Origin of the sequence: Acinetobacter sp. YH12116 (assembly GCF_013418895.1) — a bacterium.
Lineage (GTDB): Bacteria > Pseudomonadota > Gammaproteobacteria > Pseudomonadales > Moraxellaceae > Acinetobacter > Acinetobacter indicus.
The window spans coordinates 1-57671 of sequence record NZ_VPBE01000013.1; the positions used below are offsets into that span (position 1 = coordinate 1).

Genomic DNA, 57671 nt, shown 5'->3' on the forward strand with positions numbered 1-57671 from the left:
AATCATTCTTTGGGCTGTGCGCTGGTATTGTAAATATGGCATTAGCTATCGTGAACTGCAGGAAATGCTGGCCGAACGGGGTGTGAATGTTGATCACACGACTATTTACCGTTGGGTTCAACGTTATGCTCCTGAAATAGAAAAACGTTTACGCTGGTATTGGCGTAATCCTACAGATCTGAGCTCGTGGCATATTGATGAAACCTATGTAAAAGTGAATGGACGATGGTCTTATCTGTATCGTGCAGTCGATCAACATGGCGATACCATTGATTTTTATCTTTCTTCTAGACGTAATACCAAATCAGCATATTGTTTTCTTGGAAAAATTTTAAATAATGTGAAGAAGTGGCAAATTCCACAAGTGATCAACACGGATAAAGTACCCACATATGGACGTGCTTTATCACGGTTAAAACGGGAAGGTAAATGTCCACCAGACCTTGAGCACAGGCAGATTAAGTATAAAAATAACGTGATTGAATGTGATCATGGCAAGCTAAAGCGGATCATCAGGGCCACATTAGGATTCAAATCTATGAAGACAGCTTATGCCACAATTAAAGGTATTGAAGTCATGCGTGCACTACGTAAAGGACAAGCATCGTCATTTTATTATGGTCAGCCTCAGGGTGAAGTGTGTCTAATCAACAGGGTTTTCGGTCTCTAAGTACTTTTTAAAGGGAACATCATCGACTCAAATCTCTATTTGCAACAGTGCCATAAAACTCGCCTCTGCTCAGGGGAAGTACAAAGGTCGGGTGCATAAACTAAAGCCTGACCAAGCTGAAGCTTTACGACAAGCATGGAAGGAGGGGAAGTATCCATCGAAAATGGCATTAGGGAAAGCTTTTGGGATTAGTCGTCAGGCGGTATACCGATATTTACAAGTTAGTGAATAGCTTATTGGGATTAGCAACTAAATTTAGTTTAACTTATAAAAATCATGAAACACTGTTCGAATTTTAAGCGTGGAACATGAATAATCAATAAAAAGCCGCTCTGGTGCCCTATATTCCAGAACGGCTTGCTTTAATATAATGATATTTAAAGAGAAATATCAAGCATTACGTATAAGGTGTATTATGTTAATTTTAGAGATTCTACATAAACGTAAAATCTCCTGCACTTAGATTCTGGCATGTGTTCCATACTTATCAATCATGATAGAGCTGGCTTCATTTAAGCCACGCACAGTGACATTCACATTATTCTTTTGGAATTTATTTACAACAGAATCAAGCATGGCGACTGATGTTACATCCCAAATGTGAGAATGGGTCAAATCAATAATCACATCCTTTACATCCTCTTTAAAGTCAAACCCTTGCATGAATTTTTCAGAAGAACTAAAGAAGATCTGACCTCTCAAATCATATAAACGGGCTGTTCCTTCAAAAGATGCTATTACTTGGATATCATTTTCAAGTTTATTCGCTAGGAACAAAGCTGAAAGTAATACGCCTGTTAACACACCCAAAGCCAGGTTATGCGTAGCAACAACTACAATCACAGTCGCAATCATGACGATATTACTGCTCTTAGGATTATCTTTTAACTGAGTGACAGAACTCCATTCAAAGGTACTGATAGAGACCATGATCATTACCGCTACCAATGCAGCCATTGGAATCACTTTGAGCCAATCGCTGATAAATACAACCAGAATAAGAAGAAAAATACCCGCAGAGAATGTTGATAAGCGTGTAAGACCACCCGATTTCACGTTAATCATGGATTGACCAATCATGGCACAACCGGCCATCCCCCCCATAAAGCCAGAAGCAATATTCGCGATACCTTGTCCTTTACATTCTTGGAATTTATCACTTGGTGTATCTGTCATTTCATCCACGATGGTTGCTGTCATCATCGATTCAAGTAAACCTACAGCCGCCAGTGCGACTGAATAAGGCAAAATAATCATCAATGTTTCAATATTCAAAGGAATATTTGGAATCAAGAACATTGGAAGTGTGTCAGGTAAAGACCCCATATCGCCCACGGTCCGTACATCAATTCCTAAAGCGATTGCCAATAATGTGATTGCAATGATGCAGACTAGTGGAGAAGGGAGTAATTTTCCTAATTTGGGAACCAGAGGGAAGAGATAAATAATCGCCAAACCTAAAGCAACTAGAGCATATACATGCCAGGTCACATTAATCAGTTCAGGCAACTGAGCCATAAAAATTAAGATCGCTAACGCATTTACGAATCCAATAACCACAGATTTAGATACGAACCGCATTAACTTGGCAAGCTTTAAATAGCCTGCCAATATTTGAATCACGCCTGTCAAAATTGTTGCTGCCAGCAGATATTCAAGCCCATGCTCTTTGACCAATGTGATCATAAGCAGTGCCATAGCCCCGGTGGCAGCTGAAATCATGGCAGGACGACCACCTACGAAAGAAATCACGACGGCAATACAAAAGGATGCATATAGACCGACTTTAGGATCTACACCTGCAATAATTGAAAATGCGATGGCTTCAGGGATGAGTGCAAGACCGACGACTAATCCGGCAAGTACATCCCCACGGATGTTAGAGAACCACTGTTCTCGGACATTAGATAACATAAACATAGCCTGTTTTTTAATTTTTCAGATAGGCTAGTGATGTGATATATACAACACACAAGCGACTACACCACATCACTAGACAGTGATGAGTTATTTACAGATTTAAGACGGTAAATAAACTTAAGGTGGCGTAAGTGTCATAAGATGAAGGAACTTTTTAGAGTAAAAAAAAATCAGGACAAGGGTAACAGCTAGGTACTTTTTTATAAAGCCTGGATGTTATATCCAAGCTTTGTTTAATCGGTATTTTATGAAGCTTTTAGCTCCCCAAGTAATTGACCTATTTCCAAACGTGTATAGCCACGTTCTTTAAAGATCAAAACAATAGCCTGTTTATAATCTTCAGAAATAGCCGTTTTATATTTATTAATTAATTGGATTTCGGAATTAAGCTCGAGGTCATTTTTTATCGTCAATACTTCCGTAGAGACTTTATTAAAAATCTTGAAATTAAACATACAGGCGCTCTTTATCAATATTGTAGCGGCCCGACTACAACAAACACCTGCCTCAGCTTAGCTAGACACCCTTGGGCGCAAGGATTACAAATTCAGCAGGATTCTGCAAGCTTTACCCAATTGAAAGCATTATTATTCATCTAAATACCCGGCCATTTAACATAATGGGCATTATTCGAAATTTATGGAAAATAGTATTATTTATCAATAATTTATGATATAAAAAATCGGGGGCGCAAACCCAAAAAGTCGATTTGGAAACAAGTCGGCTTTTTTCTATTCGATCCTGGCATCTTTCGCCAATCAATTTGTTTAAAAAATAGTCTTTTTTTGCGGTTTTTCCTGATTCTATCAGGTGTCCAGGGCAAAAATTATCCCCAATTTCTGCGGATAAAGCCGGGACAACTTTTAGCCAGATTTGTACGCCCTGGCGCACAAACATTTAGGGATTTTGCGGCTAGGGGATCTGTAGTTTTTTGCTTATGATGAAGTCATACAGGAACAGGAAGTTCCGAAACATACAACAATAATGATAAGTTCAAGCACCAGGACGTGAGGTAGAACAGCAGCCTACCTAGCAGCCAAACACGAAAAACCCCGATATGTCGGGGTTTTTTATTGTCTAACTATGGTAATTAGTTAGTGGTATCTAATTGGTTCTGATTGATAAATTCAATCAGCGTATTCTGAATAAATTCTTCTAACTCAATACCTTGCTCTTTAATTAAGTTTTCAGCCTTTGTAATCGTTTCGCTATCTAATTCAAATGAGATTTCTGCTGAAGTCGATATCAATAAATCATAGTTGTTTTCTACGATTTTTCTAAAGACTCCCTCTGGATTATTCTTTAAGGGCACGTTGAAGGACAGTCGAAGAGCGCTGTTAATAATTTCAACATGGGTATATCCAATATGTACTGTACTTTTTCCTACAAATCCTAAGTGTTTCATAATGATTTTTAAATGTAGTGATAGCAATATCATCATACCTGAAGTAAGGATCAGAAAATATTCAAGGTGTTTCAATTAAAGATGATACTGAGCTTGATGATCTTATGGTTGATATTGTGGAATCACAAGACGAACACGAAATTTTGGCTTTAAAAGTTTCAGATTTTCTGAAAATTTAAAATAACCACAAAGACACCAACAATTCGACGTTAAAATAAGTCGGCTGATGCAAATTCTGACAAATAGATGAGCTAATTAAACATTATATTCAGCTCATATTGTGAGCCGAATATATGCTATATTTAACTCATCTTGGAACGATTCGAGTTATAGATTGAAGATGCAGGAATGGATTTGGCAAACAGAAAACTGGACAAACTTCACATGGCAAGATGAAATCATCCTGCCTAAAACTAGACAAATACATCAAAAAATAGGAATTCTTCTTGGGCAAAGTCAGCATGATTTAGCGAAAGAACAATTTACTTTAGATACTCTACTTGCCAATCTAGTTGCTTCATCAGCGATTGAAAATGAAACTCTAAATGTTTTTTCATTGCGATCATCTCTAGCTCGACGTTTGGGCGTTACTCTTGAACAACCTTATCCAAGCTCAGACAGATCAGAAGGTCTAGCGAATATCATGCTCGATGCGCTTAACAATGTGAAGCAACCGCTCACAGTTGAACGCCTCATGCAATGGCATCGTTGGCTTTTCAATGACCCGGATTGGACAATGCAACGTTTACGCATTGGTCAACTCAGAGGCTCAGAACCTATGCAGGTCGTTTCAGGTCGATTGGATTATCCTACGGTACATTTTGAAGCTCCTCCTAGAGAGGGGCTAGAAAGTCGCTTAAATGCCTTTATCGAGTGGTTTAACCATAGTCTGACCGATTCCTTGCTTGACCCCCTTTTACGCGCAGGCATTACTCATTTATGGTTTGTGACGCTACATCCTTTTGATGATGGTAATGGTCGTATTACACGTACACTGACAGATCTTGCCCTGGCTCAAATGGATGAACAGAGCATTCGTTTGTATGCCATATCTCCTGCGATATTAAACAAACGCAAAAGTTACTATGACATCTTGGAGCAAACCCAAAAAAATGATTCCAGTATCACAGATTGGCTGGTCTGGTTTTTAGATACCTTGAATGACAGCCTTGAAACAACCTTAAAGCGGATCAATCGAACTTTATTTAAAAGTCAGTTTTGGCATAAATATTCTAGTTTAGACCTGCATGAAGGGCAACGAAAGGTTTTAAACCGTTTATTGGATGGCGGGGAAAATGGCTTTGAACATGGCATTAGTGCCTCACAATATCAAAAGGTTGCTAAAGTCAGTAAGGCAACAGCTACCCGCCACTTATCTGACTTGCTTGAAAAAGCATGTATAGTCAAATTAGAAGGTGGTGGACGTAACACACGTTATCAAATCAATACTCAATTATAGAAAGACAAAGAGATTAACTATGATGAATTACTTTGCACAGGATCCCTTCTAGGTAATGTTACCTAGGAGGAATCATGAAAAAACTGAAATATCAGTACCAACAGTCTATCAAAGCACATCCTCATGATTATTTTTGGAAAAAATATCCTAATCTGAGAAGTGTTTATTTTAAAAAGTTCAGTACGCAACAAGAAAGAAGTTTTTATTTCATGCATTGCATTGAATATAAAGACTATCCGCTCAAAATACGTGTTGCCCGTGGTAGTGGTTTGCCCTATGTTTGGGATGATTTCCCGACTTATGTCTATAAATTTTCCAAAAGTTGGAAGCACAATTCCAAACGGAAAAACCAGTACTATAAAGAACATGCGAAATGAGAGCACTTGATAAGCTTACTGGATAAAAATTGAAGTCTGACCCGTTTATCCTCAGCGCAAAATAGTCAAATCTTGATGAGAGGCTTTCAGCACATTGTGGACATACATGGCAATGCTCCAGATTTTCCAAACAATTCTATGCTTTGAAATGAAAGCTGTTATTTTGTAGGATCAAATGACCGCATTCCGTATTTTCTTTCATGTCAGAAACCCAACTCAGTCTCAGTGAATACCTGACCACCGTACAGGAAGTCATCCAGCTGACTTTCGATGAAGCGGTATGGGTCAAAGCCGAGATCCGTAATCTCAGCATCAAAGGCGGGCATTACTATCTGGAACTGGCAGAGAAAGATGAAGACAGCCATAAAGTGATTGCCAGCTGTAAAGGCACCCTGTGGAAATTCACTGAACCGTACCGGGTTTGTCGGAGACTTTTTTATTTAAGTTAGGCCACCTGACCTAACGGGTTAATCTTATCATAGTACATTGCTTCAAACTCAAAAGGCGATACATAACCCAGTGCACTGTGTACACGCTTTTTATTGAACCAATCTACCCAGTTTAGTGTCGCAAGTTGTACATCTGCTAAACCTTGCCAATCTGCTTTTAGATATTCAATCACCTCTGTTTTGTATAAGCCATTCACCGTTTCAGCCAGAGCATTATCGTATGAATCACCAGTTGTACCGACTGATGCTCGTAAATTTGCTGCTTCTAAACGATTGGTATATCGAATGGAAAGATATTGCACACCTCTGTCGGAATGATGAATCACATTCTTTGGCATGCCTCGATCATGAACCGTACCTGGTTTGTGGAAGACTTTTATTTAATGATGTTACGTAGTAAGTGCATGTTGAGCATCTTCGCTACTACATGTTGTAGTCTATTTATAAATTATTAACAACATTATATTAAACAATATAATGTTATTATTTCTCATGAAAATCAGCATCAAAACATAGGTAGCTTTTAAAAACTAAAATGTATAGAATAAAGTGACCAAAATGACATTAAATGATATAAATTGATCGAAATTTTACCACACAAAAAATAAAACAAAACAAATAAAATCATATACTTACTATTAACGCCATTTAATGTAATAAATCTCGGTGACCTTGCCAAGGTTGGGGTCGCGAGTTCGAGTCTCGTTTCCCGCTCCAGATTCAAAAAGCCCTGATCGAAAGATTGGGGCTTTTTTATTGCCTATTCTAAAATTTTTGAACCTCACCCCAAGCCTGTTCGCCATTCCTGTTTTATCTGGCTGATTTAAATCGTAGTCTAAATGTATAAAAGCGTTTTTAAAAAAATTCCTGGTTTTTGCGGCTTGCTGTTTATATTTTTTTTACAGATCAATTGCTTAAATATTCTGCACAATTCAAGCTTTTTCCAGACACCGGCCCTTTTCAAGCCAGCAGCCACTGTGTATAACAATGAAGCAGACCGGGAAACGGATAAGCATAGGCAAAACCTACGAAAAAGCGTTAGACTATGCCACAATTAATGTCATGAAAATGTCCGTTGAGACAAAAAGAAGGTGAAGGTTGATGCCGCTCAATACAGTTGAAGAGCTCGTAGCAGATATCCGTGCAGGAAAAATGGTTATCCTGATGGATGATGAAGATCGTGAAAATGAAGGCGATTTAGTCATGGCTGCCACGCATGTTCGCCCGGAAGACATCAACTTTATGATCACCCATGCCCGCGGTCTGGTCTGCCTGACCCTAAGCCGTGAGCGTTGCCAGCAGTTAAACCTGCCACTCATGGTCGATGCCAACGGCGCCCAGCATGGCACCAACTTTACCCTGTCGATTGAAGCCGCAGAAGGCATCACCACCGGAATTTCCGCGGCTGAACGTGCGCATACCATTCGCACGGCGGTTGCCGCCCATGCCAAACCGGCCGATATTGTCCAGCCGGGCCATATTTTCCCGCTGATGGCGCAACCAGGTGGTGTGCTGCACCGTGCCGGTCATACTGAAGCCGGCTGTGACCTGTCCCGTTTGGCTGGTCTAGAACCTGCTTCGGTGATTTGTGAAATTATTAAAGAAGATGGCACCATGGCGCGCCGTGCCGACCTAGAAGTGTTTGCAGAAAAACACGGTCTGAAAATGGGCACCATCGCCGACCTGATCCATTACCGCATGACCAATGAACAAACCGTTGAGCGTCTAGATCAGCAAAGCATTGATACCGAATATGGCAGCTTTGACCTGTATCGTTACCGTGAACTGGGTAACCCGGATATTCATCTGGCGCTGGTCAAAGGTGAGCCAAAAGATGGCGTGACCACCGTTCGCGTGCATGGTTTTAACCCAACCCGTGACCTGCTAAAACTGAACAAGCAGGATGGTGAACCGGCCTGGAATCTGGACCGTGCCTTAAAAGAAATTGCCAATAGTGATCGTGGCGTATTGGTCTGGATTGGCCAGCGTCATCTGCAGGATTTAGGTCCGGCACTGGACAGCTTAAATGCACCGAAGAAAAGTAAATCCAATGCGGCGCTGTCTCAGCAGTATCAGACCATTGGGGTAGGTGCACAGATTTTACGTGATTTAGGTGTTGAAAAAATGAAGCTGCTCAGCTCGCCATTACGTTTCAATGCCTTGTCCGGCTTTAACTTGGAAGTGGTGGAATACGTCACCGCACAACAAACAACTTAAGAAATCATCGAGGTTTGCTATGGCAGTTCGCCGTATTGAAGGTATGTTACATCTCGCGAGCGAAGGCCGTTACGCGATTTTAGTTGGTCGTTTTAATAGCTTTGTGGTGGAACATTTGCTGGAAGGTGCCATCGACACATTGAAACGTCATGGTGTATCAGAGGATAATATCACTGTTGTTCATGCACCAGGGGCGTGGGAACTTCCGGTTGTTGCGAAAAAACTGGCAGCATCTGATCGTTTCGATGCCATTATTGCACTGGGCGCGGTGATTCGTGGCAGCACGCCTCACTTCGACTTTGTTGCAGGCGAATGTGCCAAAGGTTTAGGTGTGGTTGGCCTGGACACTGGCTTACCGGTCATTAACGGTGTATTGACTACGGATAGTATCGAACAAGCGATTGAACGCTCGGGTACAAAAGCAGGTAATAAAGGTAGCGAAGCTGCTTTAACTGCAATTGAAATGGTTAACTTGTTAAAGGCTATTTAACGCTATGTCGCAAACACTTCAAGCAACTTATGCAGCAAAACGTAAAGCACGTCGTTTTGCTGTACAAGGAATTTATGAATGGCAGATGAGCCACAATCCGGTGCACGAGATTGAAGCACGCACGCGTGTCGAAAATGCCATGCACAAAGTGGATCTCGGCTATTATCATGAATTGTTGACTCAAGTGGTTGCCAATCATGAAGCATTGGATGCGCTCTTAATCCCTGTGCTTGACCGCGAAATTGATGCCCTTGACGGCGTTGAACTCGCAACCCTTCGTCTGGGCGCCTATGAATTGAAAGAACATCTGGAAATTCCATATCGCGTGGTTTTAGACGAAGCCATTGAGCTGGCAAAACATTTTGGCGGTGCAGACAGCCATAAATACATTAACGGTGTTCTTGACCGTTTGGCCAGCTCATTACGTGCAGCAGAAAAACAGCAATCTAAATAATTGACAGATTGATGCGATGGCTGAGTTTTCCATTATTGACACCTATTTCAATCGGCAGCACGGCAGTTCTGTCGACTTAGGTGTTGGTGATGACTCAGCCGTGCTGACTCCTCCCCCACAGCAACAGCTGGTGATTTGCGCCGATACGCTGGTTGCTGGACGACACTTCCCATTAGATACTGATCCACATGCCATTGGCTGGAAATCTGTTGCAGTCAATCTCTCTGATATTGCTGCCATGGGTGCCAAGCCGCACAGTATTCTACTGGCCTTGAGCCTACCCCAAATTGATCACGACTGGCTGAAAGCCTTTAGCCAAGGTCTGTATGATTGCTGCGATCAATTTGGGGTGCGCTTAATTGGTGGAGATACCACCCAAAGTCCGCATTTAACCTTATCCGTGACCGCCTTGGGTTGGATAGCTACCGGTCAGGCGATTACCCGAGCAGGTGCCCAGCCGGGCGACTATATCTGCGTCAGTGGCACCGTCGGTGATGCCGCCTTTGGCCTGAAGCATCCAGGTCATGCACTGCAGCAGCGTCTGGATTATCCAACCCCGCGCTGCGAACTGGGCCAGCAACTCAAAGGTCTGGCCTCGAGCATGATTGATGTTTCAGATGGTCTGGCCCAAGACTTGGGACATATTCTTAAAGCCTCAAAGGTTGGCGCCACCCTAGATCTGGATCTGTTACCGCTTAGCGATACTCTGCGTCATTTACCTGACACACAGCGCTGGCAATATGCGCTGGCTGGCGGCGATGACTATGAACTGTGCTTTAGCATCAGCCCGCAGCATTTTGAACAACTTTTACAACAACCGCTGAATGTCCGCGTTACCAAGATTGGACAAATTCATGCAGCACCCGAACTTCATTTTGTGCAGAATGGCGTAGATCATTCGCTCCAATTCCAGGGATACCAACACTTTGCCTAAACCTGCCATTCATTTTAAAGCGATGAGCTGGCCCGACCGCCTGGTTGTCTTCTGTGGGGTCGGGTTTGGATCAGGCCTGTTACCCAAAGCTCCCGGCACCTTCGGCTCAGCCTTTGCGCTGCTGTTTATTCCGCTGTGGCTGTGGCTTGGTTTTGCCTATTCGGTTGTGGCGATTCTGCTGATGTCACTGGTCGGGATTTATATCTGCGGGCAAACCGCACGGGTGATGGGCGTCCATGATGATGGCCGTATTGTCTGGGATGAATTTGCCGGACAGTCGATTACCTTTTTACCGCTGATCTATTTTGGCCAGATGAATACGCTATGGGTCATTGCAGGCTTTGCCCTGTTCCGGCTGTTTGATGTCTGGAAACCCTGGCCCATCCGGGTGATTGACCGTCAGGTCGATGGCGGCTTTGGCATTATGCTGGATGATCTGATTGCCGGACTCTGGGCAGCAATCTGTATTTTAATTTATCTTTATTTTATTTTGGTTTAGCAATAACTAGGATTATACATGTCTACTACCGTGATTATTCTTGCCGCAGGGAAAGGAACGCGTATGCGCTCCAGCCTTCCGAAAGTGCTTCAACCCCTTGCAGGACGCCCGCTTCTGGGTCACGTGATTGAAACGGCACAACAATTACAAGCAGATAATATTATTACCATTTATGGCCATGGCGGCGAACAGGTACAACAGGCCTTTGCCCATGAAACGGTTCAATGGGTGGAACAGGCCGAGCAGCTCGGGACCGGACATGCGGTCCAAATGGCGCTGCCGGTACTGGGTCAAGATGGTGTTTCAATTATTTTATCCGGTGATGTGCCGTGCATTAGCCAGGCCACCTTAGAGCAACTGGTCGAGGCCAGTCAGGCTACCGGTATTGGTCTGGTCACGCTGACCCTGCCAGATGCGACCGGTTACGGCCGTATTGTGCGTGACAATGGCCAGATTCAGGCCATTGTTGAACATAAAGATGCTTCTGAGGCCCAGCGCCAGATTCAGGAAATCAATACCGGCATTTACTGCGTCAGCAATGCCAAACTGCATCAGTGGTTACCAAAACTGTCCAATGACAATGCACAGGGCGAATACTACCTGACCGATATTGTGGCCATGGCCATTGCCGATGGCATGCAGGTGGCTTCGGTGCAGCCGGAACGTGCCTTTGAAGTCGAAGGTGTCAATGACCGGATGCAACTGGCCGCCTTGGAACGTGAATTTCAAAGCTTCCAGGCCAAACAGTTAATGCAGCAAGGCGTGCATCTGATTGATCCAAGTCGTTTTGACCTGCGTGGCAACCTAACCGTGGGCAAAGACGTCCGTATTGACATCAATGTGATTATTGAAGGTGAAGTCGAACTCGGTGATCGGGTTGAAATTGGCGCAGGCTGTGTGATTAAAAACAGCAAAATTGCGGCCGGTACCAAAGTTCAGCCGTATAGCGTCTTTGAAAATGCTGTTGTCGGTGAAGATGTACAGATTGGTCCATTTGCCCGCCTGCGGCCGGGTGCAGTGCTGGCCAATGAGGTGCATATTGGCAACTTTGTTGAAGTCAAAAACACCCAGATTGGTATCGGCTCCAAAGCCAATCACTTTACCTATTTAGGCGATGCAGAAGTCGGTGCCGGTTCCAATATTGGCGCAGGCACCATTACCTGTAACTATGACGGCGCCAACAAATTCAAAACCATCATTGGTGATGCAGCCTTTATTGGCTCAAACAGCTCGCTGGTGGCACCAGTAACCATTGGCAACGGCGCAACGGTGGGTGCCGGCTCGGTAATTACCCGTGATGTGGCTGACCATAGCCTGGCCTTTGAACGCTCAAAACAGTTGAGTAAAGATAATTATCAACGTCCCCAAAAACTGAAAAAATAAGAGGAAAAGATTATGTGTGGTATCGTCGGTGGCGTTGCAGAACGTAATATTAGCAATATCCTGATTGAAGGCTTAAAGCGTCTGGAATACCGTGGCTATGATTCTGCCGGTCTGGCGCTAATCAATGGCGGTCATGTATTACGTGAACGTCGTGTCGGGAAAGTGGCCAATCTGGAACAGGCAGTTATTGAAGCCGAATTAACCGGTTCGTTGGGGATCGCACACACACGCTGGGCGACTCATGGCAAGCCAACTGAAAATAATGCCCATCCGCATATTTCAGGCAATGTGGCGGTGGTGCATAACGGAATTATTGAAAACTTCCAGGAACTCAAAGATGATCTGGAAGCGCTTGGTTATGTATTTACCTCGCAAACCGATACCGAAGTGGTTGCGCATCTGGTCAATGATGCCCTGAAATCAACCCCAAGTTTACTGGAAGCGGTGAAACAGGTAGTGCCACAGCTCAAAGGCGCCTATGCACTCGGTATTATCCATACCGATCATCCAGATGAACTGATTACCGTTCGTGAAGGTTCACCACTGGTAATTGGCGTCGGGATTGGCGAGAACTTTATCAGCTCGGACCAGCTGGCCTTGTTGCCAATCACCAATCGCTTTATTTATCTGGAAGAAGGCGATATTGCCCGTTTAACCCGTGAAACCATCGAAGTTTTTGTGGATGGTCAGCTGGTGAATCGTCCGGTGAAAGAGCTGGATGCAACCGTGAGCAATGCCTCTAAAGGTGAATACAAGCACTACATGCTCAAAGAAATTTATGAGCAGCCAGAAGCGATTCAACAAACTATTTCTCAGGCCTTAAATGGCAATGCACTGCGTGAAGATTTTCTGGCCCAGGCCGAGCAGGACTTCGCCAGCATCCAGCAAGTGCAGATTATTGCCTGCGGTACCAGCTACCATGCTGGCATGATTGCCAAGTACTGGTTTGAACAGCTGATTGATGTACCATGTCAGGTCGAAATTGCCAGCGAATACCGCTATCGTACGCCGGTGATTGTTAACAATACCCTGTACATCTGTATTTCCCAGTCAGGTGAAACGGCCGATACCTTGGCTGCACTGCGCGATACCCAAAAACGTGCTGCGGCCAAAGCGCTGAACATTTGCACCATGGCAATTTGTAACGTAGCCACCTCGTCAATGGTGCGCGAAACCCATCACAGCCTGTTAACCCTGGCTGGTCCGGAAATTGGCGTAGCATCAACCAAAGCCTTTACCACGCAGCTGGCTGCGCTGATGCTGCTGATTCTGAAGATTGGTCAGGTCAAACAGAGCATTGCAGACAAGACCGTTACCGAGATTATCGCGGAATTGTGGCATACGCCAAAAGTGATTCTGGATACCCTGCAACATAACCCGGCGATTCTGCACTTATCCGAGCTGTTTGTGGAAAAGAACCACTGCCTGTTCCTCGGCCGTGGCACCCAGTTCCCGATTGCGCTTGAAGGTGCCCTGAAGCTGAAGGAAATTTCCTATATTCATGCCGAAGGTTATGCCGCCGGTGAACTGAAACATGGTCCGCTAGCTCTGGTCGACAATGAAATGCCGGTGGTGATTCTGGCACCCAAAGATGACATGCTGGATAAACTGAAATCCAACATGGAAGAAGTACAGGCCCGTGGTGGTGAGCTGTTTGTCTTTGCTGATGAGCACAGCGGCATTAAAACCAAAGAGCGTCAGCATGTGGTACATATTCCATCAATCAGTGCGGTGCTGGCACCAATTGTCTACAGCATTCCGGTCCAGCTGCTGTCCTATCATGTTGCGGTACTGCGCGGTACCGATGTGGATCAGCCACGTAACCTGGCCAAATCGGTGACGGTAGAATAAGCAAAACAGAAAAAGGCTGGTTCATTGTATTCAAGTAATAAAGTATCATCTTGAGTAATATAGTTTCATCCTATGTAATAAAGTATCATCCTATATTGCCTAAATATTAATCGCCTGTTATTCTAAATTAATAAAGAATAATGGGCGATTTGTTATGGCGACAGAACATCAGCAGAACCGCTGGATTAAAGAAGGACGTGGACAAGGCAATCTAAAAGATTATAAGCCGTGGATTACTATACGGGATGTTAGTTCAAAAGGTCGTTCTCACCGAGTTTTTGGTCATACAACAAAACGTACCCATCATTTATTATCTGATTTAGAACTTGCGATTTTTCTACTTTTAGACTGGAATCCTTTAATTACTGATATTAGAGAGCAATTTCCCTTACCTCTCAATGCTACGCGGCTTTGTTGCACAAAGATTTCATAACTATATGATTTTAAAAGTTTTGATTATTTTTTGATCCAAAATTAAATTTATTTAAATCAGATGCTTACATATTTATGCAACAAAGCCATTCTAGACTAACATATCTATTCTGCTAGTCTAGAGCCTAATTAATTTACAACTAATGTTAGAAGCTATTCTTTCGAATTTTGTTTTTTTGATAGTAGAATTTGATATATGAAGCTAGTGCATATAAATACTTATTATTTTTTATTTTTTTAACTTTACTATCGGGGTTGAATGGGTAAGCATCTAGTGTTGGTAACTGGTTTTTTAGAAAGTATTTGTGTACAACTAAGTTCTTTCGATTAGTCCTATTCAATGTCATCCACAACATAATAACTTCAGTATTATTAAATATATTAAGCATATTTACCCCTAAAGAGTTGTTTACCTCTGAGTTTTGGGACGCCCATCTACCACATCTTATTTCTAGAGCAAAATAATCATATACTGAGCTATAGTTCACCTCTTTTTTTAATTTATTAATATAAGTTTTAGTGACTTCGAAATTTCTTTTCGAGAAACTATGAGTTTTCGTATTTAAATAGCTGTTAGTAGCAAAAATATTTGGAGTGTCACCAAAGGTACCACTCTTACCGATTTGATCTATTATATCTCCATAAATAATAGCGTTATCTTGATCGAATTTTTCTCTTAACGTAAGGGATAAGTTTAATCGCTGTTCAGTAATATTATTTCTACCAATTATACTGTAGGCGCTATCTATATTCGATTTAGAGCTTTCCAGAACTTCAATTGTTGAGTGGTTAATTCCTAATGCTTTACAGATTTTTTTCGGTACAACCAATTCATCTGATGTGTCTGAAGTGTTATCAAATTTTAGGGTATAGCATTCTGTTTGCTTATTCACATTGTGAAGAAAAGATAAAACTACCCGACTATCAGTCCCCGCTGTCAAAGGACAAACTAATTTATAATACTTAGCATATTCTTCAGTGATATTATTTATTAATAGCTTAGTTCTCTCTAAAACCTCAACTTCATTTTTATACTCAGGAATTGATACTTTAGTGGAATATCGCATAACTTCTTTAGTGGTTATATTTACCAGGTGATTTGGTAATAGAAATAATAGGTTCTCGTAATGAGATAGATTATAAGGTAAGGGCATATTGGCTGCTGCTAGTGACTGGATCTTAGTAGAGGATGTGCTTTTAGAAAATCCAATATGTGTAGCAAGTAAGTGTTCTGAAGATGATGCATAAACACTATTTTCGACATCACTATAATAAATAGGAAGTGATGAGGTTGCATCTCCAATCATAAATAAGCCGGTTTTATTTTTAAGTAAGATTATATACTTACCTGCGAATCTACTTGTATTAGCGGCTAATATGCTGATAGACGATTTATCGTTACTATCAATTAACGATAAAATGTAATTAGGTATTTGTGCTCTTTCTAACTTCTTATATGCGTCTACGCATAATCCAACAACTACCACCATGGTATCGTCTATATGTTGATGTAAAACCTCTGTATTATCAGTATAATTTAGTACTAAGTTAGTTCCTATAGATAAGTGTCTATTGAATCTTTTATCAACTTGTTGACTAAGCAAATACTGATATTTAGAGTCGTTAATTTCAAAATTTAAAAACGATTTTTTCATTATCTTTACACCCTTAGGTTTTTATTTAAAAATATATATTTAACCCTAAGCCAAGACCAATGTAACTTGAATTAATATCAGAATCTGTTGTTCAAGTAAGACTTGATAGAGCAAGTTTTGAACTTAGTTGATACTACCAACTTATATTGAGCTTGTTAGGCTCTGGAAAAACGCGGTTTTTAGTATTATAGCCTAACATTGGACTAGGGGGTGGCCCTAATCTGGAAAGGCTTTGTTGCACAAAGATTTCATAACTATATGATTTTAAAAGTTTTGATTATTTTTTGATCCAAAATTAAATTTATTTAAATCAGATGCTTACATATTTATGCAACAAAGCCGTTGAGTACTGTAGTTGCGTAAGTAATTGAGCGTTAATAACAACTGATCCTCTATAGCTAAAGTATGAGGACGACCTGATTTCTTTTTGAGTGATTCTGCTTTTTCTAAAACCTCTACCATTTCGGTAAAAACTGGTCGAGGTACGCCAACCAAGCGTTTAAATTCAGAATCTGAAAAACGGTTTAAGTTCTGATATCTCATGAAACTTAGATTGAGGTGGTTTTTACTTTCGCAAGAGATCTATTAATTATTAAGGTTAATAATACGGAAATCTGGGATCAACATTTTCCAAAATTTAAAGAAGATATTATTAAACGCTCTTTACGTTGGCCTACCGCAGAATCCTTAAATAACATTGGTATTCCCAAAGGTGTTAACCATCCAAAAAATAAATTTGAGATCACTATATCCGATAAAGAATTTAAAGATTGGAAAAACCGATTTATAGAAGTTTTAAAATCTACTTAATTGATATTTCTATAGTATAAGAAATTGAAAAATATCTTTTGTTAATTGGATATTCCTTCGTTTCATGGGACTTAATCTTGCACCTATCTGTACATCAATAACATAAGTACTTTGATCTCTAGATTATATTTCCTTATATTTAGGATGATACTTTATTACTGATTTTTTTATGGAGTTGAGGATACAGCATGATTTACGATGATACTTTATTTTCAAAATGATAAATCATGCACTATATAAATCAATTAGTTAACACAAATTTAGGGTGCAACTTTATTACTAGCTTACATTCACCGGCCTTTTTTCTTCTGCATGGAGAACAAATAATGACCCAACTGACTTGTTTTAAAGCCTATGATATCCGCGGCAAACTTGGTACAGAACTCAATGAAGAGATTGCTTATAAAATTGGCCGTGCCTATGGCCAGATTTACCAGCCAAAAACTGTGGCGATTGGCTGCGATATCCGTTTAAGCAGTGAAGACTTAAAACAGGCGACCATCAAAGGCCTGAATGATGCAGGTGTAAATGTGCTTGATCTGGGTATGACTGGCACCGAAGAAGTCTATTTTGCCGCTTTCCATCTGGATGTCCAGGGCGGGATTGAAGTCACTGCCAGCCACAACCCGATGGACTATAACGGCATGAAACTGGTGCGCGAGAATGCCCGTCCAATCAGTGCCGATACTGGCTTAAAAGAAATTCAGGCCTTAGCAGAAGCTGGTACATTTACCGAAGTTACAGCCAAAGGAACCACACAGTCCTACAATATTTTGCCGGAATTTGTAGATCATCTGATGACCTATATTGATCCAGCCAAGATTCGCCCAATGAAGCTGGTGGTGAATGCCGGCAATGGTGCTGCTGGTCATGTGATTGATGCGATTGAAGATAAATTCAAGGCCCTGAATGTTCCGGTGGAGTTTGTCAAAATTCACCATGAAGCCGATGGCACGTTCCCGAATGGGATTCCGAACCCGATTCTGGTAGAAAACCGCGACAGCACCCGCGAGGCAGTACTGGCACACAGTGCAGATCTGGGCATTGCCTGGGATGGCGACTTTGACCGCTGCTTCCTGTTTGATGAAAAAGGCCAGTTTATTGAAGGCTATTACATCGTGGGGCTGTTAGCACAGGCTTTCTTGCTGAAACAGTCCGGTGAAAAAATTGTGCATGATCCGCGACTGGTCTGGAACACCTTTGATGTGGTGGAACAGTATCAGGGCGAAGCAATCCAGTCCAAATCTGGGCATGCCTTTATTAAAGATGTGATGCGTGAGCACAACGCGGTTTATGGCGGAGAAATGAGTGCCCACCACTATTTCCGTGACTTTGCCTATTGTGATAGCGGCATGATTCCGTGGTTACTGGCGATTGCGGTGCTGTCTGAAACCGGTCAATCCTTATCGAGTCTGGTAGAAGAGATGATTGCCAAGTTCCCATGCTCAGGTGAAATTAATTTTAAAGTGGCAGATACCCAAGCCACCATTCAAAAGATCTTTAAACACTATGCCGATCAGAACCCGGCCATTGACCAGACTGATGGCGTCAGTCTGGATTTTGGTGCCTGGCGTTTTAATGTACGTGCTTCCAATACCGAACCGTTATTGCGTTTGAATATTGAAAGCCGCCGTGACCTGCAACCCAAACCAATGCAAGACTATATCGATGAATTGACTCGCTTGATTCAGGCTTAACACAAAAAATGGAGCTCAAAGCTCCATTTTTTTATTGCTCACTCTGTAATTATATTCCCTTGTCACTTTTCGCCTGGTCAAGCAAAATTTGAATTAAACCCTGTGTCGAAGCATCCAGTGCCGATACATCCTGCTGCTGGCCATTTAAAATCGGCAACAGCTGATTGGCAATTTCCTTACCTTTTTCCACGCCCCACTGATCAAAGGGGTTAATATTCCAGATCACCGACTGGACAAAGACCTTATGCTCATACAAGGCAATCAGCATCCCCAAGCTATACGGATTCAGTTCCTGGATTAAAAAGGTTGAACTCGGCTGATTACCGGCATATTGCTTATACGGTGGCAGACTGGCCAGTTCGGCCTGATCTAGCGCCTGATTACCAAAAGCCAGTAAGCGCGATTGTGCCAGACAGTTAGACAGCGCCAGATGATGTTGCTCGACCAGCGCCTCTGCACTTTCGGCATAAGTAAACTGGTTGGCATTGTAGCGCTTCACCGGCGCAATAAAATCACAGCTGACCGCTTGCGTGCCCTGATGTAGCAGCTGATAAAACGCATGCTGGGCATTCGGTCCTACTTCACCCCAGACAATTGGGCAGGTATCCAGTTCGACTGCATCACCACTGCGCTGAATCGATTTACCATTCGATTCCATTTCCAGCTGCTGCAGATAAGAGGCAAAATATTTTAAGCGGCCATCATAAGGTAAAACCGCATGGGTCTGAATATCCAGAAAATTATTGTTCCAGATCCCGAGCAGACCCATCAACACCGGAATATTCTGTGCAAAGGGTGCGGTCTGGAAATGCTGATCCACCGCATAGGCACCGGCCAGAAAGGCTTTAAAACCTTCCACGCCAATAATCAGCGCAATTGGCAAGCCGATACAGGACCAGAGTGAATAACGGCCACCGACCCAATCCCACAGCAGGAACTGGTTTTCTGGCGCAATGCCCCATGCGGTCATTTTATCAGGCTTGGTCGATACCCCAACAAAATGATGCTGTAATACACGGGCCTGTTTGCCCAAGGCTTTTTCCAGCCATAAACGGACGGTTTGCGCATTGGATAAGGTATCAATGGTACCAAAAGACTTGGAGGAAATAATAAACAGCGTGGTTTCCGGACGCAGCTTATGCAGCAGATCCGAGAGCTGGCTGCCATCCATGGTCGAAACAAAATGTACGCTCAGCGGCTTGGCACTTGAATGTTTAAAATCGGACAATGCCTGAGTCGCCATCAAAGGCCCCAAGTCCGAACCGCCAACGCCAATATTGACCACATCCTGAATCACTTCACCGGTCGCACCGCGGCATTGTCCGGCATGAATTTTTTCTACCAGCTGATACATTCGCTGTAGCTGGGTCTGTACCTGCTGTGCCAGTTCCGGATGAGTACTGTCCTGTTCTGGCAAACGCAGCGCCCAATGCATGGCTGCACGCTGTTCGGTATAGTTAATCGTATCGGTGGAAAACAGGGTGTTGATCCAGCCCGATAAGTCATGTGCCTCAGCAAAGCGTATCAGCTGTGCCAGTACTTCGGCATCGATCCGCTGCTTGCTATAATCAAAAACCAGCGATTTTAAACGTACGGAGAAGTGCTCGAAACGCTGCGCATCCTGGGCAAATAAATCGGTTAAATGGCGCTGTTCAAACTGATTTTTTAAAGTCTGTAACTGTAATAACAGTGAATCACGCGTATGTACCGCTGCTGAACTGCTCATTAGCGTCCTACTCCCATATAGGCAAAGCCTTGCGCTTTGACAAATTGCGGATCATAGATATTACGTCCATCTAAAATTAGTGGATGCTGCATACTGTTGAGCAGGATTTTATAGTCCGGACTCCAGTAATGTTTCCAGGCGGTTAACAGGCACAGCGCATGGCTGTCTTTGACGGCTTCATACTGGTCCTGACACAAGATCAGATCATCGCGTTCGCCATACAATGCCTGAATTTCTGGCAAGGCTTGCGGATCGTGTAATTTAATCGTGAGCCCTTGTGCCCATAACGCCTTGAGCATGGCGTGAATCGGTGAATGGTGTACGCGTGAGGTATTTTCCTTAAAGGCTGCACCCCAGATGGCAATGGTTTTGCCTTTTAAATTGCCCTGATAATAGTTCCACAGTTTGCGAAACAGCAGCTCTTTTTGCTGCTCGTTAATTTCCCAGACCTGGGCCAAAAGCTGGCTTTTCACCCCGGTGGTTGAAACGGTATTGGCCAAGGTCAGGACATCATGCGAGAAGTTTTCTCCGCCAAAACCGGCGCCCGGATACATATAGGACGCGCCAATCCGGCTATCAGCCGCCATGCCCTGGCGCACATGTTCAATATCAATACCGAGTTTTTCGGCCACCACAGCCAAGTCATTGATATAACTGATCCGGGTCGCCAGCATGCCGGAAATACTCAGCTTGGTAAATTCCGCATCCAGCACCGGCATAAACAGATATTGCTGCTTGCGTGGAAATAGTGGACGTAAAAACTCTTGTACTTTGCTTTGCACCTGTGGATTCATACAGCCCACAGTCAGTTGTTCCGCCTGGGTGATACTGGCCAGCGCATTCCCTTCCTGACTCATATCCGGCAAATACACCCAGTCATCTTCAGGCAGTAGCTGTTTCAGACGTGCCGTACCCTGCAGACCGAGGGTCGAGGCATTGATCATCAGTTTCGGATGAATGATCGGACGCTGCTGGAGCTGCTGCAACAATTCAATCAGCAGCGGCTCTTCAGCCGGATTCAGGCTAAACAGATAGACATCAATCTCCAGACCCAGCTCTTTCAGGCTACAGTAATGCAGAAAGCCTTGGGCATGTTGCTGCTGCAACAGACGATTGACCGCCTCATCCTGAAAATCAGGCGCTTCCGGGCTATCTTGCCCGAAAATGTCACACCAATAGACCTTGTGCCCACATTCTGCCAACAGCGCCGCCATCACCCCGGCATAAAGCGTTCGACCAAAAACTGCAACCTTCATGCTGACCTCTGCCCTGTATTAGTCTTTTAGTTCTTGAATCAGTTCTTTAAATGCTGCACCTAAACTTGGATGATCCACCCCGTAATGCAAGACGGCCTTTAAATAGCCCAGTTTGCTGCCACAATCAAAGGTCTGGCCTTTCATGCGGTAGGCTTCGACTGTTTCCAGCTGCTGTAATGCGGCAATGGCATCGGTCAGCTGGATTTCATTCCCGGCCCCTTTCGGTGTGGTGGCCAACAGCTGCATAATTTTGGCTGGCAATACATAACGCCCGATCACGGAAAGATTAGAAGGTGCCGTACCGACCGCTGGTTTTTCGACAATGCCCTGCATTGCCGCACTCTGACCTTCTGCAGGAGCAGCGGCAACATCCACAATGCCATATTGATCGACCAGATGCGCCGGCACAGCTTCGACCATAATCTGCGCTGCTTGGGTGGCATTAAAACGTTCAATCATCAAGGCCAGATCATTTTTTTCTGCCTGATCTTTGACCAGCACATCTGGCAGTAACACGGCAAAAGCCTCATCACCGACAATATCTTTGGCACACAGCACCGCATGACCCAGGCCCAGTGGCTGTGGCTGACGCACACTAACCACGCTGACCTGCGGCGGTAAAATTTCGGTAATTTCTTTTAGCAAATCCCACTTCTGCTTCTGCTCTAATGTGGTTTCTAGCTCAAAGTTACGGTCAAAGTAGTTTTCAATTGATGCTTTGGAAGAATGCGTGACCAGAATAATCTGCTCAATACCGGCAGCAACCGCTTCACGCACCACATATTCAATCGCTGGACGATCGACCACCGTTACCATTTCTTTGGGAATAGATTTACTGGCCGGTAAAAAACGGGTACCCAAACCTGCAACAGGTAAAATCGCCTTCTTAATCATATATTTTAACCTGATCTCGATATTTTAATTTACTTTAACTTCTTTACCACGCTGATAGCCATCAACATAGTGCTCCAGCTGGCTTAATGCCCAATCAATATCCGATTGCACCGCAGTTAACTCATTGAAGCGCTCAAAGACCTGCAATAGCTCATCCAGAGGATACATTTTTTCATAAGAACGCAAAATCCGGCTGTGTTGCGTCACTTCGGTATTATCGGCATCAATCAGTAATTCTTCGTAAAGTTTTTCACCGGGACGTAAACCGGAGTACTGGATTTCAATATCGCCGTCCTGACTGTCGGCTTCACGCACTTTCAGGCCACTCAGCGCAATCATCTGACGGGCCAGATCCTGAATCCGTACCGGCTCACCCATATCCAGCAGGAACACATCGCCACCATGACCCAAGGCACCAGCCTGAATCACCAGCTGTGAGGCTTCAGGAATGGTCATAAAGAAACGGGTCACATCCGGATGGGTCACGGTAATCGGGCCACCCTTGGCAATCTGCTGTTTAAATAGCGGCACCACAGAACCGGATGAACCGAGCACGTTACCAAAACGCACAATACTGATCTGGGTCTGGTCCTGCGCTTCCGCCATGGCCTGACAGTACAGCTCAGCCATACGTTTTGATGCGCCCATGACATTGGTCGGACGCACCGCTTTGTCGGTCGAAATCAGCACAAAGGTTTCAACCCCATTTTTCACCGCAGCATTCAGGCTAAAAGCGGTACCAATTGCATTATTTTTCAGACCAGCAATCGGGTTACATTCCACCAGCGGCACATGCTTATACGCCGCCGCATGATAGACAGTTTGCACCGCATACTGTTCAATAATCCGTTCCAGTTTGGCCTGATCCAGAACCGTACCCAGAATCGGAATAATTTCGACATTGGACGCCAGACGCAGCTCTTTATCAATGCTGTACAGGGCAAATTCAGTCAGCTCATAAATCACCAGTTTCTGCGGCTGGTTTTTAATAATCTGGCGGCATAATTCGGAACCAATTGAACCACCGGCACCTGTAACCATCACCACTTTGTCTTTAATATTTTTTTCCAGCAGCTCTGCCACAGGCGGCACCGGATCACGGCCCAGCAAGTCAATAATATCAACTTCCTGAATATCGGAGACGCGAATTTCACCATCCACCAGTTTGGTCAGGCCCGGAATTTCAGTAATTTTTAAATGTGCCGGTTCCAGAAATTTGACGATTTCACTTTTGCGGCTACGCCCCACAGAAGGCAGCGCAATTAAAATTTCATCAATCCGCAATTTGGCAAAACATTTAAGCGCTGTTTCCGGCAAATAGACATCAATCCCGCCAATATTCTGTCCACTCAAAGATGGATTATCATCAATAAATAAAAGGGGTAAATGTTCATTGGAACGGGTTAAAGTCGCAGCAACCTGCTGACCAGCATTGCCTGCCCCATAAATCGCGATGCGTTTTTTCGGTACGCCCGCCTGTACATAAGAACGGACAATAAAACGGATGATCCCACGGCTAAACCACACCCAGGCGAACATCATAAAGCCGAACATCAATGGAATTGAGGTTGGAATAAAAGCATCTGTTAAATAGGCCAAGGCATAGAGTCCCGCTACCGCCAGAAAGGTCGCCAGGCCCAACTTGACCATAAATACTTCATTGTAGGTACGTACAATAAAGCGATACACCCCGAACACAAACAGCAGGATAACCGCAATTGCACTGACCCACAGTGAACCAAACGGAATATTCGGCACCACCTCTGCACCAAGGTCAAACTGACGAATGGCATAACACAGCCAGATTAGGACTGGAAATACACAGAAATCCAGAATGACCAGAAAAGCCAATTTGGCAGCACGGGGGGATTCGACGAGAGGAATAACGATGGATTTCATATAGTTTTCAATAAGTCATATCTTAATTTAAAAGAATTTGTTATTAAGATTTATGTCCAATACGGGTCCCCACCTCTAAAAAAGAGCCAGACGGAATTCTCTGTCCGCCTGCGATGTTTACACCAACACTTAAATGACTAAAGTGTTCGATCACCACATCATGATCTAGCAAGGTCCCAATATTAAGAAGCACACCATCTTGAATAATCGTATTCGTGCCAATTATACACCCTGCCATAATACTTACCCCCTGACCAATTTGAGCAGAAGGTGAAATTACAGCCTGTGGATGTATGATAGTGGCGAGTGGTATTGATAAATCAAGCAGTAATTGTTGCCATTTTTGTCGTATTTGGTTATTTCCAACCGCAACAATTGCCTCCATATTCTCTTGCTGAAGCTGAGACAAGTTTTGAATATTTGAGATAATTAAATATTGGCCTACTTGTTTTTGCTCAGGCCAGCGGTCATCCACAAAGTAAATTTGCTGCCATTGTGCAGATAACGCTGCCACTTCAGCAATGGATTGACCAAAGCCCCCTGCCCCTAGAATCAGCAGATTTTTTTTAGGCATCTGGATGTCCTGCTTTTAATTTCATTGCAATTAATATAAGCGGTAAATAGGCCACCAATACCATAAACTCTGGATAAGCCAAGGGCTGGGTAACGGTATAATAGGCTAGTGGCAATAACCACAATAGGTTAATCGCTGCTACTGCCAATGTCACAGGTGTATGACTCCCCCATTTGCGCGATAAGATTTGATAACTATGACTACGATGGGCATCATACATTTTATAACCGCTCAGCACGCGCTTAATAAGGGTATAGGTGGCATCCACCACAAACACCCCTAAACAAATAATCCATGCACAAAACAGGGCTAAATTTTCTTTGAGGGCGATGAGCGCCAAAATACCCAAAGTGAGGCCGAGAAATCCGCTACAGGCATCACCCATAAAAATTTTAGCCTTGGGAAAGTTCCACAGTAAAAAGCCAAATACACAGGCTGCCAATAACCAGTGTATGTCGGAGTTTAATGTTGTATTCAGTACATAATACAAAATGGCCATACTAACGACAGTGGTAATGGCTTCGACACTGGCAATACCGTTAATGCCATCCATAAAGTTATATAAGTTTAATAACCACACCAAAAACAGTACAGCAATAATATTGGCACTAAACCCAAGTGCTAGACCATTAAAAGCTGTAACTTCGCTAAAGCCACCCAAGCTGATCACTACGCCAATGGCCACCAAAAAATGTACGGCTAAACGCAGCATGGAGTTGATATGGCCATGGTCATCTAAAAAGCCCAGTAAAGCGATAACAAAACCTGCAGCCATGAGGGTTAAACCAATATGTAGAGTCAATTGTTGGCTATAGATCAACACCGTCAGTGCCAATAAGTAGCTACACACCACCGCAACCCCACCACCGCGGGGCGTGGGTACACTGTGGGAGCTACGTTCATTGGGGTTGTCTATAATATTTTTCTTTAGGGCATAAGCTCGCATAAAATAGGTCAGAGCAAATGCAAGCATAAAAAAAATAAAAATAGGGAGAAGGGACATATCTGTGACTAGGCTCAATTTTTATGTGGTGTAGTAAACATTTTTTCCAGGCTTGCATCGACACTATAGGGTGCAGTCCAACCTAAAAGTTGAGTATTTTTTGTAGTATCTACCACCAACTCTGAACATAGGCGTGATGCCACTGCTTTTTTCCCCACCAAGCTTGCCATAAAACTAATCAAGCTTTTTGGTATAGGTAACATTAATAATTGGTTATTTTGGTATTTTGCTAATTTTTCAAATAGTTGTTTGACTGAAATGTCATCCTGATCACTGGCTAAAAATACTTCACGGTTGGCATTTGGATGAGTCATACAAGTATGAATAAGGTCAGCCAAGTTATAAACACTCACCATACTGCGTTTATTGTTTAAGCAACCAATAGGTAAAGGCAATTTTTTAGTTGCCAAGTTCACCATACTTTTAAAGTTGGCTTTTACTTTCGGTCCATAAATGAGGACGGGACGAATAATAACCACTTCTAAACCTGTACGTTGAGAGAGCGCAAGTAAGGCTTGTTCTGCTTCATATTTAGATAGGCCATACGGGTCATCTGTGTGGACATCGTCATTAGGACAAAAGGCTTGCGTGGTGGTTTGTTCACCATTGACTTTAATGCTGCTTAAGTAAATAAAGCGTTTAACGCCACTTTGTACCGCTTTTTGTGCAAGGTTTAATGTGCCTTGTACATTGGTTTGGCGATATGCTTCAAGTGGCGATGCAGCAGTTTCATGCATGACATGAGCACGACCTGCACAGTGAATAATAACCTCAACTTCGCTCAAATCAATATGGTCTAAATTGTCATTTAGATCAAAATTAATATTTTCAACGTTTGAATAATTAAAAACTTGAGGAGTACGTGTATGTGCGATCACAGAATAACCTTTATCAGATAAATACTGACAAATAAACTTACCGAGAAAACCATTAGCGCCTGTGATTAATACTCTCATACATCATCTCTTTTAATTGAAAAATAATATTTTATTTAGTCTTTTTGCAAGAACTTCATAATCATGATTTCCCTTTCCATATTTATAGCCGTTTTCTCCCATAATTTCTCTTTGCTGTACAGAAAGGGACGATATTTTTTCTACTGCCTTAACAATCTGACTCGAATCTCCTGGTTGAATTTCCACTCCACAATTAGCATCTTTAACTGGTGTATATTCTCCAGAATCAATAGCATAAATTATAGGCTTTGCAGCCAAAAAATAATCAAATAATTTATTTGGAGAAACACCGTACTTAAAAACAGGATCATGACTTAATCCAATATAACAAGCATCAAATTTTGCCAGCATACTTGGAATTTGTTTTTTAGGAATTGGATTTAAAATTAATATATTTTTCAATCCATTAACTTCAACCATATCCTCTAAAGTAGATTTAAATTCACCTTTTCCGACAATAATGAAAAAATATCGTTCATCATTTTTAAATTTAATAGCTGCTTCTACAAGATTAGATAAACAATTAGCTGTTCCAATACTACCTGTATAGCCTATAATAAATTTATCATTAGGAATTAGTTGCAAAATTTTGTCTGGCAACTCTTGTGAACTTTCAACAGCACCCGCATAAAAACCATTTGGTATCCAATGAAACTTCTTTGGATTTAACCCTCTTTGGACCATATGATTTATACTATATTTTAAATTTGAAATAACTTTAGTTGATTTTTGATATGCTCTATCTTCAACCCATTGCAAAAATCTTACGAATGGATGAGATTTAGAATATCCTCCCAATTCAACAATTGTTAAAGGCCAAATATCCCGCACCTCAAATATAAGTGGCACTTTATATTGTTTTGCTAATCGTTCAGCACCTAAAAAACCGATTAAACTTAAAGATGAATAAAGGATAACATCTGGCTTATCTTCAATGAAACGTCCGATTCTAGAAATTTTCCACGCAAATTCAATCCAGTTCATAATCCTGCGTTTATTTTTAGAACTTTCATAAGTTGGTACTTTAATCCAAACAAACTTAAAGTTCTCTTCAAAACTTTCAATTTTTATTTCACCCTCAAATTGAACTGGATTACTTTGAATATGAGAATATGAGGCAGAAAATACATATACTTTATGACCTAATTTTGCTAGCTCAGTGGCCAAATAAAAATGTCGATTATGGAAGCCAGACTCAGGAGTTGAACAATATTGATTAAATATCCAAATTGTTTTTTTTTCAATCATGATAAGTTACACACGCTCCAAGAAATCAACAATATTTTGAGATGCTTGACCGCCACCATATAAATTCAATGGATCTTCAATCGTCTTATCTAACATTACTTTTGTATATTCAATAATTTTTTGAGTATCTGCACCTGCAAGTACGTTCACACCATTTTCAATTAATTCAACCCATTCGGTTTGGTCTCGCATAGTAATACACGGTTTTTTGAAGAAAAATGCTTCCTTTTGTACACCACCGCTATCCGAAACAACCGCATTACAATGCTTCAATAGCCAAATCATTTCTAAATACCCAACAGGCTCTAAAACTAACATCTCCAGCTTTAAACCTAAAGATTTCACCACCTTTTGAGTACGTGGGTGCAAAGGTAAAACTACTGGTAAAATATGTTGGTGAATATAGTTCAATGCATCTACAATGGCTTTTAAACGTATAGGATCATCTGTATTTTCTGCACGATGTAATGTTGCCACAATAAAATTAGATTCAGGCACATCTTTAAGAGTTTCACCTTTTACCGCTCGTTCTGCAAAAAACATTGATGAATCTTGCATAACATCACCAACATTTAAAACTTGTACAGACTTTTTTTCAAAACCTTCATTTTTTAAATTTTTTACAGCGGTATCAGTTGGGCAGAATAAAATATCGCTGACCTGATCCGTTAAAATACGGTTAATTTCTTCAGGCATACGCATATTAAAACTACGCAGACCTGCTTCAATATGTGCAACAGGAATATGTAGTTTAGCTGCAGCCAAAGCACCAGCTAACGTAGAGTTGGTATCACCATAAACCATTAAACGATCAGGTTTTGACTCTAGGCAGATTTTTTCAATCGCTTCTAACATACGACCAGTCATTGAACCATGACTACCACTATTAATATTCAATTGATAATGTGGCTTTGGCATACCAAGTTGGTCAAAGAAAATATTCGACATATTGGCATCAAAATGTTGTCCAGTATGAATAATTTCTTCAGATAAATCTGCCGTTTTTTCAATCGCAGCAGAAACTACACTTGCTTTAATAAATTGCGGACGTGCGCCAATGACTGTAAGAATTTTCATTAATTAATTACCTAATAGCTCTTCGTAAAGTTGAAATAATTTAGCTTCTTCAATAGACCAATTATATTTTTCATTCACTGCTTTAATTCCATTTTGCCCCATTTGTGCTGCTAAAGTTTTATCATTAACTAATATATCAATAGCATTTGCAATTTGCTTTGGATTTTCAGGATCTACACAGATACCACAATTATTGTCCTCAATAATAGATTTCCATAATGGATAATTTGAACCGATGACAGGAATACCCGCACTCATATATTCAAACATTTTATTTGGTTGGGCATCTATATGATTTGGCACAGGCAGAAAAGTAACTAACCCAGCTATGGATTTTTGAAGCACTTCTCTAACTTGCTCTCTATTTAATTGACCTAATTCATTAACTGCATGCCAACCAATTTTTTTGATAAAAATTTCAGTTGTACTTTTTTCATTACAAGTGCCTACTAAATTTAATCTAGTACTTGTTTTTAATAGAGATAATGCATCTACAACTTGTTCAATCCCTCTAATTTTAGTAATTCCACCGACATACGCAATTTCATTTTGAATTTTCGACCAATCTTTATCTAAAGGAGTTAATTCACCCAATAAAGGATAGTTATTAATATCTATCGCTTTTTTAGAAATTTTAGAAAACTTATCACGAATTACAGGTGTAGCAGTCACAATGGCATCAAGTTTAGAACATATAAACTTTTCATAGTATTTAACTATAAATGATATTATATAAGCATTAAACTTATTTAAATATGGTTTGCTTAAAACTTGCTTAGGCAGGTCTTCGTGAGCATCAAAAATTACTTTTCTTCCTGCTTTTTTTAGATTCAAAGCAATTTGTAATAATTCAGGATCATGAAGATGATATAAGTCAGCATCTAATTTTAGAGCAGCCTGTAAAATTCTTTGTGGAGAATTCTTCATTCTATCTAGGCGAGAATTAGGCTTTCCCACATCAATAATATTAATTTTATTATCATCAACGTAGCTACCTAATCCATCCGCAACTATAAGAGAACACTTATAATTCCTATTCAAAGAAATTAATTCCTTATGATATATTCGAATATCATTTCTTGGATGAACTGAGGTTAAATGAGCAATTTTAGCCGTCGACATTTAGTTAATCCCCTTTTGCTCAAACATATTTTTATATGCAGCTAACATTTTTTGCTCTTGCACTTCCCAAGCATTATCACAAGCCACCTGATAAGCATTTTTTTTCATATTCGTTAAGTCTTGATCCAAGAAATTATCTACAGCCTGACTAATTCCACTCGCAGAGAAATCGCTGACAACTGCTCCCATATTGTTACGAACAACTAGTTCAGACATATCTTTCATATTTGAAACCAACACAGGTAAACCAGCCATAGCATACTCAAACAACTTATTTGGCATGCAAAAATAATAAGACAGGCAAGTTTTCTCAATAAGAGAAATCCCCAAATCGGCAGATGAGGTATATTCCAATACTATATGTGGAGGTACAGCAGGAAAAAAGAAAATATTATGGTATGTATTAGCAGCAGATTTTATATCTTGCTCTAATCCTCCATACCCCATAAAAACAACAACAACTTTATCATCAATACGGGCCTTAAATGCATCTAATATTAAATTTATACCTCGACCCGACATCAAACCGCCCTGATAAAGCAAGATAATTTGATTATCACGAATACCCAAGTTCTCACGAAAGTGATTATTTACTTTTAGTTCTCTTTTATTCGGTGCATTCATTATAACAGAAGGTCGCCTAATATTATATTCTTTAGCATACCAATCTGCGATACTCTCGCTAACCACTAATGTCATATCCACATGCTTAATTAAACTTTTTTCCATCCATTTACCAAGTTTTTTTCTAAACCCTTTTTTACCATTAGTTTCAGATTCCAGCTCATGAGTATCATAAACTAATATAGCTTTATACATATATTTTAAGAATAAACCTAAAGGCAGCAAACCTAAAGTATGAATATTTACCATACCAATATTTTTGTCTTTATAGAATTGATAAACTTTAAAGCAATACTCCAAGTATTTAAAAATTTGTACAAAAAAATTTTTGCTTAATTTTCTACTACGTAAAGGAAAACGTTTAAGCTCTCGTCCATCATCATAAATATAGTTTTCATCTAAGCCATCTTTATACAGCCCAGAAATATATAGTTTTTTAACAATACCTGAATCAGTCAGGCTTTTTGTTTGCTTTAACACCCGACTAGGATTCGTTAGTTCATTAAGATTAATATGAAGATTATTCATATGCATTCACCTAAACTCTAAAATCATAAAATTTCTAGGACTGCTTTCGTCTAATAGCAAATACACTGATAGAAAAGCCCATAAAAAACCATATAACTAACCAACCTTTAGATACAGAAAAGTTAGCATAGATAAATAAAAACAAAAGCACACAGAACAGCCATAAATTTAAAATCCCTTGCTGAAAACCTTGAGCATTAATTCTAGCTGTACGAATATTTCTAATTAAAGTCCTAAATACCAAAAAGAATAGAGCAATCACAATTGATACCCCTACTACACCCAGCTCAGCAACAATATTGGGGATAAAATTATGCAAATACAGCCCTGAATTACCTGTTGTTAGATATGCCACATTTATATTCCCCCAAATAGGAGAATATCCCATTTGTGTACTTCCAGTTTCTTTTAAAATATTTAAGCGTGAATCAATAGAACTATTTGTTCCATCACCAAACCCGAAAATACGAGTTGTATTTAAATCAAAGCCACTAACCTGTAAAGCAAGAACCGCAATCAATAAACCACCTACAACAGATACAATAGAATATTGAAGAAGCTTCTTAATACCGCTTTTAGATAACGGTACAGATAGCTTGTTTTCCAGAAAAGTATTTCTAAGCTGTTGACTAAAAGCTAAAAATGAAATTACCACTGTCATAGGATAAATTGCTAACAAATTAGCTGTAGCAGCATTCGAGCCGATCATCTGACTACTAACGAGGGAAAAAAACAAACCAACACTATAAACAATAAGCCAAAAAATTAAATCAAAGAATTTTTTTGTCACTGTATTGCTAATAATTTTTAAATAGACAAAAGATCCCATAATAAAAAGTAAAATCAGAAAACTTCCTGCTCGTTGATAGCCACCATCTACATCATCGATATAAAATATATCCGTCCTCACCAATCGAGCACTATATTCAAGAAAAATATCAAAACAAAGTAAAGCAAAAATAATAAGAAGCAACTTCGCACTTTTAACATTTTCGTTTAAAGTTGAAAACGTATCTAATGCACGCCTAGCAAAAGTACCCATTAAGAAAAATAATAATATTCCTCCTGTTGTAGCAACAGTAATTTGCTTAAGATAATATAAATCCTGCAAATCTATTATCACCCTTACTACGATCCACATTATAAACATCAAAAATAAAAAAAAATGCCAGTAGACAGAAATTGAATTTTGTATGCCTTGCACAAAGAGCAAGCCACCAGCCAACCCAACAAAACCAGCTAGTAGTAATATTCCAGTCCCCATCTCACCTACACTTATGATATTTAGGGTGAGGTAACCAAAAATTAATATAATTTGCGCAAAATTAATTAATAGCTGAGCAGTAGGTATTCTCAATCTGAATAAACTCATACTTAGCTCTCAATAATACGCTGATACATGCCTTTTAGCATTTCATTTTTTTTAAAATAAGAGTTATGCCATAAAGTTGTAAAACATCCACTTACCCGACGACATTTATCCTTAAGCTCTAAAAACTTATTTTCTGCTTGTGGAGTTACATTCAGTCCAAGATATATGGGATCTATTATTGTACACTCCATTGCAATCAATGGCCGAATACGGATATTTAAAGATTGCTGAGTCATGGGATTAAAAGCTGGATATTCAAAACAAGTTCCGCAACGGAAACCAGGGCGATCCGCATAACTTAGTGTACTATCATAAGACATACCTGCATTTTCCCAAGCTTGAAGAGTAGTTGGATGCTCCCAACGCAGGTAGTGCATCCGACCACCAAAAGTGGTTTGATCAATACCAGCTTGCTCACAAGCATAGCGTAGATTATCGGCTTCTTGCTGAATTAACTCTGGGGCTTGGTACGTTGCATAGCTAGGGTGTAAACCAATTTCATGCCCATTTTGATGAATATGCTGCATGAGTTTTTGAATCACTGGATGTGCCAACGTGTATTCAGCATCTTTATCTGTTGTACCACCACAGATAAAATAAAAAGCACTGGTAAGATTATTTGCATTAGACTGCTGCATTAACCAATCGAACGTGTTATGTGGATCATATTCATGCAGCTGCTCTTTAGTAGCAAACTTTATCCAGAATGTCTCAATAAAGGCTTTCATATCATGACGCTTAACCAAGTGACCAATCATGATACGTAGAACCTCCCCCCAAGACTTAAAAGCGTAAGGACTCGGAGAATCTACATCATGAGAAACTTTCATGTTGAATGTGTGTTGTTTAAGCTCCACCTCTAGCCAAACCTGTTGGATTATTTGTCCGAGAATATTTAACCACTCATCAACAATAGGACGTTCTAAATAATTATAATGATAAGCATGAGAATGAATTGCAGGAAATCGTTGGTGATTATCTAAATCTGTTCTACCTACTTCCTCTAAACGGTTTAAACACCAATAAACTAATCCTAAGACATCATAATTTACATATATATCTTGTTCCACAGGACTAAAAATAGGTGTGCTTAACGGTTTTGTTGAAGGAGCCTTTAATACTGGATCAATAGCACCAACCAGCCCTTCGGTCTCAGCATTCCACTCATAACATCCTAGTTGTGTTTTCCCAAATTGATAAAAAGCACTATCCAAATTAGTAAAAATAAGCTTTTTATCACTACCTTCTTTTTTTAAAACAATAGTCTCTTGTGTAAGTTCAAAATTAAATTTGATACCAAAGCGCTCAAAAAAAATCTGTTCTAACCATTTCAATTGATTTTGTGAAAAAAACATATTCACCCACTTAAGATCGGTATTTAATAACTCTAGCAGGATTACCAACTACTATAGCGAATTCAGGAACATCTTTAACAACCACTGCACCAGCACCAATGACTGCACCATTACCAATTGTAACACCTTTTAAGATAGTCACATTTGCTGCAATCCACACATCATTGCCAATTACAATGGGTGCTGTACTATGCTTTTGTTTACGGATTAATTCGTTTTTTTGTATGCCATGATCACGTCCCCAAATTACCGTTTTGGGTCCTATCATGACATCATTACCAATGGTAATCTCACCTAACAGATGACAACCAGCATTCATATAAAAATTATTACCAATAGTTATTAATGGGCTACCAGATAACCTACAATATGGTTCTATCTTAGCAGTGCCATTAAAAACAACGTTAGATGCGATACTATGATGATATATAATTACCCCTCTTGATCGTAGAGCAATTTTCTTTAAGAAAAATATTATTTTTTGCTTAAGCGTTTTAGCCATGTTGCTACCATTCCTCTAGGGTATCCCTTTAAATCATAAATAAAAGGCGCTAAATCTCTAAAATTAAAAACTGCAAAAAACATACCTTTAAAAAACACATTCTGTATAAAAAATTTCAAATATTGTTTTCGTCTAATCAAATTCAATATTTCATGTTTCATATAAACAAAATGAATAATCTCCTCTTTATCTTGTTTATATTTGATTACAGGTAAACCAAGTGCATCATTCCATTGCGTAAATTGTAATTTAACTCCAGATAAATTACCTACTCTATGCCACATCATAGAGCGCAGATTAATCTCCATGAGCTTATATTGACCATCACGATGGTCATATTTAAATTCTGGCTCAGCAATTCCATACAAATTCATACCATCAAGCAAAGTTCTGCCTTGTTCTAAAACCGTTTCTGGTGCTTCATTACTTGCACTGGAAAAAACACCAAATGCATCAGGATATTGTGTTAATTTTTTTCCTGTCCATTCATTTAAAATTTCTCCCTTTTTTGATCTATATGCAGTATAAGCGTAGATTTGAGTATCATCACCAGGGATAAACTCTGATGCTAAAAAGCTAAAGCCTTTTTGTAAGTAATCATGTAATAAATCTTTATTCTTATAAAAATCATCAATACTTTGGAGGTATAGACTTCTAAAAACATCACTCACCATATCTTGACGTGTATTTGGCTTCACTAATAAGGGAAACAACAACTCTTCCATCTTATTAAAATCTTGTTCTGCGCTTAGTTCAATTGTTTTTGGATATGGCACCCCAAGTTTTTCGCAAAATTTATATTGAATATTTTTATCTAAACTTTCTTTCAGATTTTCATGGTTAAATGGCAAAAAACAAAAATCACAAATTTCATCTTTCAACTCCCATAAAAGCTCTAACTGTATATCATCTGTTGGGAAGCAAATAATGTAATCAAAATGCTCTTTCAAAGAAAATAAAGCTTCTCTAAAACTATCTACTGTTTTTTCAACTGTCGTAATGCCTAAAACTTTATTACTTTTTCTAGTAAGCGACGTACCATAATCAAATAACCAAATATTATCAACACCCTCATCCTTCAGTTCACGTACAATAGAATAGCCATTAACATAGCCACCTAAAACCAAAGCTATATTTCTCATTTAGCCCCCATTATTTTTGATCTAACCTTTGTTAAAATTCTCTTCAGACCAAGCTGGCGTATATGAAAAAATCTAATCTGTATGCGCCAAAAGAAATATACTCTTTTAGCATGTAATTGATAAATAAATTTATAAATCGGCATTGGTAATTTATATATCTGAGATAACAAAAACACCCAAATAACAAAAAATATATTTAGAACCTTATTCAATTTATATATTGCTGGAATATCATCATCTTGAATAATCAACTCACTCTTGATTTTATGAGTTTCACTATCAAGAAGTAAAACCATAGAAACTCGATTAACAAATCTCCATTTTTTATACGTGAGTTCATATACTCGGTGATATTGTCTTGTTATGTATCTAACATCTTTTCTTTCACTCTCAGTTGGATATGCAATTTGAGTAGGTGATTGAATATAAAAATTAGGAAATAAAAAATTTCCTAGACTCATATAAGCCTTTTTTCCATTATGATTAATAACACCTTGCACTCGATGGCAGTGCATACCAATGATCGACACAACCCTTTGATCTTCCAAAAGTTTTTTGACTAAAATAATATCATGGGCTGGTGGAAGCCAGACATGCTCTCTCCCCCAATGAAAATAAAGAATAGCTTTCTTTCCTTTATCCAACTTATCCAAATCACTACAAATTTTTTCATATCGCAATGGATTTATTCCTGGTGTATTTTCACCAGCTACAACAATTTGATTTAAATAAGGTTTTCCGAAATCACAGTAGCCCAAAACAACCAAGTTCTCTGCCAACTCTACACTACTACTAGCATCTTCTATGTTTTTTCCAGCACCAAAAGTTTTAAACCCAGCTTTTTTTAAGTTTAAAGAGGTTTCAACAATTCCATGTATACCCTTGTCTTGTATGTGATTATGAGCAAGATTTATAATATCAAATTTCATTTCCCTTAATTGTAATAAGGATTGAGTGCCTGTATATAAAGTACATTTATTTTCTACAAACTCAGAATCACTAACTGCCTGTTCAAGGTTTACTACTCGGATATCGGCTTCTTTATATAGATCACTTTTTATGATATTGGTACAATTTTTATTTAGTAGCTCACCACCTAAAAATAAATCACCTGAAAAAAAAATCTTCATAATTTTGCATCAGCCACAAATTTTAATAAAAAATAGAGAAGTATATAGTGAATTGAGGTTACAACAGTATACACTCTCAAGAAATCCTCAAAACTCAAATGAAAAACACTACTTAATATTAGAACACCTATAGATAAAATAAGTAAGGCTATCTGCCACGCTAAAGCTAACCCTTGTTTTTCAAAAATATTATTCGTATTACTTAGTGCAGCACCAACAAATCTAACAATAAAAACAGGCACAATTATCTGTGCATATTCACCAGCAATCCGCCATTTATCACCAAACATAATTTCAAAAAGTGATGGCAGTACAAAATACAGCGGGATAAAAAACACACAAGACAATACTACAAGCTTTTTTGTAGTTGCATTAAAAATTTTAGTCGCCTTGCCTGTTTTATTTTTTTCGATGGTAGCCTGCTGAAAGTAAACCTGACCTATAGAACTTCCAATTAAAGTCGCAGGCATTCCAAGTATACGTTGTGCCAATGAATAAAAACCTAATGTTGTAATACTATAAAAAGTCGTAATCAACACGTTTAATAATTGGTATGATAACGTATTTGATAGTGTTGCCCACATCGAATACTTAGGAAAGTCAATGTAACGGTATGCTACACGTTTCATTTCCACCCATTTTATATTTGCCAATGAGTATTGTCGTTTGACATTAAACGCCAATCGAGTGTTTGCAACTAGGTTTGATGCAATGTGACCCGAAATCAAACCACCAACTGTTGCTTTTATTGCACCAACGCCCAACTGCACTGCGGCTTGAACAACAGATTTATATACTGTTGCTTTTGCGATATCTTTATAACATTTCTTTCTATTATTAAGATAATTTAATACATTATAAAGTCCAAGCAAAAAAACCACGAATGGAACAAAGTACAACCAGAATCCTATAAATTGATTATCTAGTAACGTCACTAAATATTGATTTAAAAAAATAGCTGGAAGTAATAAACATATAGATAATACTGTAGCAATCAACACCCCCATAGCAGCCACATTAATAGCTTCATCATCACTTTCAGGTAACATGATTGCCAGCTCATAGCGTCCATTCGCCACAGAGCCCAAAATTGTTGTTATAGCAACAAACAAAGCCAATACCCCAAAATCTTCAGGTGTGTACATTCTTGTAAGTATTGGAGTAATGACTATTGGTATCGCTTGTGCAACTGTTGTACCTGTCATAAGTGTTAGTACATTTTTTGCAAAGCTACTCTGTGGAGTTAATTTATTTAACATTTCTTACTATAAACCCAACCCTTGCACCACAAAATTTATATCATGCTCTGACATATAAGGATGCATCGGCAAACTCATCACTTTTTCCGCAATGACATCACCTACGGGCAACATCGCATTTACATCCGCCACAGCAGGTTGTTTATTCAGAGGGATTGGGTAATGTACAGCCGTCGGAATACCTTGTGCTTTTAGCTTCTCTTGAACTTCTGCACGGTTATCGACCTGAATGGTATATTGCGCCCATGCACTGGTATTATGCGGCTCAAGGTAAGGTGTTGTATGAATACCTGCTTGCTTAAATAACTGATTATAAACGTCAGCTACTTTTTGGCGTGCTTGCATTTCATCATCCAAAATTTCGAGTTTTGGTAATAAAATGGCAGCCTGAATCGTATCTAAACGGCTATTTACACCAACGCGAATATGATGATAGCGACGATCCTGCCCATGGCGTGCAATCTGACGAATCACTTTTGCCAGTTCTTCATCATTAGTAAAAATAGCACCACCATCGCCATAACAACCCAAAGGCTTACTTGGGAAAAAGCTGGTGCATGCTACGGCACTTAAATTACAGCTTTTACGCCCTTTATAAGTCGCACCAAAACTTTGCGCAGCATCTTCAATCACGGGAATATTATATTTAGTAGCAATTGCATTAATTGCATCAAAATCAGCACATTGACCATATAAACTTACTGGAATAATTGCTTTAGTACGTGGCGTAATGGCTGCTTCTAGTTTTTCTACATCTAAGTTGTAGGTTTTTGGGTTCACATCTACATAAACAGGTGTCGCACCCAACACAGCCACAGTTTCTGCTGTTGCAATATAGGTAAAACCTGGGGTAATGACTTCATCACCTGGGCCAATACCAAACGCCATTTGGGCAATTTGTAAAGCATCCGTACCATTGGCACAAGTAATACAATATTTAGCGCCCACATAAGCCGCTAGTTTTTCTTCCAGCTCTGTAACTTCTGGCCCTAAAATATACTGACCATGTGCCAATACGCGCTGAATACCCGCATCAATTTCAGCTTTAATACGTGATTGCTGTGCTTTTAAATCAATAAATTCAATCATGCTACAACCTGCTCTTTTGTTACAACCTTACCATTCAGTCGGTAAATTGCCCCTGTATGCTCACATGCAACTTGTGCCTCACCTTCTAGTGGTAAATCTAATTGCTCACCAAATTCGCTCATCCAGCCAATTTGTTTTGCAGGTACACCCACCATCAGTGCATAGGCAGGTACATCTTTATTTACCACTGCGCCTGCACCTACAAATGAATATTCACCAATCGTGATACCACACACAATGGTACAGTTAGCACCCAAGGTTGCACCCTTTTTCACAAGGGTGTTACGGTATTCATCTTTACGCTCAATGAGTGAGCGTGGGTTATAGACATTGGTAAAGACCATGCTTGGTCCACAAAATACCCCTTCTTCAAGGGTAACATTGTCATAAACCGAAACATTATTTTGTACTTTGCAATGATCGCCAATTACGACCTTATTACCCACAAAAACATTCTGACCTAAAGATACGCCTTTTCCAATTTTGGCACCGCCACAAACATGCACAAAATGCCAAACACGAGAGTTCTCACCAATTTGAGCACCCTCATCGACAATTGCACTTTCATGTTGATAAAAACTCATCGCATTCTGCCTTATTATTTTACTTTTACTAATAGAGGATGTGGGTTGCTTGGATTTTCAATAACTGGAGCAACACGAATCACTTCAACCGTTTCAATTGCTGCACGGTTTTCTTCTACACCATACCCATTACCTGCCAAAATACGTTGGTAACTTTGAGTATGCAGGTCGGTAAAACCGCCTGAAAATTCAAGTTCTTCATTTTCAATGGTAATACTACGGTAGGTTAATTTTTCACCCTGCACAGCATTTTCTGGTAAATTATTGGCATCAATCGACAAGAACCAACGTACACGAGCACGCTCATATTCTAAATAACCCGATGCGGTTTTTTCATCACGATAATGCACTTCATTTTTCACAATTTTGCCAAAAATAAAATGCAGCATGTCATAAAAGTGCACACCAATATTGGTGGCTACACCACCCGATTTATTATCTACCCCTTTCCATGATTTTAAATACCACTTACCACGTGAGGTTAAATACGTTAAATCTACATCAAAAATTTTACCTGCAGGTGCAGCCTGAACTTTATCACGCAGTGCGATAATGGAAGGGTGCAAACGTAACTGTAAAATCGAGTTTACTTTGGCACCATATTGTTTTTCATATTCAGATAAAAGGTTTAAATCTTCTGAATTCAATACCAATGGCTTTTCACAAATCACATCAATGCCATTTTTAAGCGCATATTTCATATGTGGTGCATGTAAATAGTTTGGTGAGCAAATTGCAACATAATCCAGCTTTTCACCTTTGAGTTTTTGATCCTCTACATAGGCTTCAAACTCCTCAAATTCAGTAAAAAACTCGGCTTCAGGGAAATGACTATCCATAATGCCAACAGAGTCATTCACATCCATAGCAACGGCTAAGGTATTACCTGTTTCTTTAATTGCTTTTAAGTGACGTGGTGCGATATATCCTGCAGCACCAATAAGGGCAAATTTTTTCATGTTGTTCACTACAATTGATTAATTTATGTTAAAGACGGAATACAGTAAAACCTTGTGCTGTTAGTTCTTCGCGGCTAAACAGACTTTTAACATCTGCAATCACAGGCTTAGAATTATTGACATAGCTGCGCAATTGCTCTGGGCTAAGATGGCGGAACTCATTATGTCCGACAGCAACAACTAAACTGTCTACAGGGTGTTCTGCATCAATGATTGACAACTCTACCCCATACTCTTGTTGTACTTCTTCCACATCTGCCCACGGATCACAGACCACAACCTGCGCACCCCAAGTTTGAAACTCTTTAATCAAGTCTTCAACCTTGCTATTACGGATATCTGGACAGTTCTCTTTAAAGGTAATCCCTAATACACCAATTTTTGCGCGCGGAACATCAATACCATTTTTAAGCATATGTTTAATTGTATTACGCGCCACATAACGTGCCATATTGTCATTAATACGACGACCCGCCAAAATCACCTGTGGATGGTAACCCACCTCTTCAGCTTTATGAGTTAAATAGTAGGGATCGACGCCAATACAATGGCCACCAACCAAGCCTGGACGGAATGGCAAAAAGTTCCACTTACTGCCTGCGGCTTCCAGTACATCTAAGGTATCAATACCAAGCCGATCAAAAATAACCGATAACTCATTCACCAAGGCAATATTTAAATCACGCTGGGTATTCTCAATGACTTTTGCTGCTTCTGCGACTTTAATACTTGAAGCTTTATGCGTACCCGCAGTAATAATACTGCTATACACCTGATCTACTAGCTCAGCAACTTCTGGGGTAGAACCGGAGGTAATTTTTTTAATCTTGGTCAGGGTATTGACTTTATCACCCGGATTAATCCGCTCTGGGCTATAACCGGCATAGAAGTCCTGATTAAATTTCAAACCAGAGACTGTTTCCAAGACAGGAATACAGACTTCTTCGGTCGCACCAGGATATACGGTTGATTCATAAACCACTATATCTCCAGCTTTCAATACCTTACCAATTGTTTCACTCGCTTTCTGTAATGGGGTTAAATCAGGACGATTTACTCGATCAATTGGCGTAGGCACCGTAACAATAAAAAAGTTACAGCTGTTTAAATCTTCTAAAGTGGCAGAATAGGTCAGTTGGGTCGCTTGTTGGAGTTCTTCTGGCGACACTTCCAAGGTGTGATCTTGCCCACTTTTTAATTCTTCAATCCGTTTTTGATGAATATCGAAACCAATTACTGGAACTTTTTTTCCAAATTCCACTGCCAGCGGTAAACCGACATAGCCTAAACCAATTACGGCAATTTTCAGGTCAGAGAGCTTTAGCATTTTAACGCCTTATTTAATATACTATACTTATGAAGAGTAAATCTTTCAGCGGGAATGTTAGCAGAAATTCATGAACATTCTGTTATGATTTTTAGCCAAAAAATACAAAACACCTTTTTTATGTCTGTTTTTTGCAAATGATCTTTCTGTCTTCAAGTAGTCTCCTACAATTTAGATACTTTTTACCTCATTTTTCAGCTTTAGCTGGCATATACTTTCGCAATCTACTTACAATTTGTTATATACCCTTAAAATAAGTCCGGTAAACTACTTTTAATTTTTTATGATTTTAGAAAAATTCAGAACGGGAATACGTGTGAGACAATTTAAATCTATAATTCTACTGTCTTTTCTAGTGACAGCAGGCGGGTGTGCGGTCACCTCCGGCTTACAGACCTATGACTTACCTTCTGAGGGTGTCTATCAAACAGACTTGGGGACTTCGGTGAATGTGGTCCGACTTACTCAAGATACTGTACTCGGTTTGCAACCGGCCGTACACAATATTCAGCAAGATTATGCCCACCTGTTTACCCAGTCACATCGCAACTATAACCTTAGTCCAGGCGACATTCTGTCGATCTATTTATGGGCTTACCCAGAAATTACCCCACCTACCAATACGATTAATAATGAACAGGCCATTCAGGCCAATGGCTATCAAATTGACCAAAGTGGCTATATTCAATTCCCGATTATTGGTCGCTATAAAGCTGCCGGTAAATCTTTAAGTCAGGTGAATCGTGAGCTGCGCAGTCAGTTATCGCGTTATTTAAAAACGCCTGATGTAGTCGCACGGGTTCTGTCTTATCAGGGCCAGCGTTACTCGGTACAGGGTAATGTAATGAAAGGCGGCCAGTTTTACTTAAGTGACCAGCCAACCAGTGTCTATACCGCTTTAGGTCTGGCGGGTGGTGTCAATGCCCAGCAAGGCAATAATGCTTCTATTACCTTGGTACGTCAGGGGCAGACCTATCATTTAAACAGTATTGAACTGGAACAAGCCGGTTTCTCTTTACATAATCTGCTCATTCAACCGAATGATACCCTCTATGTAAACAGCCGCGAAAACCAGAAAATCTATGTGATGGGGGAATCGGGTAAAAACCAGTCTTTACCGCTTCGAGATCAGGGCATGAGTCTGAGTGATGTCCTCGGTGAAAGTCTGGGATTAAATCCATTGTCGGCCAGCCGTAGTAAAATCTATGTGTTACGTAGTCAGCCAAGTGGTGCACAAACCGAAGTCTATCATCTGGACTTAACCAGTATTGCCGACTTTGGTCTGGCTAATCAGTTTAAAATGCGCAGTAATGATATTGTTTATGTCGATGCATCGGGCCTTGCGCGCTGGCAACGTGTCATGAATCAGATTATTCCATTCTCAAATGCTTTATATAATTTAGACCGTTTGGGGAACTAATGAAAATTAACAATATTCTGGTGGTCTGTATTGGCAATATTTGCCGTAGCCCGATGGCGGAATACTTTTTAAAACAGGAATTTCCGCATTTACAGATTGAATCTGCCGGTATTTCCGGGCTGGTTGGTCATGCAGCCGATGACAAAGCCAGCCTGTGCATGCAGCGTTTAGGGATTGATATGAGCCCGCATGTGGCCCGAAAGCTGAATGCCGAGCTGGTCAAGAAAGCCGACCTGATTTTAGTGATGAGTCAGAACCAGCAAAAACATGTGGAACAGACCTGGCCCTTTGCCAAAGGTAAAACCTTTAGGCTCGGCCACTGGCAAAGTAAAAATGTGGCCGATCCTTACCAGCATGATCAGGCGGTATTTGATGACACCTGCCAGCTGATTCAGGCCTGCATTGCAGACTGGAAAAAATATATTTAACTTTCGAACAAAAGACTATGAGCCAAAATACCAATACAGAAGATACCATTGACCTGAAGGAATTGTTTTTCTCCTTAATTGCCCAGTGGAAACTGATTGCTCTCTGTGTCATTTTAAGTTTGGTCTGTGCCTTACTTTATTTAAGAACCACACCAGATACCTATCAGGTCGATGCACTGGTTCAGGTCGAAGAAAATAAAGGGGCATCTGCCGCCTTATTGGGCGATTTGTCCAATATGATTGAGCAGAAATCACCGGCTCAGGCCGAAATTGAGATTCTGAAATCGCGTCTGGTACTCGGTACCGTCATTGATCGCCTGAATTTAAATATTCGCATTCATGGTACAGAAGACAGTTTCTGGAGCCGCTTACTGAACAAGCATGAGTATGACAGTGAATATTCAGCTCAATCCGTGCTGTTTAAAGACAACCAGAAAAGCTTTGATGTACGCAGTTTTGAGATTCCAGATTACTACCGCGATAAAAATCTGCTACTTAGTTTTGCAGAAGGTCAATACCGTTTAACTGATTCAGCCACAGAACAGGTGGTCTTTTCTGCCCCACTGAACCAGACCAGCCAGTTACAGTCTGAATATGGCCTATGGAAAGTTGGTATTTATAGTCAGGACAGCTTTGATAGTACTTACCTGATCCAAAAGCAAAGCCTGCCTGCTGCGGTTCGTAGCTTGCTCGCTAACTATTCTGTGGCCGAAAAAGGCAAACTGACTGGTGTGCTGGGCCTCAACTACCAGGGTACTGACAAGCAGCATATTACCCAGGTGCTCAATGCTATTTTAGCGGCCTATAGTCAACAGAATATTGAACGTCGCTCGGCTGAAACCGCACAAACCTTAAAATTCCTGGAAGATCAGCTGCCGGAACTGAAACAACAACTCGATGTCGCTGAACGTGAATTTAACCGTTTCCGCCAGCAGTACAATACGGTCGATGTCACTAAGGAGTCAGAGTTGTATCTGACCCAAAGCGTGACCTTGGAAACCCAAAAGGCCGAGCTGGAACAAAAAGTGGCTGAAGCCTCAGCCAAATATACGGCTGAACACCCGATCATGCAGCAAATGAATGCGCAATTAACGGCGATTAATAAAAAGATTAATGAGCTAGATGGAACCTTAAGGCGTTTACCAGAGTTACAACGCCAGTATCTGCAACTGTTCCGTGAAGTGGAAGTCAAACAACAGTTATATACCGGCCTGCTCAACTCTTATCAGCAGTTACGTATTGCCAAAGCCGGTGAAATTGGTAATGTGCGTATTGTCGATACTGCAGTTGAACCGATTGAACCGATTAAGCCAAAAAAATTAATTGTTTTGATTTTGTCTATTTTCGTGGGAGGGTTCCTCGGCACACTGCTGGCCTTATTACGTAATATGCTGCGTAGTGGCGTTAAAGATTCTACCCAAATTGAAAATGAACTGGACTTGCCGGTGTATGCCACTGTGCCGCGTTCGCCTGTACAGGAAAGCCGGATTAAACTGCTGAAGAAGAAAAAAAATATTCCTATTCTTGCGGTTAAAAATAGTGATGATATTGCCATTGAAAGCTTACGCAGTATGCGTACTGCCATTCATTTTGCCTTAAGCAGCGCCAAGAACAATATTATTATGGTTTCTGGTCCTGCACCGGAAGTCGGTAAATCCTTTATTTCAACCAACTTGGCCACCATTCTGGCGCAAAGCCAGAAACGGGTACTGATTATTGATGCGGACTTGCGCCGCGGTTATTTGCATAAATACTTTAATCAGCAAGCCCAACTTGGTCTGGCAGACTACTTAAATGGCCAGACTGAGTTAAGCCAGGTCATTAAAGCTACGGAAGTATCTGGTCTGGATGTGATTGCCCGTGGCAAGAGTCCAGCCAACCCGTCTGAACTGCTCAGTACCACACAATTTAGTGCCATGCTGAATCAGCTATCAGAACAGTATGATCATATCTTGATTGATACTCCACCAATTCTGGCCGTCACAGACGGGATTATTATTTCCCAGCATGCCGGGGTGAATCTGGTAATTGCGCGCTATGCCAAGACACAAATGAAAGAGCTTGAATTGACCATCAACCGTTTTGAACAGGTGGGTGTGAAAGTCAATGGTATTATCCTGAATGATATTCAGCGCTCTAGTGCAGGCTATGGTTATGGCTATAACTATTCCTATGCCTATAAAGCCACTAAGGATAATGACTAATTTTGCAGTGACCGATTGCTTTAAAAATCTCGCTACGGCGGGATTTTTAATCTTCCCAGATTACAACTCTACTCAACAGTTTGCATTGAAAAAATAAACTCGTCCGCCTATGGTGTGGAGAGCAAAAAACTCCTGAGAATCAAAAATGCGTCTATCAAAAATATTGCTTGCGACCCTTGCCCTCAGCTCATCCCTCACCTTTGCCCAAGGGATAGTTCTGAATGACCAGAACCTGCGTACCGACCTGAATTGGCTGAACCAGCAAGGGGTGATTCAGCTCAGTACCTCCACCTGGCCCATGAGTGGCGATGAAATTCAGCGCGCCCTGTCTCAGGCAAAAATCAGCACCCCTGTCCAGCAAAAAGTGCTGGATGCAGTCCTCACCCATTTAAATGCCGATAATCAGCTTCTGAAAGCTGCGCTGTTTGCAGAAACTGATCATAAGTATCTGCCTCAAGCCTTTGCTGATCAGGAAAAATCACAATATCAGGCCGGTCTGGAACTGAATGCTGGCGGTAGCCAATGGGATGCCCGATTACGGGTCAATGCTGAAAAAGACCCGCAGATTGATCATGATCAGGATGTGAATGTTGAAGGCTCTTATATTGCCGGGAAACTCTGGAATCAGTGGCTGATTGCCGGCCAGATTCCAACGTATTGGGGACCCGGTCATGAGGGGAGTCTGATTCGTGGCGATGCCAGCCGCCCAGTCTATGGTATTACTGCACAGCGGGCAGAACAGACTGCTTTTAGCAGCAAATGGCTGTCCTGGATTGGGCCATGGCAATATCAGGCCTTTGCCGGTCAGCTGGACCATTATGATGCGGTCCCGGATGCCAAGCTGATTGGCCTGCGTGTTACTGCTCAGCCGCTTCCCTATCTGGAACTGGGTGCTTCACGTGCCATTCAGTGGGGCGGTGAAGGACGTCCGGAAAACTTTGATTCTTTATGGGATGCAATCATTGGTAAAGATAATGTCTATGGGGATACAGTCAATCCATCCAACCAGATTGCCGGTTTTGATGCCCGTTTAAACCTGCAACCTTTAGTGCAGATGCCGCTGGGTGTCTATGCGCAGTATGTCGGTGAAGATGAAGCCGGCGGCCTGCCCGCGAAAAAAATGTATCTGGCCGGGGTGGATTATTCATCCAGTTACCAGAATATGCCCTACCAGCTGTATAGCGAATGGGCTGATACCCGTACCAATGGCAAGGCACAAGGGATTTCCTATAATCATAGTGTTTATACCGATGGCTTCTATCAGCATGGTTACCCATTGGCGCATGCAATGGGCGGCGATGGCCAGATGATCTCAGTGGGCGGTGATATCCGTTTTGATCCTTTAAACCGTCTGCATGGCCGGGTGCTGTTTGCCAAACTGAATGGGTCGGGTCGGATCACCAATGCGGCTTTTCCTGAGCAAGATGAGCTAACAGCTTTAGATATCACCTGGACGCATTACTTACGTCCGGATATTCCACTTAAACTGAATGGCTGGCTGGGGGATTCAGACCTGCATGGTAAAGATGGTGGTGCCTCAATCGGCATTGAATTCCCACTAGAAAAAGGACTGTTTAGCTACTAAGGCCGTTAAATGTCGTTTTAAAGACTCAGATCAGCACTATCTGAATACGCTGTCTGAGTCCGCTGATGCATGACCCGTCTAGCACCAGACGGGTAGTTTTTATCTTAAAATCGCCGGTAAGGGTCGCTCACGACCCGGCAAACTCAGCTCAAGTTTCATTTTTTGTAGCATCTGATAAGGCTGCTGCTGCACAAACATATTCACAAAACTGGTTGGAATCGAACCAGCCGGATCGGCATAGCCATAGGTAGACACCTTAACCCGGTTGGCCCCCAGTTTTTGAAAGGTCCAGTCGCCTTCATAATGGGTTAAACGTACATAGCTCGGGTTTAAGGGATAACCCTGACTGACGGCTTTGTTCTGAATATGAATCACGCCTTGGGCATCTTTAAACATTCTGCCTTTGACCACCAGATCACGGTCTTTTAACGGAAAAGGAAAATCCAGCACCATATACAGCAGGAACTCACCTTTCTGGTCATCACGCGACAGTACCTTAACGCTGCCCATATACGGCACCCAACTGATGGCATGCTCCACATCCAGAATCAGGCCGGCGGCTTTTTCAATCGAGACCGGAAAAGTGGTTTCTGCCTTGTACAAAAATACCGGGTTTTGCGGATGCTGATAGGTCCAGACCTTAATATTATTTTTATGAATATTGAGTTTGGCATTCTGCAAATTCTGGGCGGGTACACTCGCCGCCATGGCGAGCGCACCGGCCAATACAATCCATTTTTTCATTCCATTGTTCATCTTATTTTAGTTTTAGTGTTGTTATAACGGATTTTACAGCGGTTTTAAACTTGAATATCGTTAAAACCCAGGACATCTTTCATGTCATATTTACGCGCATCACGACCCACCACCCAGGCAGCAGCACGCACGGCACCGGCAGCAAAGTTCATCCGGTTGGTGGCTTTGTGGGTAATTTCGACGCGCTCGCCTTCACCAATAAACATGGCGGTGTGTTCACCAACAATATCGCCACCACGAATGGTCTGGAAACCAATACTTTGACGCTCACGCGGACCGGTATGTCCTTCACGATGATAGACCGCATCTTTTTTCAGGTCACGGCCCAGGGTTTCTGCAATCGCCTCACCCATCATTAAAGCAGTACCTGATGGCGCATCGACTTTATGACGATGGTGCGCTTCAATCACTTCAATATCTACCGTATCGCCAAATACTTTAGAAGCAAGTTCTAAAAGCTTAATTGAAACATTCACACCCACTGAATAGTTGGCAGCATAGACCACCGGAGTTTGCGTTGCCGATTCATCCAGATAGGCTTTCTGTTCATCATTCATGCCGGTAGTGCCAATCACAATCGCCACGCCTGCTTCACGACAAATTTTCAGATGGTTCACAGTAGCTGCCGGTGCAGTAAAGTCGATGACCACGTCACACTGCTTTACCACCTCTTCCAGACTGCCAACCACTTTTACACCCAGGCTACCAATGCCCGCAAGCTCGCCTGCATCTGCACCGATTAAGCTACTTTCCGGACGTTCCACCGCAGCTGCAAGTTGATAACCGGCCTGCTCAACGGCTTGAATAAGGATGCGTCCCATACGGCCACCGGCACCTAATACACCAATGCGTGGAGTTGCTGACATAACATATTCCTGATGTTGATTCGAAATTGTCCTTACTATATCAAAACTCCCTGCCCAGACTAAGCCGGCAGTCTAAAAAAGCCGAAAAAAACTAAGATGGCTCAACCGTAGCCCGCACACCCGGTAATTTAAAAATAGAAATTGAAAAGAAAGTTCTGATTTCTCGCGTTTTTTCACAAAAGTGCAAAATTGCTGCAGCAGACTAGCCGTCACGAATGAATAGAATAGAGATTATAAGGAGATCAAGCATGCATTCGAAACAACTGGGGATGGCAGTGTGTATGGGGCTACTGATGAGCTCGGCTTGGGCAGAACCGCCATTACAACCGGGTGATACCTTGGAAAGCCTGTCTCAGGTCCGCATTACCACCACTTTACAGCCAGCAGTATCGGCAGAAGAAGCAGCACAAGTGGCGTTAATTGATGCAATTGAAGAAGAACAAAGCGAACAGAGCACCGAGATGGCTGTATCTCAGGACGATGCGCTGGTGGCAGAAATTGACCCTGTGGAAGGGGTTTAATTTTTTACTCGCCATAAAAAAGGGAGATGATGTTCATCTCCCTTTGTGTTTGAGCGCGCTGTTTAAACTGGCTTAGTCAAACAGACGGTCAAAGAATGATTTTTTCTTTGGTGACGAATTGTTGTTATCGCCATCCAGCGTCGCTTGCAGTTCTTTCAGTAATTCACGCTGACGCGACGTCAGGTTCACCGGGGTTTCCACCACAATACGGCACAGCAGATCACCGACCATACTGGTACGTACCGGTTTCACGCCTTTACCGCGCAGACGGAACAGTTTACCGGTTTGGGTGCCTTCCGGAATTTTCAGGCTCACCCGGCCATCCAGCGTCGGAATTTCAATTTCTTTACCTAATGCGGCATCGGCAATTGAAACCGGCACATCCATATACAGATCGGCACCATCACGCTGGAAGATCTCATGCTCGCGCACCACCACTTCTACGTACAGGTCGCCGGCCTGACCATCACGAATCGCTTCACCTTTACCGGTTAAACGTACCCGGTCGCCATTGTCGACACCGGCTGGAATGGTAACTTCCAGAGTTTGCTGACGGTCAGATACCCCTGAACCATGACATTTGTTACATGGGTTCTTGATGATTTTACCCTGGCCACGACAAGTGCTACAGGTCTGCTGCACCGAGAAGAAACCTTGCTGCATACGTACCTGACCGGCACCATGACAGGTTTTACAGGTTTCAACATCATTCGGATTTTGCGAACCTTTACCATCACAGGCATCACACGGTGCAGGTGCGGTAAAGCTGATGGTTTTTTTCACCCCTTTAACCGCTTCTTCCAGGGTCAGTTCCATCACATAGCGCAGGTCCGAACCACGGCGCGCACGTTGCTGACGGCCACCGCCCCCAAAGGCACCCCCAAAAATATCGCCGAACTGGCTAAAGATATCTTCGGCACTAAAGCCGCCGCCGAAGCCACCACCGCCCATGCCGCCTTCAAAGGCCTGATGGCCCATACGGTCGTACATGCTGCGTTTTTCGCTGTCCGACAGCACTTCATAGGCTTCTGAAGCTTCTTTAAATTTTTCTTCAGCTTCCGGGTTATCTGGGTTACGGTCCGGATGATATTTCATCGCCAACTTACGGTAGGCTTTTTTAATTTCATCATCACTAGCGGTTTTAGCAACACCCAAAACCTCATAATAATCACGTTTAGCCATGTCTGGCGATGCTCCTCACGGAATTTTATTTAAGACTCAACTGAGGTCTGAAATTGGGGTTTATCCCAGATTTACAAGGGCAGGCAGCGAAAAAAATTTAGGCTGCTTAAAACACCGCCTTGTTTTTCATGAATTTACTTAAGCCTTTGATCCAGGCATTGAGTAAATATAAGAAGGCAATGGCGCTAAACACCACACCGGCAATGGTGGTCGCAGTGACCCAGGTGGCATCATTCCAGGCATAGAAAAATAGCGGAATAAACCACAGGGCAGCAAATACCGCCAAAATGGAGTAGATCATGACATTGCGCATGACCCAGAGTGCCTGGGCCTGTAACCAGACTTCAGTCTGATCGACCATCACCACTTTACGGGCCAGCCAGTAGGCAAAAATGGCGCTAATTAAGGTAAACAGGGCAAAAAACATGAAGACGTAAGAAAGAGCAATCGAACGACGTAACTTGGCTAAGCTATCTTGCTGCATGTGTGCTTCAACCCCATTTACTGCATGTTTGGTTTTATAATATGCAGTAAATTTACCTATTGAAAATTGTAAAAACGAAGGTGCTACTATATTGAAATTTTCAAGCTTTCGCACCTTATATTGACACAAAATCAGGCCATATTCTGATTTTTTTTCACTTTAAACCACTGCGCATACAGGGCCGGCAAAAAGAATAAAGTGAGCAGCGTCGCAATAATCAATCCGCCCATGATGGCCACCGCCATCGGGCCAAAGAAAATACTGCGCGACAGTGGAATCATGGCCAGCACGGCGGCCAGTGCCGTCAGCACAATTGGACGGCAGCGGCGCACCGTGGCATTGATAATCGCATCCCACGGCGCTTCACCGGCCTGAATATCCTGCTCGATCTGGTCAATCAGAATCAGCGAGTTACGCATGATCATCCCGGACAAGGCGATGGTGCCGAGCATGGCCACAAAGCCAAAAGGTTTATTGAACAGTAGCAGGAACAGCACCACCCCAATAATGCCAAGCGGCGCGGTTAAAAACACGATACAGGCCCGTGACATGCTTTTAAGCTGCAGCATCAACAGGGTAAACACCACCGCCAAAAACAGCGGCATACCGGCATTGACCGAACTTTGCCCACGCGCCGATTCTTCCACCGTCCCGCCGACTTCTAACAGATAGCCATTTGGCAACTGGCTGCGAATCTGCTGTAACGGTTCGCTTAGTTCCCCCACCACCGTCGCCGGCTGTAAACCACTGCTGATGTCAGCACGCACGGTAATGGTTGGTAAACGGTTACGATGCCAGATCAAGCCTTCTTCAAAGCGGTATTCAATCTGGGCAATCTGGGCCAGCGGTACACTACTGCCCTGTGCGGTTGGCACTGCCAGGCTGCTGAGTGAACCGACATCGACCCGCTCGGCTGCATCACCGCGCAGGCGGATTTCAATCAGCTCACGTTTTTCCCGGTACTGGTCAATTGCGCTGCCGAGAATGGAACTGTTGAGGAAATTAGCCAGATCAACACTGCTGACGCCCATTTGTCGCGCCCGGTCCTGATCAATCTGTAGATGAATCACCTTGCTTGGCTCACCCCAATCCAGATGGACATTGGTGGTGTTTGGATTGTCATCGACCTGAGCTGCGACCTGCTGTGCCCATTGCCGCACCTGAGCCAGATCTTCACCGGAAACCCTGAACTGGAGTGGATAGCCAACCGGCGGACCATTTTCCAGCAGCGACACCCGGGTACGCGCTTCCGGTAATAATTTACGAATCTGCTCATCCAGCGAACGGCGAATTTCATCCCGGTCTTCTAGCGATGAGGCCAGCACCACAAACTGGGCAAAACTGGTTTGCGGCAACTGCTGATCGAGCGGTAAATAAAAACGCGGCGAGCCGGTACCGACATAGGCCACATAGTTATCAATCCCCTCCTGCTTGGCCAGGAACTGCTCAACCTTTTGTACTGCGGCTTCGGTGGCTGTTAACGAAGCGCCTTCTTCGAGTTTCAGATCGACCAGAATTTCGGCCCGGTTTGAAGGTGGGAAAAACTGCTGCGGTACCAGCTTGAACATCAAAATCGACAGCACAAAAATGCCTACCGTAGCGGCAATCACGGTTTTGCGATAGGTCACACAAGTATCGACCCAGCGGCGAAAGCCCTGATAAAAACGGGTCTGATACGGATCATGCTGCTCACCGACATGATGCACCACAGGCGCTGGAGCGGGCTGCTTGCGCAGACGTGCCCAAAGGCGATGATACCAGCTGGCCTGTTGTGGCTGCTGATTAAAATCGGGCAGCAGTTTATCACCCAGATACGGCACAAACAGCACCGCGGCAAACCAGGACACCACCAGCGCAATGGTCACTACCTGGAAGATGGAGCGGGTATATTCGCCGGTACTAGACGCGGCCGTAGCAATCGGTAAAAAGCCAGCGGCAGTAATCAGAGTACCGGTCAGCATTGGAAAAGCGGTGGTTTTCCAGGTAAAACCAGCCGCCTGAAGCCGGCTATAGCCCTGCTCCATTTTAATGGCCATCATCTCTACCGCAATAATGGCATCATCCACCAGCAGGCCCAGCGCCAGAATCAGGGCACCGAGGGAAATCTTGTGCAGGCCAACATCAAACAGGTTCATGCCGGCAAAGGTCATCGCCAGCACCAGCGGAATCGAAAAAGCCACCACCAGACCGGTACGAAACCCGAGCGAGAAAAAGCTGACCAGCAGCACAATAATCACCGCCTCGGCCAGTACCTTCATAAATTCATTGACACTGTGCTTGACCGCCACCGGCTGATCCGAGACTTTTTGCAGCTGCATGCCCAGTGGCAAGGTCTGTTGTAGCCGCTGGAATTCGCTGGCCAGATTTTCACCCAGCGCCAGAATGTCACCGCCTTTACGCATAGACACGGCAATACCAATCCCGTTTTCGCCCATAAAGCGCATCCGTGGCTGGGCCGGATCGCTAAAACCGCGGTAAATCTCCGCGACATCGCCCAGCTGAATGGTGGTGCCATTGACCAGTAGCGGCATCTGCTGCAAGGCTTCAACACTGTTCAGCTGGCCGCTGACCCGAACCTGAATCCGGTCGGTTTCGGTTTCAAAAAAGCCGGCACTGGCCATGCTGTTCTGCTGCTGCAACGCCTGCTGAATGGCGGTAACCGGAATACCGAGCTGGGCCGCTTTGGTATTAGACAGTTCAATCCAGATTTTCTGGTCTTGCAGGCCAATCAGTTCGACCTTGCTGACATCCTTGACCCGTTGCAATTGCAGCTGCAGGCGGTCGGCATATTCTTTTAAGGTGGCATAGTCAAAATCTTCGCCGGTTAGTACATAAATATTGCCGAAGGTATCGCCAAATTCATCGTTAAAAAACGGCCCCTGCACGCCTTGGGGCAATTCATGCCGGATATCATTGATTTTCTTGCGTACCGTATACCAGATATCCGGAATTTGCCCGGAACGCAGCGAATCTTTGGCAATAAAGGTCACCATTGATTCCCCCGGACGCGAATAGGCCAGAATCCGCTCATACTGCCCGGTGGTCATCAGCTCTTTTTCAATCCGGTCGGTGACCTGCAAGGACACTTCCTTGGCGGTTGCGCCCGGCCAGTAGGTCTGCACCACCATCACCTTAAAGGTAAACGGCGGGTCTTCACTCTGCGACAATTTGGAATAGGAATACATGCCAATAATGCCGAGCAGCAGCATGAAATACAGAATCAGGCCCTTGTTTTTTAAGGCCCATTCCGACAGGTTAAAGTTTAGCGGTGCGCTCATGCTTAACCCCCTGCCTGAAGCTTGACGGCACGGTTTTCCCGGTCAATCGGATGAATTTTTTGCTGGTCGCGCAGCAGATGTACCCCACCCACCACCACATAGTCCGTTGGCTTCAGCCCGCTAAGTACCGGTACGCTGTCACGGCCATAAGCGCCCAGCTGCACATCTACTTTACGTAGTTGATGATTGGCACCCACCACCAGGACATAGGCCTGCTGGCCATTGGCCGAGACGCTGGACAGCGGTACGGTCAGCTGCTGCTGTGCATTGCCATTTAAAAACACCCGCGCACTTTGTCCCAGCTGGATGGCCGGATTGGCAGCACGCAGCGCCACCTTGACACTAAAAGTACGTGACTGGTCAGCTGCCGGTGAAATCTCCCGCACATAGGCTTCAAAGCGCTGATCCGGCTGTGACCACAAGGTGACTGTGGCCGGCTGACCGACTTTAATCTGGCTCATGGCCTGCTCCGGCACGCCAATCACCACTTCACGTTCACCGGAAATTGCCAGCTGATACGCTGCCTGACCGGCTGCCACCACCTGCCCCACTTCAATATTGCGTGCGGTAATCACCCCGTTTTTATTGGCCACCAGCCGGTTATATACGGTCTGGTTCTGCGCCACCGCATAATTGGACTGCGCCTGTTTCAGTGCTGCCACAGCAGATTTGTACTGATTGTCGATGGCATCGTATTGCGAGCGGCTAACCGCATTCATTGGCAACAGCTGCTGAAAACGTTGCAATTCATCTTGGGCAATTTTGGCGGCCGACTGGGCACTGTCGAGCTGGGCGCGCGCTGCATTTAGCTGTAACTGGGCATCTTTAACATCTAAACGTGCCAGCACCTGCCCAACCTTGACCTGATCGCCCACATCGACATAGCGTTCCACCACCTGACCACCGACCCGAAAGGCCAACGCGGTCTGCTGACGCGCCTGCACCTCACCAGCATAGCTTTTTTGTGCCTGATGACTGGAGGTGGGCTGGGCCACCATCACATAGGGAATATTCTGTTCAGTGCTGGCGCTGTCCTTGCTGCAACCCACCAGGGTGCTACACACCAGGATCAGGCTGAGAACTACCGTGTTAATCGTGCTCATGCGGTTGACTCTTATTTGTCAGATGTTTTTCAGGCAAAATAGCAATATATTAAAAATGATCAATTTTTAATTAATATACCGATGAGTACATTAATTGCAAGAAACAGCAAAACACAATGACTGTTTTTATTTTATTTAGGATATTTTCAGCAAATGAACGTCGGACGTCCCAAAGATCTCGAAAAACGCCAGCGCATTCTGGAATCGGCTAAATCCTTGTTTTTAAAGCAGGGCTATCATGGTTCGAGCATGAATGAAATTGCCCACGATGCCGGCGTGACCAAACTGACGGTCTATAATCATTTTCAGGACAAGGCCACCTTGTTTACCTGTGCCATTGAAGATACCTGTGAAGCCCTGATTATGGCGCGTCCGCCGCAGCTCAGTGCCGACAGCAATTTCCAGCAGGCGCTGGCGCAGCTGTGTGCGCTGTCCCTGGAAATTGTCTATTTACCGGAAGCCATCAAGCTGGAATATCTGCTGCTCGATTTGGCCTCACAGCAAAGTCCGCTGTTACAGCAGTTTTATCAGGCTTCGCATCAGAAGCTGAACCAGGTCTGGCAGCACTTTTTCCAGCAGGCCATTGATTTAGGTTTTATCCAGCAGATGCCGCTAGAACAGTTAATCCAGTTGATGTTGTCGTTGTTACTCGGTCAGCGCCATCATGAAATTTTGCTCGGCATCCGTCCGATTCCGGCCGCCGATGAACAGCAGCAGCTGATCCAGTCCAGTATCCAGCTGTTCCTGCAAGCCATCTCCGAGTGACTGGCTGCCTAAGCCTTGAACAAAACCGGCTTTCTTGCAGCGCTTCTGGATAAAAATTATCCGACTTTCGCCTTGTGCTGGCTTGGATTGTCACGAATTCCGGGTATAGTCAAAACAGGAACTCTGGAGAGGGAAAAAAATGATTCAACAAATTGCTGCTCCATTACGCGAAGATGTGCGTCTGCTGGGAAATTTACTGGGCGATACCCTGAAACAGCACGCCGGACAAGATTTGTTTAATCAGGTCGAACAGATTCGTGCGCTGGCCAAAGGCGCCCGTGATGGCCAGATTGAAGCAGAAAAACAACTCGAACAACTGCTGTCCAGTCTGGAAGATGAAGAAATTCTGCCGCTGACCCGTGCCTTTACCCACTTTTTAAATTTTGCCAATATTGCCGAGCAGTATCATGTGGTGCGTAGCCGCCGCCAGAGCGAATTTGATGACAGCGCACCCTCCCCGAATCCACTCGATCATCTGTTTCAGAAATTCCAGCAGCACGATATTTCTGCCGAGACCTTGTTCCAGCAGATCTGCGAGCTGAATATTGAACTGGTCTTAACCGCGCATCCGACCGAAGTCAGCCGCCGCACCCTCATTCAGAAATATGATGGCATCAATGCCTGCCTGTCGGCTTTTGACCAGCAGAAACTGACGCCGCGTGAGCGTCAGGCGGTACTGGAAGAGCTGAAACAGCTGATCAGCTCGGCCTGGCAGACTGATGAAATTCGTCAGCATCGCCCGACCCCGATT

The 57671-nt window shown here is 42.4% G+C and carries 49 protein-coding genes and 7 pseudogenes (1 of these 56 running past the window's edge); 23 read left to right on the top strand and 33 right to left on the bottom strand.

Going from position 1 to position 57671, the window contains the following annotated elements; genetic code table 11:
* The first annotated feature begins 1 nt into the window (after position 1).
* Positions 2 to 670 carry an IS6 family transposase gene (locus FTU54_RS09105; protein ID WP_373685793.1) on the top strand — a complete coding sequence of 223 codons (669 nt, stop codon included), beginning with the start codon at positions 2 to 4 and terminating at the stop codon, positions 668 to 670.
* Between the two features lie 52 nt (positions 671 to 722).
* Positions 723 to 902: pseudogene (locus FTU54_RS09110) on the top strand (recombinase family protein); the annotation flags it as partial.
* A gap of 227 nt (positions 903 to 1129) precedes the next feature.
* Here the strand turns inward: FTU54_RS09110 and FTU54_RS09115 are convergent.
* From FTU54_RS09115 to FTU54_RS09125, 3 genes are all read right to left on the bottom strand, one after another.
* Positions 1130 to 2584 (bottom strand): SulP family inorganic anion transporter, encoded by a 1455-nt coding sequence (locus tag FTU54_RS09115; RefSeq protein ID WP_180055195.1) that lies wholly within the window; start codon positions 2582 to 2584, stop codon positions 1130 to 1132.
* A gap of 251 nt (positions 2585 to 2835) precedes the next feature.
* On the bottom strand, positions 2836 to 3045 hold the full coding sequence (locus tag FTU54_RS09120) for a hypothetical protein (RefSeq protein WP_005098942.1): 210 nt from the start codon (positions 3043 to 3045) through the stop codon (positions 2836 to 2838).
* A gap of 635 nt (positions 3046 to 3680) precedes the next feature.
* Entirely contained in the window at positions 3681 to 3995 is a 315-nt protein-coding gene (locus FTU54_RS09125) for a hypothetical protein (protein ID WP_095706048.1), read from the bottom strand.
* A 59-nt stretch (positions 3996 to 4054) separates the two neighbouring features.
* Between FTU54_RS09125 and FTU54_RS15365 the strand changes: the two are divergent.
* The 4 genes and pseudogenes from FTU54_RS15365 to FTU54_RS09140 form a co-directional block, all read left to right on the top strand.
* A pseudogene (locus FTU54_RS15365) lies at positions 4055 to 4174 on the top strand (type II toxin-antitoxin system death-on-curing family toxin); the annotation flags it as partial.
* 161 nt (positions 4175 to 4335) lie between these two features.
* A complete protein-coding gene (locus FTU54_RS09130; RefSeq protein ID WP_180055193.1) occupies positions 4336 to 5454 on the top strand; it encodes a Fic family protein in 1119 nt (372 codons plus the stop codon).
* A gap of 74 nt (positions 5455 to 5528) precedes the next feature.
* Positions 5529 to 5831 (top strand): hypothetical protein, encoded by a 303-nt coding sequence (locus FTU54_RS09135; RefSeq protein ID WP_127801937.1) that lies wholly within the window; start codon positions 5529 to 5531, stop codon positions 5829 to 5831.
* Between the two features lie 200 nt (positions 5832 to 6031).
* Positions 6032 to 6238 (top strand): annotated as a pseudogene (locus FTU54_RS09140) (exodeoxyribonuclease VII large subunit); the annotation flags it as partial.
* A 38-nt stretch (positions 6239 to 6276) separates the two neighbouring features.
* On the opposite strand, the pseudogene FTU54_RS09145 reads toward FTU54_RS09140, so the two are convergent.
* Positions 6277 to 6633, bottom strand: a pseudogene (locus tag FTU54_RS09145) (integrase core domain-containing protein); the annotation flags it as partial.
* Positions 6634 to 7381: 748 nt separating this feature from the next.
* On the opposite strand from FTU54_RS09145, the gene ribBA reads away from it, so the two are divergent.
* The 8 genes and pseudogenes from ribBA to FTU54_RS09185 all read left to right on the top strand — a co-directional run.
* Positions 7382 to 8497: a bifunctional 3,4-dihydroxy-2-butanone-4-phosphate synthase/GTP cyclohydrolase II gene (gene ribBA / locus FTU54_RS09150; protein WP_016658863.1), complete on the top strand. Its 1116-nt coding sequence runs from the start codon at positions 7382 to 7384 to the stop codon at positions 8495 to 8497.
* Positions 8498 to 8516: 19 nt separating this feature from the next.
* Positions 8517 to 8987 (top strand): 6,7-dimethyl-8-ribityllumazine synthase, encoded by a 471-nt coding sequence (gene ribE, locus FTU54_RS09155; protein ID WP_005181338.1) that lies wholly within the window; start codon positions 8517 to 8519, stop codon positions 8985 to 8987.
* A gap of 4 nt (positions 8988 to 8991) precedes the next feature.
* Complete coding sequence (nusB, locus tag FTU54_RS09160) at positions 8992 to 9441, top strand: transcription antitermination factor NusB (protein ID WP_005181335.1); 450 nt, start codon at positions 8992 to 8994, stop codon at positions 9439 to 9441.
* A gap of 16 nt (positions 9442 to 9457) precedes the next feature.
* Positions 9458 to 10375, top strand: a complete 918-nt coding sequence (thiL, locus tag FTU54_RS09165) for a thiamine-phosphate kinase (RefSeq protein ID WP_180074643.1) — start codon at positions 9458 to 9460, stop codon at positions 10373 to 10375.
* Between the two features lie 22 nt (positions 10376 to 10397).
* Entirely contained in the window at positions 10398 to 10874 is a 477-nt protein-coding gene (locus FTU54_RS09170) for a phosphatidylglycerophosphatase A (protein WP_162182857.1), read from the top strand.
* Positions 10875 to 10892: 18 nt separating this feature from the next.
* Positions 10893 to 12257 carry a bifunctional UDP-N-acetylglucosamine diphosphorylase/glucosamine-1-phosphate N-acetyltransferase GlmU gene (gene glmU / locus FTU54_RS09175; RefSeq protein ID WP_180074644.1) on the top strand — a complete coding sequence of 455 codons (1365 nt, stop codon included), beginning with the start codon at positions 10893 to 10895 and terminating at the stop codon, positions 12255 to 12257.
* 12 nt (positions 12258 to 12269) lie between these two features.
* Complete coding sequence (gene glmS / locus FTU54_RS09180) at positions 12270 to 14108, top strand: glutamine--fructose-6-phosphate transaminase (isomerizing) (RefSeq protein ID WP_075167635.1); 1839 nt, start codon at positions 12270 to 12272, stop codon at positions 14106 to 14108.
* A 154-nt stretch (positions 14109 to 14262) separates the two neighbouring features.
* A pseudogene (locus FTU54_RS09185) lies at positions 14263 to 14514 on the top strand (heteromeric transposase endonuclease subunit TnsA); the annotation flags it as partial.
* Positions 14515 to 14686: 172 nt separating this feature from the next.
* Here the strand turns inward: FTU54_RS09185 and FTU54_RS09190 are convergent.
* Both FTU54_RS09190 and FTU54_RS09195 read right to left on the bottom strand, forming a co-directional pair.
* Positions 14687 to 16195, bottom strand: a complete 1509-nt coding sequence (locus FTU54_RS09190) for a hypothetical protein (protein WP_180074645.1) — start codon at positions 16193 to 16195, stop codon at positions 14687 to 14689.
* Between the two features lie 342 nt (positions 16196 to 16537).
* Positions 16538 to 16738, bottom strand: a pseudogene (locus FTU54_RS09195) (IS5/IS1182 family transposase); the annotation flags it as partial.
* Positions 16739 to 16753: 15 nt separating this feature from the next.
* Here FTU54_RS09195 and FTU54_RS09200 point away from each other — a divergent pair.
* Both FTU54_RS09200 and FTU54_RS09205 read left to right on the top strand, forming a co-directional pair.
* On the top strand, positions 16754 to 17005 hold the full coding sequence (locus tag FTU54_RS09200) for a Tn7-like element transposition protein TnsE (RefSeq protein ID WP_373685794.1): 252 nt from the start codon (positions 16754 to 16756) through the stop codon (positions 17003 to 17005).
* A gap of 326 nt (positions 17006 to 17331) precedes the next feature.
* On the top strand, positions 17332 to 18702 hold the full coding sequence (locus tag FTU54_RS09205) for a phosphomannomutase CpsG (protein ID WP_180074646.1): 1371 nt from the start codon (positions 17332 to 17334) through the stop codon (positions 18700 to 18702).
* A 49-nt stretch (positions 18703 to 18751) separates the two neighbouring features.
* On the opposite strand, the gene pgi is transcribed toward FTU54_RS09205, so the two are convergent.
* The 21 genes and pseudogenes from pgi to tviB form a co-directional block, all read right to left on the bottom strand.
* The gene (gene pgi, locus FTU54_RS09210; RefSeq protein WP_180074647.1) at positions 18752 to 20428 is read right to left on the bottom strand and encodes a glucose-6-phosphate isomerase; all 1677 of its coding nucleotides are present in this window, start codon (positions 20426 to 20428) and stop codon (positions 18752 to 18754) included.
* A complete protein-coding gene (locus tag FTU54_RS09215) occupies positions 20428 to 21684 on the bottom strand; it encodes a nucleotide sugar dehydrogenase (RefSeq protein WP_180074648.1) in 1257 nt (418 codons plus the stop codon). Before FTU54_RS09215 ends, pgi begins: the two co-directional genes overlap by 1 nt.
* 18 nt (positions 21685 to 21702) lie before the next feature.
* Entirely contained in the window at positions 21703 to 22578 is an 876-nt protein-coding gene (gene galU / locus FTU54_RS09220) for a UTP--glucose-1-phosphate uridylyltransferase GalU (protein WP_168383596.1), read from the bottom strand.
* 24 nt (positions 22579 to 22602) lie between these two features.
* A complete protein-coding gene (locus FTU54_RS09225) occupies positions 22603 to 24477 on the bottom strand; it encodes a nucleoside-diphosphate sugar epimerase/dehydratase (protein WP_180074649.1) in 1875 nt (624 codons plus the stop codon).
* A 43-nt stretch (positions 24478 to 24520) separates the two neighbouring features.
* Complete coding sequence (locus FTU54_RS09230; protein WP_180074650.1) at positions 24521 to 25051, bottom strand: acetyltransferase; 531 nt, start codon at positions 25049 to 25051, stop codon at positions 24521 to 24523.
* The gene (locus tag FTU54_RS09235; protein WP_180074651.1) at positions 25044 to 26054 is read right to left on the bottom strand and encodes a glycosyltransferase family 4 protein; all 1011 of its coding nucleotides are present in this window, start codon (positions 26052 to 26054) and stop codon (positions 25044 to 25046) included. Before FTU54_RS09235 ends, FTU54_RS09230 begins: the two co-directional genes overlap by 8 nt.
* Before the next feature lie 14 nt (positions 26055 to 26068).
* On the bottom strand, positions 26069 to 27010 hold the full coding sequence (locus tag FTU54_RS09240; RefSeq protein ID WP_180074652.1) for an NAD-dependent epimerase/dehydratase family protein: 942 nt from the start codon (positions 27008 to 27010) through the stop codon (positions 26069 to 26071).
* A 12-nt stretch (positions 27011 to 27022) separates the two neighbouring features.
* A complete protein-coding gene (locus FTU54_RS09245) occupies positions 27023 to 28258 on the bottom strand; it encodes a glycosyltransferase family 4 protein (protein WP_180074653.1) in 1236 nt (411 codons plus the stop codon).
* Between the two features lie 6 nt (positions 28259 to 28264).
* Positions 28265 to 29335, bottom strand: a complete 1071-nt coding sequence (wecB, locus tag FTU54_RS09250; protein WP_180074654.1) for a non-hydrolyzing UDP-N-acetylglucosamine 2-epimerase — start codon at positions 29333 to 29335, stop codon at positions 28265 to 28267.
* A 3-nt stretch (positions 29336 to 29338) separates the two neighbouring features.
* Positions 29339 to 30457 carry a glycosyltransferase family 4 protein gene (locus FTU54_RS09255; RefSeq protein WP_180074655.1) on the bottom strand — a complete coding sequence of 373 codons (1119 nt, stop codon included), beginning with the start codon at positions 30455 to 30457 and terminating at the stop codon, positions 29339 to 29341.
* Positions 30458 to 31609, bottom strand: coding sequence for a glycosyltransferase (locus FTU54_RS09260; RefSeq protein ID WP_180074656.1), 1152 nt, complete (start codon positions 31607 to 31609; stop codon positions 30458 to 30460).
* Between the two features lie 34 nt (positions 31610 to 31643).
* Positions 31644 to 32981: a hypothetical protein gene (locus tag FTU54_RS09265; protein ID WP_180074657.1), complete on the bottom strand. Its 1338-nt coding sequence runs from the start codon at positions 32979 to 32981 to the stop codon at positions 31644 to 31646.
* A gap of 2 nt (positions 32982 to 32983) precedes the next feature.
* Positions 32984 to 34336, bottom strand: coding sequence for a polysaccharide deacetylase family protein (locus FTU54_RS09270; protein ID WP_180074658.1), 1353 nt, complete (start codon positions 34334 to 34336; stop codon positions 32984 to 32986).
* A 25-nt stretch (positions 34337 to 34361) separates the two neighbouring features.
* A pseudogene (locus FTU54_RS15380) lies at positions 34362 to 34511 on the bottom strand (antibiotic acetyltransferase); the annotation flags it as partial.
* Positions 34512 to 34810: 299 nt separating this feature from the next.
* Positions 34811 to 35980, bottom strand: a complete 1170-nt coding sequence (locus FTU54_RS09280; RefSeq protein WP_180074660.1) for a hypothetical protein — start codon at positions 35978 to 35980, stop codon at positions 34811 to 34813.
* Positions 35977 to 37110, bottom strand: a complete 1134-nt coding sequence (locus tag FTU54_RS09285) for a CapA family protein (RefSeq protein WP_180074661.1) — start codon at positions 37108 to 37110, stop codon at positions 35977 to 35979. The genes FTU54_RS09280 and FTU54_RS09285 overlap by 4 nt, the downstream gene beginning before the upstream one ends.
* Positions 37107 to 38369, bottom strand: coding sequence for an oligosaccharide flippase family protein (locus FTU54_RS09290; protein WP_180074662.1), 1263 nt, complete (start codon positions 38367 to 38369; stop codon positions 37107 to 37109). Before FTU54_RS09290 ends, FTU54_RS09285 begins: the two co-directional genes overlap by 4 nt.
* 6 nt (positions 38370 to 38375) lie before the next feature.
* Positions 38376 to 39458, bottom strand: coding sequence for a DegT/DnrJ/EryC1/StrS aminotransferase family protein (locus tag FTU54_RS09295; protein WP_180074663.1), 1083 nt, complete (start codon positions 39456 to 39458; stop codon positions 38376 to 38378).
* A complete protein-coding gene (gene wbpD, locus FTU54_RS09300; protein ID WP_180074664.1) occupies positions 39455 to 40042 on the bottom strand; it encodes a UDP-2-acetamido-3-amino-2,3-dideoxy-D-glucuronate N-acetyltransferase in 588 nt (195 codons plus the stop codon). Before wbpD ends, FTU54_RS09295 begins: the two co-directional genes overlap by 4 nt.
* Before the next feature lie 14 nt (positions 40043 to 40056).
* Positions 40057 to 41001, bottom strand: coding sequence for a Gfo/Idh/MocA family protein (locus FTU54_RS09305; RefSeq protein ID WP_180074665.1), 945 nt, complete (start codon positions 40999 to 41001; stop codon positions 40057 to 40059).
* A gap of 28 nt (positions 41002 to 41029) precedes the next feature.
* Entirely contained in the window at positions 41030 to 42328 is a 1299-nt protein-coding gene (tviB, locus tag FTU54_RS09310; protein WP_180074666.1) for a Vi polysaccharide biosynthesis UDP-N-acetylglucosamine C-6 dehydrogenase TviB, read from the bottom strand.
* 316 nt (positions 42329 to 42644) lie between these two features.
* Between tviB and FTU54_RS09315 the strand changes: the two genes are divergently transcribed.
* The 4 genes from FTU54_RS09315 to FTU54_RS09330 all read left to right on the top strand — a co-directional run bounded on the left by FTU54_RS09315 (position 42645) and on the right by FTU54_RS09330 (position 47965).
* Positions 42645 to 43748, top strand: coding sequence for a polysaccharide biosynthesis/export family protein (locus FTU54_RS09315; RefSeq protein ID WP_180074667.1), 1104 nt, complete (start codon positions 42645 to 42647; stop codon positions 43746 to 43748).
* On the top strand, positions 43748 to 44176 hold the full coding sequence (locus tag FTU54_RS09320; protein WP_005181218.1) for a low molecular weight protein-tyrosine-phosphatase: 429 nt from the start codon (positions 43748 to 43750) through the stop codon (positions 44174 to 44176). Before FTU54_RS09315 ends, FTU54_RS09320 begins: the two co-directional genes overlap by 1 nt.
* Before the next feature lie 17 nt (positions 44177 to 44193).
* Entirely contained in the window at positions 44194 to 46380 is a 2187-nt protein-coding gene (locus FTU54_RS09325; RefSeq protein ID WP_180074668.1) for a polysaccharide biosynthesis tyrosine autokinase, read from the top strand.
* A gap of 145 nt (positions 46381 to 46525) precedes the next feature.
* Complete coding sequence (locus FTU54_RS09330) at positions 46526 to 47965, top strand: capsule assembly Wzi family protein (RefSeq protein WP_180074669.1); 1440 nt, start codon at positions 46526 to 46528, stop codon at positions 47963 to 47965.
* A 99-nt stretch (positions 47966 to 48064) separates the two neighbouring features.
* Here FTU54_RS09330 and FTU54_RS09335 read toward each other — a convergent pair whose 3' ends face one another.
* A complete protein-coding gene (locus FTU54_RS09335; RefSeq protein ID WP_016658891.1) occupies positions 48065 to 48709 on the bottom strand; it encodes an START domain-containing protein in 645 nt (214 codons plus the stop codon).
* 56 nt (positions 48710 to 48765) lie between these two features.
* Positions 48766 to 49587: a 4-hydroxy-tetrahydrodipicolinate reductase gene (dapB, locus tag FTU54_RS09340; RefSeq protein ID WP_016658892.1), complete on the bottom strand. Its 822-nt coding sequence runs from the start codon at positions 49585 to 49587 to the stop codon at positions 48766 to 48768.
* 248 nt (positions 49588 to 49835) lie between these two features.
* On the opposite strand from dapB, the gene FTU54_RS09345 reads away from it, so the two are divergent.
* On the top strand, positions 49836 to 50108 hold the full coding sequence (locus tag FTU54_RS09345; protein WP_016658893.1) for a hypothetical protein: 273 nt from the start codon (positions 49836 to 49838) through the stop codon (positions 50106 to 50108).
* 72 nt (positions 50109 to 50180) lie between these two features.
* Here the strand turns inward: FTU54_RS09345 and dnaJ are convergent, their stop codons facing one another.
* The 4 genes from dnaJ to FTU54_RS09365 form a co-directional block, all read right to left on the bottom strand.
* A complete protein-coding gene (gene dnaJ, locus FTU54_RS09350) occupies positions 50181 to 51290 on the bottom strand; it encodes a molecular chaperone DnaJ (RefSeq protein ID WP_104472330.1) in 1110 nt (369 codons plus the stop codon).
* Between the two features lie 106 nt (positions 51291 to 51396).
* Positions 51397 to 51774 carry a hypothetical protein gene (locus FTU54_RS09355; RefSeq protein WP_005181203.1) on the bottom strand — a complete coding sequence of 126 codons (378 nt, stop codon included), beginning with the start codon at positions 51772 to 51774 and terminating at the stop codon, positions 51397 to 51399.
* 131 nt (positions 51775 to 51905) lie between these two features.
* Entirely contained in the window at positions 51906 to 55052 is a 3147-nt protein-coding gene (locus FTU54_RS09360; RefSeq protein ID WP_180074670.1) for an efflux RND transporter permease subunit, read from the bottom strand.
* 2 nt (positions 55053 to 55054) lie between these two features.
* Positions 55055 to 56155 carry an efflux RND transporter periplasmic adaptor subunit gene (locus FTU54_RS09365; RefSeq protein WP_075167670.1) on the bottom strand — a complete coding sequence of 367 codons (1101 nt, stop codon included), beginning with the start codon at positions 56153 to 56155 and terminating at the stop codon, positions 55055 to 55057.
* 153 nt (positions 56156 to 56308) lie between these two features.
* On the opposite strand from FTU54_RS09365, the gene FTU54_RS09370 reads away from it, so the two are divergent.
* Both FTU54_RS09370 and ppc read left to right on the top strand, forming a co-directional pair.
* Positions 56309 to 56920, top strand: a complete 612-nt coding sequence (locus tag FTU54_RS09370; RefSeq protein ID WP_180074671.1) for a TetR/AcrR family transcriptional regulator — start codon at positions 56309 to 56311, stop codon at positions 56918 to 56920.
* A gap of 139 nt (positions 56921 to 57059) precedes the next feature.
* On the top strand, positions 57060 to 57671 hold the beginning of the coding sequence (ppc, locus tag FTU54_RS09375) for a phosphoenolpyruvate carboxylase (protein WP_104473565.1). It continues 2073 nt past the right edge of the window; the window shows 612 of its 2685 coding nt (coding positions 1-612); the start codon lies at positions 57060 to 57062; its stop codon lies off the right edge, out of view.

Coding starts and splice junctions, on each gene's coding strand:
- FTU54_RS09115 (WP_180055195.1), bottom strand. CDS start 2,584: ATGTTATCTAATGTCCGAGAACAGTGGTTCTCTAACATCCGTGGGGAT.
- FTU54_RS09120 (WP_005098942.1), bottom strand. CDS start 3,045: ATGTTTAATTTCAAGATTTTTAATAAAGTCTCTACGGAAGTATTGACG.
- FTU54_RS09125 (WP_095706048.1), bottom strand. CDS start 3,995: ATGAAACACTTAGGATTTGTAGGAAAAAGTACAGTACATATTGGATAT.
- FTU54_RS09130 (WP_180055193.1), top strand. CDS start 4,336: ATGCAGGAATGGATTTGGCAAACAGAAAACTGGACAAACTTCACATGG.
- FTU54_RS09135 (WP_127801937.1), top strand. CDS start 5,529: ATGAAAAAACTGAAATATCAGTACCAACAGTCTATCAAAGCACATCCT.
- ribBA (WP_016658863.1), top strand. CDS start 7,382: ATGCCGCTCAATACAGTTGAAGAGCTCGTAGCAGATATCCGTGCAGGA.
- ribE (WP_005181338.1), top strand. CDS start 8,517: ATGGCAGTTCGCCGTATTGAAGGTATGTTACATCTCGCGAGCGAAGGC.
- nusB (WP_005181335.1), top strand. CDS start 8,992: ATGTCGCAAACACTTCAAGCAACTTATGCAGCAAAACGTAAAGCACGT.
- thiL (WP_180074643.1), top strand. CDS start 9,458: ATGGCTGAGTTTTCCATTATTGACACCTATTTCAATCGGCAGCACGGC.
- FTU54_RS09170 (WP_162182857.1), top strand. CDS start 10,398: ATGAGCTGGCCCGACCGCCTGGTTGTCTTCTGTGGGGTCGGGTTTGGA.
- glmU (WP_180074644.1), top strand. CDS start 10,893: ATGTCTACTACCGTGATTATTCTTGCCGCAGGGAAAGGAACGCGTATG.
- glmS (WP_075167635.1), top strand. CDS start 12,270: ATGTGTGGTATCGTCGGTGGCGTTGCAGAACGTAATATTAGCAATATC.
- FTU54_RS09190 (WP_180074645.1), bottom strand. CDS start 16,195: ATGAAAAAATCGTTTTTAAATTTTGAAATTAACGACTCTAAATATCAG.
- FTU54_RS09205 (WP_180074646.1), top strand. CDS start 17,332: ATGACCCAACTGACTTGTTTTAAAGCCTATGATATCCGCGGCAAACTT.
- pgi (WP_180074647.1), bottom strand. CDS start 20,428: ATGAGCAGTTCAGCAGCGGTACATACGCGTGATTCACTGTTATTACAG.
- FTU54_RS09215 (WP_180074648.1), bottom strand. CDS start 21,684: ATGAAGGTTGCAGTTTTTGGTCGAACGCTTTATGCCGGGGTGATGGCG.
- galU (WP_168383596.1), bottom strand. CDS start 22,578: ATGATTAAGAAGGCGATTTTACCTGTTGCAGGTTTGGGTACCCGTTTT.
- FTU54_RS09225 (WP_180074649.1), bottom strand. CDS start 24,477: ATGAAATCCATCGTTATTCCTCTCGTCGAATCCCCCCGTGCTGCCAAA.
- FTU54_RS09230 (WP_180074650.1), bottom strand. CDS start 25,051: ATGCCTAAAAAAAATCTGCTGATTCTAGGGGCAGGGGGCTTTGGTCAA.
- FTU54_RS09235 (WP_180074651.1), bottom strand. CDS start 26,054: ATGTCCCTTCTCCCTATTTTTATTTTTTTTATGCTTGCATTTGCTCTG.
- FTU54_RS09240 (WP_180074652.1), bottom strand. CDS start 27,010: ATGAGAGTATTAATCACAGGCGCTAATGGTTTTCTCGGTAAGTTTATT.
- FTU54_RS09245 (WP_180074653.1), bottom strand. CDS start 28,258: ATGATTGAAAAAAAAACAATTTGGATATTTAATCAATATTGTTCAACT.
- wecB (WP_180074654.1), bottom strand. CDS start 29,335: ATGAAAATTCTTACAGTCATTGGCGCACGTCCGCAATTTATTAAAGCA.
- FTU54_RS09255 (WP_180074655.1), bottom strand. CDS start 30,457: ATGTCGACGGCTAAAATTGCTCATTTAACCTCAGTTCATCCAAGAAAT.
- FTU54_RS09260 (WP_180074656.1), bottom strand. CDS start 31,609: ATGAATAATCTTCATATTAATCTTAATGAACTAACGAATCCTAGTCGG.
- FTU54_RS09265 (WP_180074657.1), bottom strand. CDS start 32,981: ATGAGTTTATTCAGATTGAGAATACCTACTGCTCAGCTATTAATTAAT.
- FTU54_RS09270 (WP_180074658.1), bottom strand. CDS start 34,336: ATGTTTTTTTCACAAAATCAATTGAAATGGTTAGAACAGATTTTTTTT.
- FTU54_RS09280 (WP_180074660.1), bottom strand. CDS start 35,980: ATGAGAAATATAGCTTTGGTTTTAGGTGGCTATGTTAATGGCTATTCT.
- FTU54_RS09285 (WP_180074661.1), bottom strand. CDS start 37,110: ATGAAGATTTTTTTTTCAGGTGATTTATTTTTAGGTGGTGAGCTACTA.
- FTU54_RS09290 (WP_180074662.1), bottom strand. CDS start 38,369: ATGTTAAATAAATTAACTCCACAGAGTAGCTTTGCAAAAAATGTACTA.
- FTU54_RS09295 (WP_180074663.1), bottom strand. CDS start 39,458: ATGATTGAATTTATTGATTTAAAAGCACAGCAATCACGTATTAAAGCT.
- wbpD (WP_180074664.1), bottom strand. CDS start 40,042: ATGAGTTTTTATCAACATGAAAGTGCAATTGTCGATGAGGGTGCTCAA.
- FTU54_RS09305 (WP_180074665.1), bottom strand. CDS start 41,001: ATGAAAAAATTTGCCCTTATTGGTGCTGCAGGATATATCGCACCACGT.
- tviB (WP_180074666.1), bottom strand. CDS start 42,328: ATGCTAAAGCTCTCTGACCTGAAAATTGCCGTAATTGGTTTAGGCTAT.
- FTU54_RS09320 (WP_005181218.1), top strand. CDS start 43,748: ATGAAAATTAACAATATTCTGGTGGTCTGTATTGGCAATATTTGCCGT.
- FTU54_RS09325 (WP_180074668.1), top strand. CDS start 44,194: ATGAGCCAAAATACCAATACAGAAGATACCATTGACCTGAAGGAATTG.
- FTU54_RS09330 (WP_180074669.1), top strand. CDS start 46,526: ATGCGTCTATCAAAAATATTGCTTGCGACCCTTGCCCTCAGCTCATCC.
- FTU54_RS09335 (WP_016658891.1), bottom strand. CDS start 48,709: ATGAAAAAATGGATTGTATTGGCCGGTGCGCTCGCCATGGCGGCGAGT.
- dapB (WP_016658892.1), bottom strand. CDS start 49,587: ATGTCAGCAACTCCACGCATTGGTGTATTAGGTGCCGGTGGCCGTATG.
- FTU54_RS09345 (WP_016658893.1), top strand. CDS start 49,836: ATGCATTCGAAACAACTGGGGATGGCAGTGTGTATGGGGCTACTGATG.
- dnaJ (WP_104472330.1), bottom strand. CDS start 51,290: ATGGCTAAACGTGATTATTATGAGGTTTTGGGTGTTGCTAAAACCGCT.
- FTU54_RS09355 (WP_005181203.1), bottom strand. CDS start 51,774: ATGCAGCAAGATAGCTTAGCCAAGTTACGTCGTTCGATTGCTCTTTCT.
- FTU54_RS09360 (WP_180074670.1), bottom strand. CDS start 55,052: ATGAGCGCACCGCTAAACTTTAACCTGTCGGAATGGGCCTTAAAAAAC.
- FTU54_RS09365 (WP_075167670.1), bottom strand. CDS start 56,155: ATGAGCACGATTAACACGGTAGTTCTCAGCCTGATCCTGGTGTGTAGC.
- FTU54_RS09370 (WP_180074671.1), top strand. CDS start 56,309: ATGAACGTCGGACGTCCCAAAGATCTCGAAAAACGCCAGCGCATTCTG.